General features: G+C 66.1%; 33 protein-coding genes and 1 pseudogene. 11 read left to right on the top strand and 23 right to left on the bottom strand.

Features of this window, described 5'->3' with window-relative positions:
* Positions 1-85 (top strand): IS3 family transposase (locus AC56K1_RS22220; protein WP_497159595.1); only part of this gene is annotated, 85 nt, incomplete at its 5' end.
* 467 nt (positions 86-552) lie between these two features.
* The gene (locus tag AC56K1_RS22215; RefSeq protein WP_497159955.1) at positions 553-2409 is read left to right on the top strand and encodes a S8 family serine peptidase; all 1857 of its coding nucleotides are present in this window, start codon (positions 553-555) and stop codon (positions 2407-2409) included.
* 105 nt (positions 2410-2514) lie between these two features.
* On the opposite strand, the gene AC56K1_RS22210 is transcribed toward AC56K1_RS22215, so the two are convergent.
* Complete coding sequence (locus tag AC56K1_RS22210) at positions 2515-4005, bottom strand: alanine/glycine:cation symporter family protein (RefSeq protein WP_497159954.1); 1491 nt, start codon at positions 4003-4005, stop codon at positions 2515-2517.
* 137 nt (positions 4006-4142) lie between these two features.
* Complete coding sequence (locus tag AC56K1_RS22205) at positions 4143-4562, bottom strand: DUF2141 domain-containing protein (RefSeq protein ID WP_497159953.1); 420 nt, start codon at positions 4560-4562, stop codon at positions 4143-4145.
* A 118-nt stretch (positions 4563-4680) separates the two neighbouring features.
* On the opposite strand from AC56K1_RS22205, the gene AC56K1_RS22200 reads away from it, so the two are divergent.
* Positions 4681-5226, top strand: coding sequence for a sterol desaturase family protein (locus tag AC56K1_RS22200; RefSeq protein WP_497159952.1), 546 nt, complete (start codon positions 4681-4683; stop codon positions 5224-5226).
* Here the strand turns inward: AC56K1_RS22200 and crtB are convergent.
* The 9 genes from crtB to AC56K1_RS22155 all read right to left on the bottom strand — a co-directional run bounded on the left by crtB (position 5111) and on the right by AC56K1_RS22155 (position 16185).
* Positions 5111-6091, bottom strand: coding sequence for a 15-cis-phytoene synthase CrtB (crtB, locus tag AC56K1_RS22195; RefSeq protein ID WP_497159951.1), 981 nt, complete (start codon positions 6089-6091; stop codon positions 5111-5113). The two genes, AC56K1_RS22200 and crtB, sit on opposite strands and share 116 nt — an antisense overlap.
* Positions 6088-7596 carry a phytoene desaturase gene (locus AC56K1_RS22190; protein WP_497159950.1) on the bottom strand — a complete coding sequence of 503 codons (1509 nt, stop codon included), beginning with the start codon at positions 7594-7596 and terminating at the stop codon, positions 6088-6090. The genes crtB and AC56K1_RS22190 overlap by 4 nt, the downstream gene beginning before the upstream one ends.
* Complete coding sequence (crtY, locus tag AC56K1_RS22185) at positions 7593-8783, bottom strand: lycopene beta-cyclase CrtY (RefSeq protein ID WP_497159949.1); 1191 nt, start codon at positions 8781-8783, stop codon at positions 7593-7595. Before crtY ends, AC56K1_RS22190 begins: the two co-directional genes overlap by 4 nt.
* Positions 8776-10077 (bottom strand): glycosyltransferase, encoded by a 1302-nt coding sequence (locus AC56K1_RS22180; RefSeq protein ID WP_497159948.1) that lies wholly within the window; start codon positions 10075-10077, stop codon positions 8776-8778. Before AC56K1_RS22180 ends, crtY begins: the two co-directional genes overlap by 8 nt.
* Before the next feature lie 19 nt (positions 10078-10096).
* Positions 10097-11122, bottom strand: a complete 1026-nt coding sequence (locus AC56K1_RS22175) for a polyprenyl synthetase family protein (protein ID WP_497159947.1) — start codon at positions 11120-11122, stop codon at positions 10097-10099.
* 310 nt (positions 11123-11432) lie between these two features.
* Positions 11433-12446, bottom strand: a complete 1014-nt coding sequence (locus tag AC56K1_RS22170; RefSeq protein WP_497159946.1) for a porin — start codon at positions 12444-12446, stop codon at positions 11433-11435.
* Positions 12447-12614: 168 nt separating this feature from the next.
* The gene (locus AC56K1_RS22165; protein WP_497159945.1) at positions 12615-13793 is read right to left on the bottom strand and encodes a PAS domain-containing sensor histidine kinase; all 1179 of its coding nucleotides are present in this window, start codon (positions 13791-13793) and stop codon (positions 12615-12617) included.
* Between the two features lie 243 nt (positions 13794-14036).
* Positions 14037-14798 (bottom strand): LytR/AlgR family response regulator transcription factor, encoded by a 762-nt coding sequence (locus AC56K1_RS22160; RefSeq protein ID WP_497159944.1) that lies wholly within the window; start codon positions 14796-14798, stop codon positions 14037-14039.
* Positions 14799-14895: 97 nt separating this feature from the next.
* Entirely contained in the window at positions 14896-16185 is a 1290-nt protein-coding gene (locus AC56K1_RS22155; RefSeq protein ID WP_497159943.1) for a sensor histidine kinase, read from the bottom strand.
* 335 nt (positions 16186-16520) lie between these two features.
* Here AC56K1_RS22155 and AC56K1_RS22150 point away from each other — a divergent pair, with 335 nt between their 5' ends.
* Positions 16521-17459: an exopolyphosphatase gene (locus AC56K1_RS22150; protein ID WP_497159942.1), complete on the top strand. Its 939-nt coding sequence runs from the start codon at positions 16521-16523 to the stop codon at positions 17457-17459.
* A 176-nt stretch (positions 17460-17635) separates the two neighbouring features.
* On the opposite strand, the gene AC56K1_RS22145 is transcribed toward AC56K1_RS22150, so the two are convergent.
* The 3 genes from AC56K1_RS22145 to AC56K1_RS22135 all read right to left on the bottom strand — a co-directional run bounded on the left by AC56K1_RS22145 (position 17636) and on the right by AC56K1_RS22135 (position 22061).
* A complete protein-coding gene (locus AC56K1_RS22145; RefSeq protein ID WP_497159941.1) occupies positions 17636-20008 on the bottom strand; it encodes a sensor domain-containing protein in 2373 nt (790 codons plus the stop codon).
* A gap of 153 nt (positions 20009-20161) precedes the next feature.
* On the bottom strand, positions 20162-21430 hold the full coding sequence (locus AC56K1_RS22140; RefSeq protein ID WP_497159940.1) for a nitronate monooxygenase: 1269 nt from the start codon (positions 21428-21430) through the stop codon (positions 20162-20164).
* 145 nt (positions 21431-21575) lie between these two features.
* A complete protein-coding gene (locus AC56K1_RS22135; RefSeq protein ID WP_497159939.1) occupies positions 21576-22061 on the bottom strand; it encodes a YajQ family cyclic di-GMP-binding protein in 486 nt (161 codons plus the stop codon).
* Positions 22062-22216: 155 nt separating this feature from the next.
* Between AC56K1_RS22135 and murB the strand changes: the two genes are divergently transcribed.
* Positions 22217-23245 (top strand): UDP-N-acetylmuramate dehydrogenase, encoded by a 1029-nt coding sequence (murB, locus tag AC56K1_RS22130; protein ID WP_497159938.1) that lies wholly within the window; start codon positions 22217-22219, stop codon positions 23243-23245.
* Between the two features lie 9 nt (positions 23246-23254).
* Positions 23255-23965, top strand: a complete 711-nt coding sequence (locus AC56K1_RS22125; RefSeq protein WP_497159937.1) for an SDR family oxidoreductase — start codon at positions 23255-23257, stop codon at positions 23963-23965.
* Positions 23966-23988: 23 nt separating this feature from the next.
* Here the strand turns inward: AC56K1_RS22125 and AC56K1_RS22120 are convergent.
* From AC56K1_RS22120 to AC56K1_RS22095, 6 genes and pseudogenes are all read right to left on the bottom strand, one after another.
* Positions 23989-24126: pseudogene (locus tag AC56K1_RS22120) on the bottom strand (EAL domain-containing protein); the annotation flags it as partial.
* Positions 24127-24426: 300 nt separating this feature from the next.
* Entirely contained in the window at positions 24427-25659 is a 1233-nt protein-coding gene (locus AC56K1_RS22115) for an argininosuccinate synthase (protein ID WP_497159936.1), read from the bottom strand.
* Between the two features lie 121 nt (positions 25660-25780).
* Positions 25781-26704 carry an ornithine carbamoyltransferase gene (argF, locus tag AC56K1_RS22110; protein ID WP_497159935.1) on the bottom strand — a complete coding sequence of 308 codons (924 nt, stop codon included), beginning with the start codon at positions 26702-26704 and terminating at the stop codon, positions 25781-25783.
* A 120-nt stretch (positions 26705-26824) separates the two neighbouring features.
* Positions 26825-27727, bottom strand: coding sequence for a ribosome small subunit-dependent GTPase A (gene rsgA, locus AC56K1_RS22105; protein ID WP_497159934.1), 903 nt, complete (start codon positions 27725-27727; stop codon positions 26825-26827).
* A complete protein-coding gene (locus AC56K1_RS22100) occupies positions 27724-28056 on the bottom strand; it encodes a 4a-hydroxytetrahydrobiopterin dehydratase (RefSeq protein ID WP_497159933.1) in 333 nt (110 codons plus the stop codon). The genes rsgA and AC56K1_RS22100 overlap by 4 nt, the downstream gene beginning before the upstream one ends.
* Complete coding sequence (locus AC56K1_RS22095; protein WP_497159932.1) at positions 28053-29315, bottom strand: M48 family metallopeptidase; 1263 nt, start codon at positions 29313-29315, stop codon at positions 28053-28055. Before AC56K1_RS22095 ends, AC56K1_RS22100 begins: the two co-directional genes overlap by 4 nt.
* A gap of 72 nt (positions 29316-29387) precedes the next feature.
* On the opposite strand from AC56K1_RS22095, the gene orn reads away from it, so the two are divergent.
* Positions 29388-29972, top strand: a complete 585-nt coding sequence (orn, locus tag AC56K1_RS22090; protein ID WP_497159931.1) for an oligoribonuclease — start codon at positions 29388-29390, stop codon at positions 29970-29972.
* A 141-nt stretch (positions 29973-30113) separates the two neighbouring features.
* Positions 30114-32591, top strand: coding sequence for an ATP-binding protein (locus tag AC56K1_RS22085; RefSeq protein ID WP_497159930.1), 2478 nt, complete (start codon positions 30114-30116; stop codon positions 32589-32591).
* Here the strand turns inward: AC56K1_RS22085 and AC56K1_RS22080 are convergent.
* A complete protein-coding gene (locus AC56K1_RS22080) occupies positions 32588-33538 on the bottom strand; it encodes an MBL fold metallo-hydrolase (RefSeq protein ID WP_497159929.1) in 951 nt (316 codons plus the stop codon). The genes AC56K1_RS22085 and AC56K1_RS22080 overlap by 4 nt on opposite strands.
* 44 nt (positions 33539-33582) lie before the next feature.
* Between AC56K1_RS22080 and AC56K1_RS22075 the strand changes: the two genes are divergently transcribed.
* A complete protein-coding gene (locus tag AC56K1_RS22075; protein WP_497159928.1) occupies positions 33583-34293 on the top strand; it encodes a CBS domain-containing protein in 711 nt (236 codons plus the stop codon).
* 99 nt (positions 34294-34392) lie between these two features.
* Here the strand turns inward: AC56K1_RS22075 and AC56K1_RS22070 are convergent, their stop codons facing one another.
* The gene (locus AC56K1_RS22070) at positions 34393-35088 is read right to left on the bottom strand and encodes a UPF0149 family protein (RefSeq protein WP_497159927.1); all 696 of its coding nucleotides are present in this window, start codon (positions 35086-35088) and stop codon (positions 34393-34395) included.
* Positions 35089-35375: 287 nt separating this feature from the next.
* Positions 35376-36419 (bottom strand): alpha/beta hydrolase, encoded by a 1044-nt coding sequence (locus AC56K1_RS22065; RefSeq protein WP_497159926.1) that lies wholly within the window; start codon positions 36417-36419, stop codon positions 35376-35378.
* Between the two features lie 177 nt (positions 36420-36596).
* Between AC56K1_RS22065 and AC56K1_RS22060 the strand changes: the two genes are divergently transcribed.
* On the top strand, positions 36597-37604 hold the full coding sequence (locus AC56K1_RS22060; protein WP_497159925.1) for a serine/threonine protein kinase: 1008 nt from the start codon (positions 36597-36599) through the stop codon (positions 37602-37604).
* 116 nt (positions 37605-37720) lie between these two features.
* Positions 37721-40087: a coiled-coil domain-containing protein gene (locus AC56K1_RS22055; RefSeq protein WP_497159924.1), complete on the top strand. Its 2367-nt coding sequence runs from the start codon at positions 37721-37723 to the stop codon at positions 40085-40087.
* The last annotated feature ends 293 nt before the right edge of the window (positions 40088-40380 follow it).

Here is a 40380-nt window from a genome sequence, read left to right as displayed (position 1 = left end):
CTATTACAATCACGACCGCATCAAGATGAAACTAAAAGGGCTGAGTCCTGTGCAATACAGAACCCAGCCCTTGGCCGCTCATTAAACCAACCGTCCAACTTTACGGGGTCAGTTCATGCGGGCGCCCTTTCTTTTATTCAGGTATCCGGCGTTCTCATCCACCGTCATTAACGAATTGATATGATGAATGGTGAAAGTTGTTGAAAAGGATAGTGAAATGTCTTCTGGTTTGTTCAATTTCATATCAATAACACCATACATGCAATCTTTTTTATTGCTAATTATTTCTTTTTTCCTTTAATCGAAAAATTCTCGGTTACGATCACGCCTCGCTTTGCCCAGGAAGCATCGGTACCCGGTTCCGCACAGGTTTCCTTTCCCGATTCCTCCTTTCCGATTCCTCCTATTTAGGCGAAAATGACCAGATCAGCCCTGTCGGCCACCCTAGCCCGTGTTTTCTTGTGCAGTGCCTTCACTGCCATTGCCGTGCCCTCGATCTCGACGGCAGCCCCTGCGGCGCGAATCGCTGCCAATGCAGCCGTTCCTCCCACGATGGAAGAATCCGATTCGCTCGGCCGCTATGCCGCCAATCGCCTGATGGTCGTTCCGGCGGCCGGCCTGTCGCCGTCCAACCTGGCTGCCATCATGGCCCCTCACGGCGGGCGTGCCCGCAGGATCGGCAAGAGCAGCCTGAACGTCATCGACCTGCCGTCGGGCGTCTCCGCAAAGGCCGTGCTTGCCAAATTGTCGAAGCATCCTCACCTGAAGCGGGTCGAGCTCGACCGCAAGGTGCGGGCATCGTATGTGCCGAATGACCCGTACTACGCCAGCGCGTATCACCTGGCCAAAATCGGTACCCCAAGCGCATGGAACAGCACGCAGGGCGCCGGCGTCACCATCGCCATCCTGGATACCGGTGTCGATGGCACCCACCCTGACCTGGCGGCCAACATGGTGCCGGGCTATAACTTTGTCGACAACAACACGAACACGGCGGATATCTGCGGCCACGGCACTGCCGTCGCCGGCAGTGCTGCCGCGTCAAGCAACAACGCCCTGGGCGTGGCGGGCGTGGCCGGCCAGGCCAAGATCATGCCGATCCGGATTGGCGTGATGGACGCGGCGGGTGCTTGCACTGCCTACCTGAGCACGATCGTCAGCGGCATTACTTACGCCGCCGACCGCGGCGCGCGCATCGTGAACGTCAGTTTCGGGCCGCTCGCCGGTAGCGCCTCGGTGCAAAACGCTGCGCAGTATTTGAAAAGCAAAGGGGGCTTGTTGTTTGTCTCCGCGGGCAATAGCGGCGTGGACGCCGCCATTGCGCCGACCTCATCGATGATCGTCGTGTCGGCGACCGATTCCGGCGACAGCCGCACCAGCTGGTCGAACTTCGGATCGTTCGTCACGCTCGCCGCACCGGGCGCAGGGATCTGGACTACGACAAAAGGCAATATCTACCAGCAGTGGAACGGTACCTCGTTCTCCAGCCCCGTCGCCGCCGGCGTCGGTGCCCTGGTGATGGCCGCCAACCCGTCGCTGGATAACCAGACCGTGGAAAGCCTGCTGTATTCGACGGCAGTGGACCTCGGATCGGCTGGTCGCGACACCTATTTCGGTCATGGACGCGTGGACGCGGCGGCTGCCGTGGCAGCGGCGGTGGCGAAGCGCACCCCCACTGACACCCTTGCGCCTGCGGTTGCGATCGGTTCGCCTGGCAACGGCGCCAACGTCAGTGGCCTGGTATCGGTGGGCGTGACGGCCAGCGACAATGTCGGTGTCAATCGGGTGGAACTGAAGGTGAACGGCAGCACGGTGGCAGTCGATCAGGCGGCTCCATACCAGTTCTCGTGGGATTCCGCAGGGGCGGCGAATGGCGCGGCGACACTGGTCGCTGTCGCTTATGACCTTGCCGGCAATGCTGGTACATCGGCATCGGTGGGCGTGAAAGTGGCGAATCTTGTTGCGCCTGTTTCTCCGCTTACCTGGACCAGGTGTGCAAGCGAGGGTGGCGTATGTAGCTTCAGCAATACGCGCCAGGTTCGCTATGGCGCCAACAACAGCTTCGCAACGCAGACCGCCACGGGCTCGATCGCTTGCAGCAACACCGTGTTCGGCGATCCGATGCCGGGCGTGGCCAAGACGTGCGAGTATTCGAGCGCGACCACCACTACCACCACCCCTGCGCCGGCACCGGCACCAGCGCCGGCGCCGGTCGTGGAAACCTGGACCGCGTGCGGGACCGAAGGCGCCACCTGCTCGTTTACCGGCACGCGTCAAGTGCGTTATGGCGCATCGGGCGTGTTCGCATCGAAGATCATTGCCGGCGCAACCGCTTGCACCAATGCGGTGTTCGGCGATCCGATTGCGGGCGTGCTGAAGTCGTGCAGTTATTCGAGCATCACGCGCTGACCGGATTCCCGCCGGCGTGACGGGCCTGGTCCGGCGCAACAGCGCAAGGGGCCGTGGCCGGGACGATGCCGTTCAGTGAAAACTGAACGGCATCGGCATGTCGACTCAGGCAGTGGTCTTTTCCCTGGCCGCTTGCGCCGTGAGCGCGGCTTTCTGGTGTGCGGCCGTACCGTGCTGCTCCCAGTAGTCGGCATTCTTGATGCCCAGCGCCACCGGATCGAATACCGGATCCTTGCCCAGCTTTTTCTGCGCCTCGTAATCGCGCAGGCATTTGAAGGCCACGTCGCGCATCAGGAGGATGGCGATCAGGTTCAGCCAGGCCATCAGGCCCACGCCGAGGTCGCCCAGTGCCCAGGCCACGTCGGCGGTCTTGACCGCGCCGTAGATGGTGGCGCCGATCATCGCCAGCTTGAGCGCGACACCCATCCACGGACGGTTGGTGGCGCGGTTCAGGTAGGCGATATTGGTTTCGGCGATGTAGTAATAGGCGACGATGGTGGTGCCCGCGAAGAACAGCAGGGCGATCGCGACGAACAGCGAACCGAAGCCCGGCATCACGTTTTCCAGCGCGGTCTGCACGTAACCGGGGCCGGAAGCCACGCCCTGCACGCCGACGAACATCGGGGTGCCGTTCGGCGCTTCCACATTGTATTGGCCGGTAATCAGGAGCATGAAGGCGGTGGCCGAGCACACGAACAGGGTGTCGATATACACCGAGAAGCCCTGCACCAGGCCCTGCTTGGCCGGGTGGCTCACTTCCGCCGCCGACGAAGCGTGCGGGCCGGTGCCCTGGCCGGCTTCGTTCGAATAGACGCCGCGCTTGACGCCCCACATGATGGCCATGCCGATGATGGCGCCGAAAGCCGCATCCATCCCGAAGGCGGAGGTGAAGATGAGTTTCAGCACGCCCGGCAGCTGCTCGATGTTCATGGCGACGATCACGCAGGCCACCAGGATATAGCCCAGCGCCATGAAGGGCACGACGAACTCGGCAAAGCGCGCGATGCGCTTGACGCCACCGAAGATGATGAATGCCAGCACCACCGCCAGCGCCACGCCGGTGTAGGTGGTGTCGATGCCGGCCGCGGTCTTCAGGCTTTCGGCGATCGAGTTGGCCTGCACGCCCGGCAGCAGCACGCCAGTGGCCAGGATGGTCGTCACTGCGAACAGCACGGCATACCACTTGATGCCCAGGCCTTTTTCAATATAGAAGGCCGGGCCGCCGCGGAATTCCTTGTTGATCGATTCCTTGTAGACCTGGCCCAGGGTCGATTCCACGAAGGCCGAGCTGGCGCCCAGGAAGGCCACCATCCACATCCAGAACACCGCGCCAGGGCCGCCGAAGGTGATGGCCGTGGCCACGCCGGCAATGTTGCCAGTGCCGACGCGGCCGGCCAGGGTCATGGTCAAGGCCTGGAAGGAAGACACCCCCTGTTCAGAACTCTTGCCGTCCCACATCAGGCGCAGCATTTCGCCCAGGTGGCGCAATTGCAGGAAGCGCGAGCGGATGGAAAAATACAGGCCGGCGCCCAGGCAGAGCGCGATCAGCGCAGGACTCCAGACATAGCCGTTGATGGCAGTGACCAACTCGTTCATTGCTTTGTTCCCCGTAGCCGGCAACGCAAATGCGTGCCTGTGATCGATCATGGCCGGGAACGCTGCCCGGCCGCTTGTGGGTCACAAAGATACATGAAGAGTTAATTGTTTCCTATCGTTATTTATCGCGAACTTGCTCAACGCAGGCGGACCGACGCTGTCGTCGTGCCCTCGCGCACTTCGATGGCGGCATCCTCGAAGCCGGGCGGGCCGAAGCGGCCGGCGGCACTGCGGCTGAAGCCGTAGTCCTCGCTCGGGATGCCGATGAAATTGCGGTCGAGCTCGCCATTCTCGTTCGCGTCCTGGTAAGCCAGCACGGCCCAGGTGCCGGGCGGGATATCCTTCAGGCTGACCACGACTTCCGTCGCCTGCGCCGGCACCGAGGCGCTGAACGCGCATTGCTTGAGGAAGCGCTCGCGGTCGCAGACGGCGACAGCGACCTTGCCTTTTCCGGCGGTCACGCCCGATACGCGGATTTCCACGGTGGCGCTCGAGGCCGGGGCGGCCGCCAGCAGCAGCACGCCGCAGAGCAGGGCGGTAATTTCGATTCGCATCATCTTCCTTTCGTCATAAATATCGTGTGTACCGTCGATGACCCGCACGCCACCGGCCCCGCCGGGCGCGTATCGGGGTCCTTATGGTAGGCTCTTGCTATTGTATTCACAGGCTGCCCCCATGTTGTTCAATGCCTCCATTGTCGTGCTCACCGTCGTGCTGATGGAAGTGTTTTCCATCGTCGCGCACAAGTACGTCATGCACGGATTCGGCTGGGGCTGGCACAAGTCGCACCACGAGCCGCGCACCGGCTGGTTCGAGAAGAACGACCTGTACGCCGTCGTGTTCGCGGGCATCGCCATCGCGCTGATCTGGTTCGGCAGCGAGGGCGCCCATCCGCTCGAATGGATCGGCGCCGGCATGACCGCCTATGGCCTGCTGTATTTCGTCGCCCACGACGGCCTGGTGCACCGCCGCTGGCCCTTCAAGGTCACCCCGCGCAGTGGCTACCTCAAGCGCCTGTACCAGGCCCACCGCATGCACCATGCGGTCGAGGGCAAGGACGGCGCGGTTTCGTTCGGCTTCCTGTATGCGCCCCCCGTGGACCGCCTCAAACGGCAGTTGCATGCGCTGCATGGGGGACGCCTGCAGCGCCACCCGGACGCTGCCACAGCCCCGCAGGACGCGGACGCGCCAGCACACCCGCTGGGCGAGCGCGCGAACTGAGCGCAAGCGCGGCGCCCCTGGCCAGCAGCCACAGTTTCATCGCCTTGCCCGTGCCGGCGCGCTCGTCCCAGGCGTGGGCGCCGCGGCGCTTGACCTCGACGCCGATCTGGCGATAGACGTTGCGCGCGCTGGCGATCGCCCAGGCCGAGCGCAGCGGCAGCGCGGCGATGCCCTCCAGCGCCGAGTCGTAATACGGTTCGGCCTCGTCGACCAGGCGCGCCGCTACCTGCGCCAGTGCAGCGCGGTGGCGCGGGTCGGCCACTTCATCCGCAGGGATGCCGGCTTCGAACAGCCACCGTGCCGGCACGTAGCAGCGTCCCATGCGCGCGTCTTCCACGATGTCGCGCGCGATATTCGTCAGCTGGAAGGCCAGGCCCAGGTCGCAGGCGCGGTCGAGTACGCGCGGGTCGTGCGCGCCCATGATCGAGGCCATCATCAGGCCGACCACGCCGGCCACGTGATAGCAGTAGCGCAGGGTGTCGCCAATGGTCTCGTACTGCACGGCGCGCACGTCCATTGCGAAGCCGGCCAGGTGGTCGAGCGCGTAGCGCGGCTCGATGCGGTGGCGCAGCGCCACTTCCTGGAAGGCGGCGAAGGCCGCGTCTTCCATCGGCTCGCCGGCATAGGCGCGGCGCGTCTGCACCTCTAACATGGCCAGTTCGGCGGCAGGGTCGTGCGGCCTCGGTGGCGCGACATTGAAACCCAGCTCCTGGCCGTCCACCACGTCGTCGCAATGGCGGCACCAGGCATACAGCATCAGCACGCTGCGCCGGGTGGCCGGGTCGAACAGGCGCGCCGCCGCCGCGAAGCTTTTCGAGCCGACTTCGATGGTGCGGGTCGCATGATCCATCAGCGCTTCGCTCATGCCGGGATCCTCGCTTTCAAGTCCTCCACCATCAGGCCGGCCGTGGCCTTGGCCGAGCCGATCACCCCGGGCACGCCCGCGCCCGGATGGGTGCCGGCGCCGACCAGGTACAGGTTGGACAATTCGCTGTCGCGATTGTGCGGCCGGAACCAGGCGCTCTGGGTCAGGATCGGCTCCAGCGAGAAGGCCGAGCCGACGTGGGCATTGAGCTGGTCGCGAAAATCGAAGGGTGTGAAGATGCGGCTGGTCACCAGCTGGCTACGCAGGCCCGGCATGTAGCGCTTTTCCAGGTAGTCGAAGATGCGGTCGCGGTAGCGCGGGCCTTCGACTTCCCAGTCGATCGGCGCATTGCCCAGGTGCGGCACCGGCGCCAGCACGTAGTGGCTGCCGCAGCCCGGCGGCGCCAGCGACGGGTCGGTCACGCAGGGCGCATGCAGGTAGAGCGAGAAGTCGTCGGCCAGGGTCTCGCCCTTGAAGATGTCCTTGATCAGCTCGCGGTAGCGCGGGCCGAAGCAGACCGTGTGGTGCTGGAGCTGCTTATGGTGGTGGTCCAAACCAAAATAGAGCACGAACAGCGAATTGGAAAAGCGCTTCTTCTGCAGTGCCTGGCCTTCGGACGCGCCGCGCGGATGCGCGCCCAGCAGCGAAGCATAGGTGTGCACCACGTCGGCGTTCGAGGCCACCGCATCGGCCGGGAACAAGCGGCCATCCTCCACCCGCACGCCGGAGACGCGCGTGCCGCTCGCTTCAATGCGCGCCACCGGGGCATTGAGTTCGATCCGGCCGCCGATGTCCTCGAACAGCTTGAGCATGGCCCGCACCAGCGCGCCGGTGCCGCCGCGCGGGAACCAGACGCCCCACTTGCGTTCCAGGGCGTGGATCAGCGTGTAGATCGACGACGTCGCAAACGGATTGCCGCCCACCAGCAGCGAATGGAAGGAAAAAGCCTGGCGCAGGTGCTCATCCTGGATGAACTTGGCCACCAGGCTGTACACGCTGCGCCAGGCCTGCAGGCGCGCCAGCTGCGGGCCGGCCGCGATCATGTCGCGGAAGGACAGGAAGGGCACCGCGCCCAGCTTCAGGTAGCCTTCCTCGAACACGGCTTTCGAGTAGGCCAGGAAGCGCTTGTAGCCTTCGACGTCGGCCGGGTTGCGCGCGTGGATCTGGCGATCCAGCGCCTCCTGGTCGTTGGCATAGTCGAAATAGCTGCCGTCTTCCCAGCACAGGCGGTAGAAGGGCGCGACCGGCAGCATCTCCACATAATCGCTCATGCGCTTGCCGGCGGCGGTGAACAGCTCTTCGATGCAGGACGGATCGGTAATCACGGTGGGACCGGCGTCGAACACGAAACCCTGGTCCTCGTAGACATAGGCGCGTCCGCCTGGCTTGTCGCGCTTTTCCAGCAGGGTGACCTGCATGCCGCTGGCCTGCAGGCGGATCGCCAGGGCCAGGCCCCCGAAGCCGGCGCCTACCACCACGGCCTGTTTCTTGTCCTTGTTGCTCATGCGTGTGTGGCTTTCCTGATCTGGTCGGGATGGATTTTGAGGGCGGCGGACAAGGCCTGTCCGACCGGCACCGGCGGCTTGCCGCTCAGCAGGCGCGCCTTGTCGCGCAGGCGCAGGCGCCCGGCGTAGAAGCGCGCGATGAGCGGTGCCGGCAAATGGTAAAAGCGCTGCATCACGCGCCAGCGCTGCTCCGGCCGGCCGGCCAGGAACAGCATGCGGTTGAGCAGCCGGAAGAAGCGCTGGCCCTGCCACGCCTCCTGCGCATCGAGGCGGATCGCGGCGAACAGCGCCGGCGCCCGCAAGGCTTCGGGGGCGCCGGCCAGGCTGGCTACGTGGTCGGCCAGGCGCACCGCGTGCGGCAGCGAATAGCCGGTGGTGGGGTGGAACAGCCCGGCGCGCAGGCCGGAAGCAGGCTGGCCGCCCAGCGCCCCCCAGTGCGCATCGATATCGCCCGCCAGCACGATCGGCAGCGAGCCGTGTTCCTCGCGCAGCACTTCAAGCACCTCCCAGCCGCGCCCGCGCACATAGGCGTCAATGTTGGCGCGCAGGCGCTCCGGCTCCCAGGCGGCGGTATCGACGTAATGGGTGTCCTCGACCAGGATGCGGTCCGGGCCGAAAGGCAGCAGGTAGACGAAGCGGTAGCCGCCATCCTGCTCGACGCTGGCATCCATGATCACCGGCGCGCTCAAGCCGTGCGGCGCCGCCAGGCGCAGCTCCTGGCCCAGGAAGGTCTGGTAGCCGAGCGACATGTGCGGCGACGGGCGCGGGCCGCGCCCGTCGATGACGGCTTTGGCCGCCAGGGTCTCGCCACTGCCCAAGCGCACCGTGGTCGGGGTCAGGTGTTCGATGCGGGCATTCGGGCGCAGGTCCGGACCCAGCGCGGCTTCGATCACGCGCGCGAAATCGCTCGATGCGATGCTGGCATAGCCGCCTTCGAGCGTGCGCGCGAGATCCGGGAAGACCACGTCGTAGCGCGGCCAGCGCTGCGACACGAGCGGCGCGATCCAGGCCTGCTCTGCCTGCGTCAGGTCGGTATCGTGGAAGGACCAGGTATGGTTGCCGCCGATATGTTCACCGGCTTCGAGCAGCAGGATGCGCAGGCCTGGGTGCAGGCTGCGCAGGCGCCAGGCGATCAGGCCGTTGGCCAGCCCGCCGCCGGCCAGGATCAGGTCGTAGGGCTTATCCACCGCTGGCCACGCCCTCTGCTGCCTGCGGCGTGGGTCGCAGTCGCAGGGCGCCTTCGATCAGGTCGGCCGCGCGCGGGGCGCCGCCGCCGGCCGCCACGATGCCTGCCAGCGCCTCCAGGCGGGTAGCGAAGCTGCTTTCATCAAGCAGCCGGCGCAGCTGCGAAGCCAGATGGGCGCTGCCGGAGAAATGGGCCGACGCCTTCAGGCCGATGCCGGCGTGGACGATGCGGGCGGCCGCCCCCGGCTGGTCGAAGGCGATCGGCAGTGCCAGGATCGGAGTGCGTGCCGCGACGGCGTCCATCACCGTGTTCAGGCCGGCGTGCGAGACTACCGCATCGGCGCGCGCCAGCGCGGCCTGCTGGGGCGCGAAAGCGCAGACCCAGGTGGCGCCGGCACGTTCGAGGGCGCGTTCCCGGGCCGCATCAAGGCCGCCGCAGTGAGCGATCAGGAGTTGGGCGTCGAGCCGGCGGCATGCCGCCGCGATCCGCTTGAACAGGGCAAAGCGCTGGCCCTGCAGGGTGCCGAGCGACGCAAAGATGAAGGGGCGGCCGGGGGCGATGTCCGGCAGCGGTGAGACATCAATGCGCGCCTGGGACGCCCGCAGCGGCCCGACCTGGTGGAAATGCGCCGGCAGCGCGCGGCGCGGGAAATCATAGCCCTCGATCGTCTGGCTGAGCTGCACCAGCGGCGACAGGCAGTCGTGCAAGGCACCGCGCACGGGCAATTTGAGGCGCTGCGCATTGGCCTCGATGCTGCGCCGGTGCGGCGCCATCATCCAGTCGTAGACCCGGGTGCTGCCTTCGACGACCTGATGGGCGCGCGCGCTGTCTTCGTACCCGAAGGGCATCACCGGCAGCGGGATGCCCGGCTCGCGGTTGACCGGCAGCGCGCAGGCCACCGACACGAAAGGCATGCCCAGGCCCTCGGCCACCAGGCCGCCGGCCGCTTCCATCTGGTCGGCAATCAAGGTGTCGATTTCGAGGGCTTCGATCGCGCGCGGCAGTTCGCGGCACAGCATGTCCGTGCTGGCGGCCATGTCGAGGATCACGCGGCGCAGCCCCAGCGGCCCGCCGGGGTTCGCGGCCAGCTGCAGGCTGGCGTCCAGCGAACCGGGAGGATGGGTGGCCGCGCCGATGGCGTGGAACGCCACGCGCTGGTCGCGCACGAAGCGGCCAGCATCCGGGCGGTGCAGGAAGGTCACGCGGTGGCCACGCTCCACCAGCTCGCCGGCCAGCGCTTCGAGGGCGTTGAAGTGGCTGTAGAACGCAGGTGCGACGACCCCGAAATGCGCCATGGATCGTTTCCCGCCGGGCTCAGTTGACGTGGACTTCGCGCACGCGCGCGGCCACCGTCTCGGGGTAGGCCAGGCCTGCCTCCGCGGCCAGGCGCATGCGCGAGCGGCCCTGGGCGAACAGGCTGTCGACGAAGCGGCGGGTACCGCCGCCGGCGCCGAGGGCATCGCCCAGGTGGCGGTCGGCATCCATCAGGTAGGCCATCAGGCGCCGCTGCGCTTCCTCCTGGCCGAGCGAGGCCAGCAGGGTCGCCTTGCCCAGGTCCTTGCCGGTGTCCTTGCCGGTCAGCGCACTGTCGGTGCCGGGCAGGTCGTAAAAGTCGTCGCGGATCTGGAAGGCGTGTCCGGCCGCCAGCGCAAAGGCGCGCAGCGATTGGGACACGCCCTCGCAGGTCTGGGCGATGATCGCGGCCATGTCGACCGCCACGCCCAGCAGCACGCCGGTCTTGAGCTCGTTGGTGGTGGCGATGGCGTCGGCGGTGCGCGCGCCGGCGCCGTGCAGGTCTTCGAACTGGCCGCGCACCAGGCCTTGCGTGCCGATGGTCTCGGCCAGGCGCGCCACCAGGCGGGTGCGGGTGATCGGCGGAATGTCCTGGGCCGCGGCCAGCACGCCGAAGGCACGGCTGAGCAGGGCGACCGAGGCCAGGATAGTGACGTCTTCGCCATACTCGACGTGGATCGCTGGCTTGCCGCGGCGCAGTTGGGCATTGTCCATGCAGGGCATGTCGTCCAGCATCAGCGAGGCGGCATGCACCATCTCGACGGCGCAGGCGACGTCGACCAGCGCCGGCGAGGTGCAGCCGAGGTCGCGCGCGACCAGCATCACGAGCAAGGGGCGCATGCGCTTGCCGGCGCTGAGGGCCCCGGCGCGCATGGCGGCAGCCAGCATGTCCGCCTGGCTGCCGGATTCGGCCAGCAGCTGGGTAATGCGTTCCTCGATGGTGCTGCGCATGCGCTCCAGGCCGACGTGGTGGTCGTCGCCCTGCCCGGACAGGCCGAATTCGCCGAGTCCGCTGTAGCCGTCCATCCGCCGTGTCGCTGTTGTCATGCGCTACTCCTTCTGCCAGGTGCAGGAATCGAAATTGATGAATTCGAGCTGATGATACATGGTCAAAACGTTAACGAATCACGATTATTTCAATCGTGCGGATGCCTGCGCATAGGCCGCAGGTCTGCGCCGACATAGTAAGCTTGAACAAAAGACCACGGCCCCGCGTTTGGCTGCCCGTGGACAGCTTAGTGGGTCAAACTTGGGACAGGAAAAGACGATGCCGGCAGACGCCGGCATCGGGCCGGTCCGCGCGGGACCGGAGGCTAGCCGCGCCGCTGGGGCGGCATGGCAGGAGGGGACGGCTTGCTTAGAACGAGTGGCGCACGCCCACGGTGAACACCGACGGATCGGCGCCCAGTGCAGTGGCCGGCGGGGTGACGGCAGTCGACGACGAGCTGATCCCGAACACGCCGCGGCCGTTGTTGCGCAGCTGGGCATAGGTCGAGTAGATGTTGGTGCGCTTCGACAACGCGTAGGTGTAGGCCAGCGACACGGTATTGCCCTTGGCGCCGGTTTCCAGCTTCTGCTGCTGGAAATTCAGGAAGAACTTGTTCGGGCCCGTGGTGAAGGCCGCGCCCAGGTTGGCATTGGTGTACTCGTTGTTGGCGCCGGTCTGGTCGGCCTGCAGGTAATTACCCTTGATCTCGAAGGCGCCGAAGCTGTAGCCGGCACCGAAGGCGAGTTCCTTGTCGTCGCCAGTGGCCAGGCGCTCGATCACGTGATAGCCGGCGCCCAGGTAGAGACCGCCGGTCTTGTACTCGAGCGACACGCCCATCAGGTCACCCGACGGTTCGACGACGCGCTCCCCGGTCGAGTAGGCGGCATTGACGGTGAAACCGCTCATGGCCTCGCTCTTGTAGTTGACCGAATTGGCCAGGCGACGGGTCAGGCGGTTGGTGGCGAAGGCCGCCAGGTTCGAGCCGAACATGCCTTGGCCCAGGATGTCGCTGGCGGCGGCCACGGCGGCGATCGGGCTGTATTCGCGGCCGACGGTGACGGTGCCGAAGGCGCCTTGCAGGCCCACCACGGCGCGGCGGCCGAACAGCGCCGAATCGGCGGCGCCGGTGTCGAGGGCGACGCCGGCTTCGATGTTGAACAGTGCCTTCAGGCCGTTACCGAGGTCTTCGGTGCCGCGAAAGCCGATGCGGCTGCTCGACTGGTTGCCCGAATTGATCACGGTGCGGCGGTCTTCACCCGGTGCGTCGGTGTCTTCCACGGCGACCGCTGCGTCCATCACGCCATAGATGGTGACGTTGGTCTGGGCGTGGGCGAGCAGCGGGAGGGTGGACAGCAGCGCAGCTGCCAGGTACTTGAACTTCATGCAGATCTCCAGTTGGTTAGGACAAGATGCCAGGTTCGTGGATGAACCGGATCGACCCGAATCTTAACCAGCGAATATGTCCGCTTAGTGACAGCTTGATATGGAGCGGACGATACGGCAGCCGCCCGGCAGGCCATCGCGGCATGCAGGGCAGCCAGGCAGGGAAGGCTAGAGGCTGCGCTCGGCGAGCGGGAGGATGATGTCGATGCGGGTGCCGGCCGGCTCGTCGGCGCTGATGGTGATCTCGCCGTTCATGGCCCAGACCCGCTCGCGCATGCCGACCAGGCCGAGCGAGGCGGCTTTTTCCATGTCTTCGGCACGGATGCCGCGGCCGTCGTCGCGGATCGTGACCAGCAGTTCGCCGTCGATGCGGCCGAGGTCGAGCACCACGCTGGTGGCCTGGGCATGGCGCGCGATATTGGTGAGCGCTTCCTGCACGATGCGGAAGATCGCGGTGCTGGCGCCGTCGTCGAGGCGCAGCTCGTTTTCGTCGGCCATCAGGATGCAGGAAATGTCATGGCGCTCGACAAACTCGTCGCGCAGGCCCTGCAGCGCGAAATACAGGCCGCCTTCGTCCAGGGCGCGCGGGCGCAGGTTGGTGGCAATGCGGCGCAGCGAGGTGATGGCCGTGACCAGGTTCGACTCCATGCCTTCGATCAGGCGCCGCCCCGGATCGGGCAGGTTGTCGCTGCGCTGGAGCAGGGTGAGGTCCATGCGCAGCGAGGCCAGCAGCTGGCCGAGGTCGTCGTGCAGTTCGCGAGCGATATGGGTGCGTTCTTCTTCGCGGATGGTCTGCAGCGCCGAGGACAGCTGGCGCAGCTGGTCGTGCGAGCGCGACAGTTTTTGCTGCACCAGGTGGCGTTCCGACACGTCGCGCAGGATCACGGTGCATATTTCCTGGCCGTCCTGGAGGACGCTGGAGATCGAGCCTTCGATCGGGAACAGCTGGCCGTTGGCGCGGATGCCGGTGACGGCGTAGTCGGTGGCGCGCCGTCCGGCACGGTCGGCGCCGGCCGAGAAATAGTCGAGCGGACTGCGCGCGTTCCTTCCGGGCGCCTGGATGAAGCGCGCCAGCGAGTGCCCCTGCATGGCGGCGACGCTGGTAGCGAACATGTGGGCCGCCGCCGGGTTGGCGAACAGGATGAAGGCCTGTTCGTCGATCGAGAGGATGGCATCGCTGGCGCTATGGACGATGCGGCGGCCGTCGAGCTCGCGCACCGTGCGGCGCACGCTGCCGGCACGGCGCAGCGCAGCGACGCCCGTGCCGGTGCAATAGCCGCTGAGAAAGCCGAACACGAGAACCGCCGTGCCCGCGCGGCCGCGGCGTTGGCGTCGCTGTGGAGTCATGCGGGCATGCCATGAAGATGGCCGGGGAGGCCGGAAGTTCTACATTACGTGGCGGGGCGGGGAGGGGCGTTGATGCCCGACAAAGGGGGCAGGAGGGGGGAGGACAGTGGCGCTCACGGCGGCTATTGTGACCCTTGCCGTATGAATCGTCATTCCCGTCTGCGCGGAATGACGGTCTTGGGGGTAACGGTAGAACAAGCGGCAGCTTGACGCTGGCAACCAGTCAGCGCCAGCTGTCCAGGCTCACATCTGCTTGAACAAATGCAGGAAGCTCCTGCTCACTTCCAGCTTCTCGGGCCGCCCCTTGACCAGCACCAGGTGGCGCCCGCGAATGTCGCGGGTCACGCCTTCGATCGCATTGACGTTGACCAGGGTGGCGCGGTGGATCTGCCAGAACAGCGAGGGGTCGAGCTCGTCGGCCAGGTCGCGCACCGGCTTGCGGATCAGGGCCTCGAAGCTGGCCGTCTGCACGCAGGTGTATTTTTCGTCCGAGCGGAAGAACAGGATGTCTTCCACCGGGATCATGCGCAAGTCCTGGCCGATGCTGGCCTGGATCCATTGCAGGTGCTTGGGCTTCGGCACGCCGATCTTCTCGGCCAGCTGCGAGAGCATGGCCTGCACGCTGTCGTTGACCTTCGCGGCCGGGCGCTCGAGGCGCTGCTTGAGGCGGTCGACGGTGATCTTCAGGCGGTCGGGCTCGGTCGGCTTGAGCACGTAGTCGACCGCGCCGCGCTCGAAGGCTTCGACCGCATACTGGTCGTAGGCGGTGACGAACACGACCTGGCTGCGCTCGCCAATGTCGCGCGCCGCTTCCATGCCGGTCTTGCCGGGCATGCGGATGTCGAGGAAGGTCAGGTCGGGCCGCAGCTGCTCGACCAGTTCCACCGCTTCCTCGCCGTTTTTCGCTTCTCCCAGGATCTCCAGTTCCGGCCAGGCCTCGGACAGGCGCATGCGCAGCTGGTCGCGCATCAGTCTTTCATCGTCGGCAATAATCGCGGTAGGCATGGTTCTCTCGTGGCAGAAGGAAGGTAACAATTATTCAACGAAACAGCGCGGCAGGCAAGTCACCCTGCATGCCGCATCTGGCGGAGGGCGGCAGGGTTCACACCTGCTTGGACAGCTGGTAAGGCACTTCGATCATCGCGATTACGCCGCTCGGGCTGTTGGCGGCGATGTGCAGCTGGCCGGCGTCGCCGTGCAGCAGCTTGAGGCGGTCGCGGATGGTCTGCAGGCCCAGGCCGGTGCCGTCGCTGGGCACCACGCCGAAGCCCACGCCGTCGTCGGCGACGGTCACGCGCAGCTTGCTGTCGGCCACTTCGGCGGTGATCTTCAGGGTGCCGCCCTCGGGCTTGCACTCGAGGCCGTGCTTGATCGCGTTCTCGACCATCGACTGCAGCATCATCGGCGGGAAGGCCGCGCCGCGCAGGTCGTCGGGAATCTGCATGACGACGTTCAGGCGCTCTTCCATGCGCATCTTGAGCAAGGCCAGGTAGGCCGTGACCATGTCGACTTCCCGCCCGAGTCCGGTGACCACGGCGTTGTCGCGCATTTGCGGCAGCACGGCGCGCAGGTACTGGATCAGGCTGCGCTGCATGGCCGAGGCGCGCGGCGGGTCGACCTGGATCAGGTGCTCGACCGAGGCCAGGGTGTTGAACAGGAAGTGCGGCTCGACCTGGGCCTGCATCATCTGCATCTTGGTTTCCGACAGCTGGCGCTGCATCGCTTCGCGCTCGGCGGCGGCGTTGGCGACCTGGGCCTCGGCCACGGCGCGCTTCTTGCCGCCGACCAGGGCCTTGGTGCCGAACAGCGCCAGCACGAACAGCAGCACGAAGTTCATGAACCAGGTCGAGGCCTGCTTGTGGTAGCGCGACACCTTCTGCTCGGCGGCGTCTTCGACCGCCATCTCGATCGCGTTCGAGAGCTCCTCGCCGATCTGCGGCGGCAGCTCGATGTGGACCGATTCGCCGTTCGGATAAACAGCGGGCGAGGGCGTCGTGCTCGGCGCCGGCACGGCGGGGGCGTCCGGCGCCGGCGCCGCATCGGGGGGCGTCGTGGACGGCGCCTCGGGCGCCGGTGGCGGCTCGGGTGGCACGTTTGCAGCGCCGCTGCGGGGTTTGCGGCGCGGGTTGAAGCGGATGCCGCTCTCGTCGATCAGGATGGCGGCATCGCTGCGGCGGCCGGCATCGCGCTCGGCACGCGTGATATCTTCCTCGGCCGGGCCGGAGAACAATTCTTCCTGCAGGATGGCGCCGGCCGCCAGGGTCAGGAGCGCGAACAGGAAAAACTTCCACCACGACAGCTGGGTGACCCAGGTCGCCACGGCATCGAAGCCGCGGAAGATCCACGTCAGGACGCTGGAAAAATAATGCTGGCTTGTATTCCGTGCTTGCATGGTTACTGTGTGTTTCTCGTCGACGGGTGCTGGGGCAAGCGGCGAGTGTACCTCGTCGCTGCGCGCGCGTGCCAGAAATACAAGGTCGCCGGCACCCATGACTGTTGGGATGATGCAACTTTACCGCCGCCGCCGCCGGCGAGCCAGCCCCATGCGACAGCCTGCACGATCCGGGGCACAGGCTGCGTCTCGTCAAGCCAGAATGCGCCAACGCAAAGGCTGTCATTCGGAAACATTGCAAGGTATGATCTTTGCGCTCCGGCACGCCGCCCGTCAGGCCTGCGCGGCCCGCCACTGCCTTGCAATCCGATTTCCGTTCTCGAAAGGATGTGCCGATGTCAGCCGTTCACGAAAAATTCCGACTCGTTACCCGCAGCGATTTCGACGGCCTGGTCTGCGCGGTCCTGCTCAAGCACCTCGACCTGATCGACGACATCCTGTTCGTACACCCGAAGGACATGCAGGACGGGAAAATTGCCATCTCCGGGCGCGACATCACGACCAACCTGCCTTATGTGGCGGCGGCGCACCTGTCGTTCGACCACCATTTGTCGGAGACCATCCGCAACACGGGCATCCGCGCAAACCACATCATCCATCCGGAAGCCCCGTCGGCCGCACGCGTCGTCTACGACCACTACGGCGGCGCCAGAACCTTCCCGGCAGCCTGGGGCGACATGATGGCGGCGGTCGACAAGGGCGACGCCGCGCGCTTCTCGCGCGACGAGGTGCTGTTCCCGCAGGGCTGGAACCTGCTGAACTTCCTGATGGACGCGCGTACCGGCCTGGGGCGCTTCCACGCATTCCGCATCTCGAATTACCAGCTGATGATGGCCCTGATCGACTACTGCGCCAGGCACTCGATCGAGCAGATCATGGAGCTGCCCGATGTGCGCGAGCGCACCGCGCTCTACTTCGAGCACAGCCAGCCGTGCAAGGAGCAGATCCGCCGCTGCGCCAGCGTGCACAAGAACCTCGTGGTGCTCGACCTGCGCAACGAGGCGACCATCTATGCCGGCAACCGCTTCATCATCTATGCGCTCTTCCCGGGAACCAATATCTCGATCCACGTGCTGTGGGGCGTGAAGCAGCAGAACACCGTGTTCGCCACCGGCAAGTCGATCCTGAACCGGACCTCGAATACCAATATCGGGACCCTGATGCTGGAATACGGCGGCGGCGGGCATGAAAACGCGGGCACCTGCCAGGTGGACAACGACCTGGCCGAAGACGTGTTGGGTGCGCTGATCAACCGGATCAACAAGGACGGCTGAGCCGATCACGCACGAGCTGCCACTGTCACCGCGTGGCGGGTGTCCCGCTCACGCAGTGATAGTTAGCGTTGAAAAAACGCATCGCGTCCGTGCTACCGCTGGTTGACCGCGTGGGCAAGGAACTTGCCCACCCTAGGGTTCTCTCTGATCGATCGGCATTGGCCCGCGCGCCGATTTCATTGCGCGTGATACCGCTGCCCCAGCATCCGGTGCACCGCATCGAGCGCCAGCGGCTCGCTGAACCATTGCCCCTGCAGCTGGTCGCAGCCATGCGAGGTAAGGAAGGCCATCTGGGCTTCGGTTTCCACCGCCTCGCCGACCACCGAAAAATCGAGGTTGTGGCCGATATCGATCAGGGTCTTGGCCAGCATGCTGCCGTGGCCCTCGCCGGCGATGTCGTGCACGGCCGACTTCGACAGCTTGACCTGCCGCACCGACAGCTGCTGCAGGAAGGACAGGTCGGAAATGCCTTTGCCGAATTCGTCGATCGACAGCGCCACGCCGGTCTCGCGCAGCTGGTCCGACAGGTCGCGCCCGAGGCCGGGGTTGCGGATCAGGTCGGCCTCGGGGATCTCGATTTCGAGGCTGCCGGGCGGCAGGCTGTGGCGCTGCATGCGCTCGGCGATGCCGGCGACAAAACCGTGCTGGCTGTATTCGCGGTGCGAGACGTTGACGGACACCGGCAGGCCGGTGTAGCCGAGCTGGCGCAATTCCTGCTGGAAGCCGCAGGCCTGGTCCAGCACCCAGTTGCCGATCTCGACCATCTGGCCGGATTCCTCGGCCTCGGCCAGGAAGGTCGCCGGCAGCATGACCCCGTTCTGGGGATGGCGCCAGCGCAGCAGGGCCTCGAAGCCGCGCACGTTGCCGCTTTTCGCATCCATGCGCGGCTGGAACAGCAGGAACAGCTCGTCGTGGTCGAGTGCCGCCCGGATGCCGGTGGCGAACGCAGCGCGCTTTTCGTTGGCCAAGCGCATTTCAGGCGAAAAGAAATGCACGCCGCCGCCGTTGCCTTTGGCGTGGTACATCGCCATGTCTGCAGCGCGCACCAGTTCGGTCGTCGACAGGCCGTCGTGCGGGTGGATCGCCACGCCCAGGCTGGCGCCCACGGGAATCTCGTTGCCGCCGAAGGCCACCGGCATCGTCATAGAGTGCCGCAAGCGCTCCACCATGCGCAGGGTGAAGCGCAGCGAAGGCTGGTCTACCAGCACCAGCACGAACTCGTCGCCCGACATCCGCGCCACCGTATCGCTCTCGCGCACCGCCGACTGCAGGCGCCGCGCCACCACCTTGAGCACGATGTCGCCGGCCTCGTGGCCGAAGGTGTCGTTGATGGTCTTGAAGTTGTCCAGGTCGATCAGGACGACCGCCACCATCGCCTTGTGGCGCTGGGCCAGGTGCACCGCGTGCTCGAGCCGGTCCCAGAGCAGGGTGCGGTTGGCCAGGCCGGTGAGGGCGTCGTGGTTGATCTCGTGCTCGAGGTGGTCGGCGCGCTGCTTGGTGGCGGTGACGTCCTGCAGGATGCCGATGAAGTGGGTGACTTCGCCGTATTCGTCGCGCACGGGCGTCACGCTCAGGTCGTTCCAGAACAGCTCGCCGTTCTTGCGCAGGTTGCGGAAGACCACGCTCATCGGGCGCCGCTCGGCCAGGGCGACGCGGATCTGGCTGCGCTCGTCGCGGTCGAACTGGGGCGCCGCCATGAAGCGCGGGTCGCGCCCGATGGCTTCATGCGCCGGATAGCCGGCGATGCGCTCGAAGGCCGGGTTGACGTATTCGATGATGTTGTCGGGCCCGCAACAACGGGTGATGACGATGCCGTTGCTGGCTGCGTGCAGCGCGCGCTCGCTCAGCAGCAGGCGGCGCTCCTTGTCGCGCCGCTTGGCGATGTTCACGCCCATTCCGAACAGATACTGGTCGCCCTTGCAGGTGACCAGCGCGCCGCCCACCATCATCGGCGATTCACGGCCGCTGCGCGCGATGTAATTCATCTCCATCGAGACCTCGGCGCCTTCGTCGAAGACTTTGCGCATGTTTTCCATCGCCATCTCGCGCTCGCGCGGCTCGAACATGTCGAGCACCTGGGCCGCCGCCAGTTCATCCGGCGTCATTTCGGTGAGGCGTTCGAGGTTGTGGTTCCACAGCACGAAACGGCCGTCGCGGTTGATCGCATAGAAGGTGCCGGGCAGCAAGTCGACCACCTCGGACAGCGGCGTGCTGCCGACGCGGTCGGATTCGCGCACGGATTCGGACGGGTCGATGACGATGCTGGCGCTCCAGTCGCGGGGTTCGCCGGCGGCGTCGTACTGGCGGGCCAGGCTGAGGGTGGCGGGGCCGTCGCGGCCGCCGGGAAAGCGCATTCGGACCCGGGCACCACCGGCTGCGGCCAGCGCCGGCCAGCGCGCATCGCCTGTGAGGAGTTCGGTCAAGTCGCGGCCCGGTGCGCCGTCAAGCGTCCATCCGAACAGGCGAGCGCATGCAGGATTCCACGTTACGACCTTGCCTTCGTCGTCGGTCAGGAAAGTGACCTGGGCAGATGGATCGATGGTGGACATGCCGGCACCCTTCGTGAAAAGCGCTCGATGGTTCTCAGCTTACACGCGTTCGCACGGAGGCGGCGCAAACAAGGAAGCCACGGCAGGCCGTGGCTTCTGGGATAGGGAGCTGTGGATAGAGCCTGCTGCGCCGGGCGCTACAGGCCGATACGCTCAGGCCGCGACGATTTCCTGTTTCGGCGGCAGGGCCACCTGGTTATCAACGCTGAACTGGTAGTCCTGGAACACGTGCTCGGCCGACAGGATCTGGTAGTTGCCGTCGGACAGGCGGTGCGTGGTGTCCTTCAGGCGGTAAGTATAGTGGCCGCAGGTCCAGCAATTGAAATTGCGCATGTGCGTGCACAGGCAGGTTTTATCGAGCACAGAGATATTCTTGCCGTCCGGGCTGGCCTGCACTTCGCGGTTGTACGAATTGATGTAGGCGCAGTTGCCGGTAGCGTCCAGCAGGTAGCCATAGGATTCGCAGCCAGGGCGGATGCCGGAACCGATCGCCGGCGTACTCTTGAGCATACGCATCGGGTAGCCGGTCGGCGAGACGCCGTTGACGATGATGTCTTCTTCGCTGGCGCGGAAGTATTCCTGTTTCACATGGTCCGGCATGCCGCATTCGTGGGTCACGGTGAAGCGGGTGGCCACCTGCACGCCGGCCGCGCCTTTTTCCATGAAGCCGACCGCGTCCGAGCCGGTGAAGATGCCGCCCGCGGCGATCACCGGGATGTCGAGCTGCTCGGCGCGCATGTAGGCATGGATTTCGTCCATGATGGTGTGCAGGTCGTACTGCTTCCAGTCGTCGATGCCGAAGCCCAGGTGGCCGCCGGCCAGCGGGCCTTCGACGATGAGGTAGTCGGGCAGGCGGTCAAGGCGTGACACCTTGCGCAGGAACAGCTGCAGCGCGCGCACCGAGGACACGATGATGCCCAGCTTGGCGTCGCGGAAGCGCGGGTGGTCTTTGATGAGCTCGAAGGAACCGAGGTGCAGGCCGGCCGACATGGTGATGCCGTCAATGCCGGCGTCCAGCGCCGACGACAGGCGCGTGCGCAGGGTTTCCTTGGGCGCATTCATGGTGAGCTTTTCCATGCAGTTCACGAAGATCAGGCCATTGCCCTTTTTCGCCTGCATGGTCGCGCCCACGTGCAGGCGGGTCGCTTCGGCCAGGCGGTCGAGGTCGAACTGCACCACCGCCTTGTTCATGTTGTTGATGTTGAACTTGTAGAGCTTGGTCTTGTCCTTGACGAAGGTGGTATCGAACTTGCGGTCGGACACGTCTTGCACCATCGCATCGGAAATGTGGCCGATACCGCCCAGGCGGGCCGCTTCCAGCGCCAGCTCCGAGGTCGAGATGTCCACGCCCATCCCGCCGATCATGATGGGCACATATTCCTTGTTGCCCATTCGCAGGCGGAAATCATCAACACGTTTCATTGCAATCCTTAGACTACGGTAGTTTCCTACGCGTACAAATGCATCAACGGCCGTGCGCGTACACGGTCGTCATTCTACCCCAAGGCGGGACATGGCTTGCGCAGCGTTTACTGCGCGGCAAGGCCGGCGGGCCGGCCCTGGCGAATCAGTCGCGGAAGTTGTTGAACGCCAGCGGCAGGTCCTCGACATCCTTGCGCAGCATGGCCATGGCAGTCTGCAGGTCGTCGCGCTTGGCGCCGGTGATGCGCACCGATTCGCCCTGGATGCTGGCCTGCACCTTCATCTTGCTCTCCTTGACCAGCTTGGTGATCTTCTTGGCGTCCTCGGTCTCGATGCCGTTGCGCACCTTGATGACCTGCTTGACCTTGTCGCCGCCGATCTTCTCGACCTTGCCTTCGTCGAGGAAACGCACGTCGACCTTGCGCTTCGACATCTTGTTGATGAGGACGTCCTTGACCTGGCTGAGCTGGAAGTCGGAGTCGGCGAACAGGGTCAGTTCCTTGTCCTTCTGCTCGACGTTGGCCGAGCTGCCCTTGAAGTCGAAACGAGTGGTGATTTCCTTGTTCGATTGTTCAACGGCATTCTTTACTTCGACCATGTCTGCTTCGCAGACGACATCAAACGATGGCATGGCGGGTTCCTTTTTCTGATATTGCTAATAGATGAATCCCTCTATTTTAACGGACAACGGCGCCCGCACGCGACCACAATTTGCCTTGTGGGCAACAAGCGCGCCCGGCCTGGGTCCCGGCTTGCCCCTATAATGAGCAAAAACACCATGACGCCATGCACCCACGACTCCCCATCCTCGACGACTATCCGCTCGCTTCCCTCAACACCTTCCGCATCCCGGCCCGGGCCCGGCACTACCTGCAGGTAGCGGGCGCCGCCGAGCTGGATGCGGTGCGGTGCGACCCGGCGCTGAACACGCTGCCGCGCCTCGTGCTCGGCGGCGGCAGCAACCTGCTGTTCACGCGCGATTTCGACGGCATCGTGCTGCACATGACGGGCCTGGGCAAGGAAGTGCTGGGCGAACACGACGGCAAGCTGCTGGTGCGCGCCCAGGCCGGCGAAAACTGGCATGCTTTCGTGCAGTGGACGCTGGCGCAGGGCTTCGGCGGGCTGGAAAACCTGTCGCTGATCCCGGGCACCGTGGGCGCGGCGCCGATCCAGAACGTGGGCGCCTACGGCACCGAAACCAGGGATACGTTCTACTGCTTGAGGGCCTTCGACATGGCCAGCGGCGAAACGCGCACGCTGGACGCCGCCGCCTGCCGCTTCGGCTACCGCGACAGCATCTTCAAGCACCCGGAAGGCAGCACGCTGGTGGTGCTGGACGTGACGTTTGCGCTGCCGGTCGCATGGGCCCCGAATTTGCGCTACGCGGAATTGGCCAATGCGGTGGAGGCGGCGGGATTGACGGCGCCCACGCCGCAGGAGATCGGGCAGACGGTCGCATCGATCCGGCGCCGCAAGCTGCCCGACCCCGCGGAGATCGGCAACGCCGGCAGCTTCTTCAAGAACCCCGTGGTCTCGAGCGAGCAGTGCGCGCAACTGCTGGCGCAGTATCCTGCGCTGGTGCACCACGCCCAGCCGGACGGCAGCGAAAAGCTGGCAGCGGGCTGGCTGATCGACCAATGCGGCTGGAAGGGCAGGGCGCTGGGCGCGGCGGGCGTGTATCCGAAGCAGGCGCTGGTGCTGGTCAACCTGGGCGAAGCAAGCGGCCAGGACGTGGTGCGCCTGGCGCGTGCGATCCAGGCCGACGTGGCCGCGCGCTATGGCGTGGAACTGGAGCCGGAACCGGTATTCATTTAGGGGGACGACATGATCAAGGCAGTCGTGACGGGCCACACCCGTGGCCTGGGCGCCGCGGTGGCGGCTGAACTGGTGGCGCGCGGCATTCCGGTGCTGGGCGTGGCGCGCGGGCACGCTGAAATCGGCGAGGGCATGGAGCAGGCCGTCGTCGACCTGGGCGACGCCACGGCGCTGGCGGCCTGGCTGGAAGGGCATGCGCTGCGCAGTTTCCTGGCCGGCTGCGAAACCGCGCTGCTGGTGAACAATGCCGGCGTCGTGAGTCCCGTGGGGCCGCTGGCCGAACAGGACCCGGTGGCGGCGCTGCGCGCGGCCATCATCAACGTGGGCGCGCCGCTGGCCCTGTCAGCCGCCTTCGTGCAGGCCGCACCAGGGGCCGAGCGGCGCATCCTGCACGTGTCGAGCGGCGCCGCGCGCAGCGCCTATCCCGGCTGGAGCGTCTACTGCGCGACCAAGGCCGCGCTCGACCAGCATGCACGCGCCGTGGCGCTCGACGCCGACCCGCGCGTGCTGGCCTGCAGCCTGGCCCCGGGCGTGATCGACACCGGCATGCAGGCCGAGATCCGCGCCACCCCAGGCGAACGTTTCCCGCTCAAACAGCGTTTTGTGGAGATGAAGGAGGGCGGGGCGCTGGTGGCGCCAGGCGATTGCGCGGCCGCGCTGGTGGATTACCTGCTGGCCAGGCGTTTCGGCCAGGAGCCGGTGGACGACCTGCGCAATTGATGCGATCCGGGGCAAGCGCTTGATTACGGCCGCACCAGCAGCGCCTCGAACGACGCCGCCGGCACTGGCCGCGAGAACAGGAAGCCCTGGACATAGTCGCACCCGGATTGGCACAGGCAGGCGCGCTGCTCGGCGGTTTCCACGCCTTCGGCAATCACCTTCCCCCCAGCTTGTGGGCCATGACGATAATGGTCGCGCCCCAACAGGCTGGACCAGCGCTTCGCATAGTCCGCGGCCCTGCAAAACACCTAATCGCCGATGTCATGGATCAGCCCCGATTCCTCGGCGACCCTGGTCCATGGGATTGTTTGTCCATCTCGCTATCGTCGTGAGTGGCTTGTTGCGATGCTGACGGCCCGCAAACAAATTTGATGCGTCTACGTAACACCCGTCCCGGCTGCCTCAGTCTGCATCGCCCACAAAAAAGCCGCCCTCAGGCGGCTCTCGAAACGCACTACAACTTATTGCCCGCGCTTGGCCCTTGCCTTCGCCGCGATCCGCATCCGCAGCGCATTGAGCTTGATGAAGCCACCCGCATCGGCCTGGTTGTACGCGCCGCCGTCTTCATCAAAAGTAGCGATGTTCATGTCGAACAGCGAGTCGGTCTTCGAGTCGCGCGAGACCACGATCACGTTGCCCTTGTAAAGCTTTACGCGCACCCAGCCATTGACGGTGGCCTGGGTGTGGTCGATCAGGGTCTGCAGCGCGACGCGTTCCGGCGCCCACCAGTAGCCGTTATAGATCAAGGACGCATAGCGTGGCATCAGGTCGTCCTTCAGGTGCGCCACTTCGCGGTCCAGGGTGATCGATTCGATCGCGCGGTGGCCCTTGAGCATGATGGTGCCGCCCGGGGTTTCGTAGCAGCCGCGCGACTTCATGCCGACGTAGCGGTTCTCGACCAGGTCGAGGCGTCCGATGCCGTGCTTGCCTCCTAAGCGATTCAGTTCGGTCAGCACGGTGGCGGGGCTCATGCGCACGCCGTTGAGGGCCACGATGTCGCCGCGCTCGTATTCGAGGTCGAGGTACTCGGCCTGGTCCGGCGCCGCTTCCGGCGACACCGACCAGCGCCACATCGATTCCTCGGCTTCCGCGCTCGGGTTCTCGAGGTGGCGGCCTTCGAAACTGATGTGCAGCAGGTTCGCATCCATCGAATACGGCGCGCCGCCGTTCTTGTGCTTCATGTCCACCGCGATGCCGGCGTCCTCCGCGTACTTGAGCAGCTTCTCGCGCGACAGCAGGTCCCATTCGCGCCACGGGGCGATGATCTTGACGTCGGGTTTCAGCGCATAGGCGCCCAGCTCGAAGCGCACCTGGTCGTTGCCCTTGCCGGTGGCGCCGTGCGAGATGGCGTCGGCGCCGGTCTCGTTGGCGATCTCGATCAGGCGCTTGGCGATCAGCGGGCGGGCGATCGAGGTGCCCAGCAGGTATTCGCCTTCATAGACGGTGTTGGCGCGGAACATCGGGAACACGAAGTCGCGCACGAATTCTTCGCGCACATCGTCGATGTAGATGTTTTCCGGCTTGATGCCGAACTTGATCGCCTTGGCGCGTGCCGGCTCGAGTTCTTCACCCTGGCCGAGGTCGGCGGTGAAGGTGACGATCTCGCAGCCGTAATTATCTTGCAGCCATTTCAGGATGACGGAGGTATCGAGGCCGCCGGAGTAGGCGAGAACTACTTTTTTAATGTCGCTCATGGATGGTTTCCAGTGTGGAGGGAGGTGGGGTTCAGATGGTCAGCTGACGCCTGGTGCCGCTCCCGCAAGGGAACGGCGCGCCAACGATCAAACAAAGGGTTGGTGGTGCATGGTTACTGCTTTACTTGTCCTCGATGCGTCCGAGGAGCAGGTATTCGATCAGGGCCTTCTGCACGTGCAGGCGGTTTTCCGCCTCGTCCCAGACGACCGACTGCGGGCCGTCGATGACTTCGGCCGAGACTTCTTCGCCGCGGTGGGCCGGCAGGCAGTGCATGAACAAGGCGTCGGGGGTGGCGCGCGCCATCTTGGCGCCGTCGACGATGAAGCCGTCGAAGGCCTTCAGGCGCTCGGCGTTTTCCTTTTCGTAGCCCATGCTGGTCCAGACGTCGGTGCTGACCAGGTGCGCGCCTTCGCAGGCATCCGACGGGTTGTCGAACAACGTATAGCGTTCGGTCGCGACCAGCTTTGGATCGATCTCGTAGCCCTTCGGGGTCGAGACGTTCAGGTGGAAGCCGAAGACTTCGGCCGCCTGCAGCCACGAGTACAGCATGTTGTTGGCGTCGCCGATCCACGCCACCGTCTTGCCGGCGATCGGGCCGCGGTGCTCGTAAAAGGTGAAGATGTCGGCCAGCACCTGGCAGGGGTGGTGTTCGTTGGTCAGGCCGTTGATCACCGGGACGCGCGAGTGCGCGGCGAAGCGCTCGATGATCTCCTGGCCGAAGGTGCGCACCATGATGATGTCGCACATGCGCGACATGACCTGGCCCGCGTCTTCCACCGGCTCGCCGCGTCCGAGCTGGCTGTCGCGCGTGTTCAGGTAGATCGCGGCGCCGCCCAGCTGGTGCATGCCGGCCTCGAAACTCAGGCGGGTGCGGGTCGAGCTCTTTTCGAACACCATCACCAGGGTGCGGTCGACCAGCGGGTGGTAGACCTCATAGGCCTTGAACTTGCGCTTGATGACCTTGGCGCGCTCGATGACGTACTCGAATTCGTCGCTGGAAAAGTCGGAGAATTGCAGGAAGTGCTTCACTTTTGCGACTGGCATATCGTCTTTGCTTTGCTGTTTATCCCTTGAATTATAAGGGTTTTCGCTTGACGTTAGGGAAAGCGGGGATCGTTCGGGATGGCGGGTTTCGCAGGGTGGGCGGCTTCGCCGCCCACAAACTCAATACAGCGTCTGCGCCGACTCGTGCAGCAACTGCCCATACAGGGTATGACGCATCCTGGCGATCTTCCCCGCGGCGACGGCCTCCAGTACCGCACATTGCGGCTCCTGCAGGTGGCGGCAGTTGTAGTATTTGCATCCGCCCAGGTAGGGCTTGAACTCGACGAAAGCCCGTTCCAGCATGCCTTCGCTCAGGTGGTACAGGCCGAATTCCTGGAAGCCCGGCGAATCGATGATCGACGCGCCGCCCGGCAGCCAGTACAGGCGCGTGAAGGTGGTGGTGTGCTTGCCGGTGTCGAGCGCTTCCGAGATCTCGCGCACGGCGATGTCGGCGTCCGGCACCAGCAAATTGATCAGGGACGACTTGCCCATGCCCGACTGGCCGATGAAGATCGACGACTGGCCATCGAGCAGCGGCATGAGCGTCTCGACCGCGTGTTCCGGCTTGGCGGTGGCCGACAGTTCGTGCACCGGGTAGCCGAGCGAGCCATACAAACCGGCACGCTCGCGGGCGCGCGCCAGCGGCGCTTCGACGTCGACCTTGTTCAGGATGATGTGGGCTTCGATGCCGGCCGCTTCGGCCGCGACCAGCGAGCGCGAGACCAGGTCGTCGGCGAAACCGGGTTCGGTGGCGACGACGATGAACAGGCGCGAGATGTTTGCCGCCAGCAGCTTGGACTTGTACTGGTCCGAGCGGTAGAGCAGGGTCGTGCGGTCGGCGATGCGCTCGATCACGGCCTGGTTCTCGGAGGTCTTCTTGATGTGGACGATGTCGCCCACGGCCACATTGGTCTTCTTGCCGCGCGTTACGCACTGGAGCTTTTCGCCATTCGCGTCGGCCAGGTAGTGGCGGCCGTGCGCCGCGATGATGGTGCCGGTCAAGGTGTCGGTAACTGAGCTCATGCAGCCATCCCCCGCTCGTACAGCGAACCGGCCTTGGCCGCGCAGATGAAATCGTTGGCGCTGAGTGTGCCGCCGGCCGAATGGGTGGTGTACACCAGGGTGCAGCGGCGGTAGCCCACCCGCATGTCCGGATGGTGGTTCTCGGTTTCGGCCATGCCCGCCACCGCGTTCACGAACGCGATGGTGGAGCGGTAGTCGGCGAAGGTGAATTCGCGTTCGATGCGGCCGCCGATAACTTGCCAGCCCGCTACCTGCGCCAGCAGGGCGCGGATGGCGTCGGGGTCGAGCGCGGGCGCGCCGTGGGTGCAGTGGCGTTCGAGGAGTTTCATGCGGCCGCCATGGTGAGCTGTTTCACCCGCACGGAAGCCGGCGGGTGCGAATCGTAGAAGCTTGAATACAGCGGATCCGGCGTCAGGGTCGAGGCATTGTCTTCGTACATCTTCACCAGGGCTGACACCAGGTGCGCCTGGTCGGTATGTTTGGCCGCAAACGCATCGGCCTCGAATTCGTGCTTGCGCGAGGTGATCGAATTCAGTGGCGAGAGCACGAAGGTAAAGATCGGCAGCACCAGCATGAACAGGATCAGTGCCATGCCGTCGTTCGAGGCATTCATCAATGGCGTCACGCCCAGGCCCGTGTAGAACCAGGCTTGCGTCTTCAGGTAGCCGAGCAGCGCCAGGAAGCCCAGGGACAGCGCGAAGATCACGACGATGCGCTTGACGATGTGGCGCAGCTTGAAGTGGCCCAGTTCATGCGCCAGCACCGCTTCGATCTCGTGCGGATCCAGGCGCGAGAGCAGGGTGTCGAAGAAGACGATGCGCTTGTTGCTGCCAAAGCCCGAGAAATACGCATTGCCGTGGGCGCTGCGCTTGCTGCCGTCCATCACGAACAGGCCTTTCGAGGCGAAGCCCACGCGCGCCATCAGGCCTTCGATGCGTTCTTGCAGGCCGGCGTCGGCGAGCGGCGTGAACTTGTTGAACATCGGGGCGATCACGGTCGGGTAGAGCACCATCATCAGGAGCTGGAAGCCGCTCCAGACGCACCAGGCCCACAGCCACCACAGCTCGCCGCTTTTTTCCATCAGCGCCAGTATCACCCACAGCAGCGGCAGGCCGATCACGGCGCCCATCAGCGCGCCCTTGGCCATGTCGGCCAGCCACAAAGCTGGGGTCATCTTGTTGAAGCCGAAGCGCTCTTCCTGCACGAACTGGCGGTACCAGTCGAGCGGCAAGTCCAGCAGGGCGGACAGCACGGCGAACGCCGCCACCAGCGCCATCTGGTGACCGAGCCCGGGACCGGTCACGCCCAGCAGGGCGGTGGACAAGGCCTGCAGCCCGCCCAGCAGCGTGAAGCCGACCAGCACCAGCCCGCCCCACAGGAGCGAAACCAGGCCCAGGCGGGTCTTGGCGACCGTATAGTCGGCCGCCTTCTGGTGCGCCGCCAGCGGCACCTTTGGAGCAAACTCGGCCGGGACGCTGGCGCGGTGGCGCAGCACGTGGCGGATGTGGCGGTTGGCCAGCCAGAAGCGCAGGCCGAGGGTCAGCGCAAAGAAAACAACGAACAAAACCGAAAACCCGAATGAAGACATTCTGTGCCTGTGAGAAAATGCAGGATAAGCTTGCACAGTGAAGTGCAGTACCAATAAGGCAAAGAGAGAATTATGTCACAAGCTACACAAACCGAAGGGGCGGCCAAGCCGGCGCGTCCGAACGAGTTCAACCTGGTCTGGCTCGACATGGAGATGACCGGCCTCGATCCGGACAACGACCGCATCATCGAAGTGGCCGTGGTCGTGACTGACCCGGAGCTGAACATCATCGCCGAAGGCCCGGTGTTCGCCATCCACCAGTCGGACGAGACCCTGAACAAGATGGACAACTGGAACAAGGGTACTCACGGCAAGTCGGGCCTGATCGACCGCGTCAAGGCTTCCACCGTGACCGAAGCCCAGGCGGAGCTGGAACTGATCGCCTTCCTGAAGCAGTACGTCCCGTCCAACAAGTCGCCGATGTGCGGCAATTCGATCTGCCAGGACCGCCGCTTCATGGCGCGCGGCATGCCGAAGCTGGAAGCCTTCTTCCACTACCGGAACCTGGACGTGTCGACCCTGAAGGAATTGTGCCGCCGCTGGAAGCCAGAACTGGCATCCGGCTTCAAGAAGCACCAGAAACATACCGCGCTGGCCGACATCAATGAGTCGATCGAAGAGCTGCGCTACTACCGCGAGCACTTCATCAAGCTGTGATGCGCATGCCGTCAATACGACGGCAATCGTCATTGGTCGCCTGTCATGAAACATGCGTGACAGGCAACAAGTTATGCGACAATCATCTGCATGACCCACGCTCCGCAGACCGCGCTTCCTGACCCCAGTAGCGAAGCATCGATGCGTTCCCGCATCCGCCGGCACGACTGGAACCGGACGCCCCTCGGTCCGCCCGAGCGCTGGCCGGCCAGCCTGCGCACCGCGGTCGACATGCTGCTGCACTCGGCCTTCCCCATGTTCCTGGCCTGGGGGCCCGACCTGGTTTTTCTTTACAACGACGCCTATGTGCCGCTGCTCGGCCAGAAGCACGGGCGTGCGCTGGGCGAGCGCTTTCGCGACCTGTGGGCCGAGGTCTGGGCTGAAATGGTGCCCCTGATCGACCGCGCGCTGTCGGGCAAGCCCGTGTATTTCGAGGACATGCCGATGACGGTGAACCGGCGCGGCTATCCCGAGCGCGCCTATTTCACCTTCTCGCACGCGCCCCTGATGGGCGACGACGGCCAGGTGGCCGGCCTGTTCTGCACCGTGATGGAAACCACGCGCCGCGTCGCGGCCGAGCGCCGCGCGGCCTTCGAGCTGACGGTGTCGGACGCGCTGCGGGCGCTCTCTTCCGGCGACCAAGTGGCCATCACCGCCAGCGCGCTGCTGGGCGGCGAGCTGCACGCGGACCGGGTGGTGTATGCGGAACTGGACCCGGCCAGCGGGCGCTTCGCCGCGCCGCGCTGGTGGACGCGCGACGAACGCGCCAGCCTGCACCCGAACCTGCCGCCGCAGGCGCACAAGACCCCGCAGCCCGGCTTCAGGCTGGATGCCTTCGGCCCGGCGCTGGGCGCGGCGCTGCGCGAAGGCAGCGTGGTGCGCATCCACGACACGGCGCACGACATACGCACCATCGGCTACCGCAGCGCCTACGTGGCCGAGCGCATCGGCGCGCTGCTGGTGGTCCCGCTGGTGAAATCGAACCGGCTGGTGGCCTGCCTGGGCATCGACTGCCCGCAGCCGCGCTTCTGGAGCGAGGACGACATGCACCTCGCGCGCGACGTGGCCGAGCGCACCTGGTCGGCGGTCGAGACGGCGCGCGCCCAGGCCGAGCTGCGCGCGGAACGCGATCGCAGCCGCGAGATCTTCGACACCATCGCCGAAGGCTTCGCCGTGTTCGACGCCGACTGGAACGTGCTCGAGATGAACGCGGAAGGCCTGCGCATCTGCCGCATGGAAGCATCCGAGGTATTGGGGCGCAACCACTGGGATGCCTTCCCGCATGCGATCGATGCCGAGCCGGGGCCGATGTACCGTGAGGTGATGCGCACGCGCGTGGCCGGCGCCGCCGAGCATGCGCACGTTTTCCCGGACGGCAGCCGGCTGTGGACCGAGGTGCGCGCCTACCCGATGCAGGACGGCGGCCTGGCCGCTTTTTTCCGCGACATCACCGACCGCAAGCTGGCCGAAGAAAAGCTCAAGGAAGCCGACCGCCGCAAGGACGAGTTCCTGGCGATGCTGGCGCACGAGCTGCGCAACCCGCTGGCGCCGATCAGCGCGGCCGCCGAGCTGCTGCGCATCGGCCGCATGGACGAGGGGCGGGTGCGCCAGAGCAGCAACATCATCGGGCGCCAGGTGCGCCACATGACGCGGCTGGTGGACGACTTGCTGGACGTCTCGCGCGTCACGCGCGGCCTGATCACGCTGGAACGGGCGCAGGTGCTGGCGCGCGTCGTCATCCAGGAGGCGGTCGAGCAGGTGCGTCCCATGATCGAGGCGCGCCGCCAGAAGCTGGCCGTGCACCTGCCGCCTGCCTGGGCCATCATCGAAGGCGACAAGGCGCGGCTGGTGCAGGTGGTGGCCAATGTGCTGAACAACGCCACCAAGTACACGCCGGAAGGGCGCGGCATCGACCTGGGCGCGCAGGCGGCCGGGGGCAGCCTGGTGATCAGCGTGCGCGACGAGGGCATCGGCATGGAGCGCGAACTGTCGAAGCGGGTATTCGACCTGTTCACCCAGGCCGAACGCTCGTCCGACCGCTCGCAGGGCGGCCTTGGACTGGGACTGGCGCTGGCCAGGAACCTGGTCGAGCTGCATGGCGGGACGGTCGCCTGCGCCAGCGCGGGCCCCGGCCTGGGCAGCACCTTCGAGATCCGCCTGCCGCTGCTGCAGGGGGCGGTGCCGGCGGCCTTGTCGGCGCAGGCCCCGGCGCCCTTGCTGTCCGCGCCGCTCAAGGTGCTGGTGGTGGACGACAACGTGGACGCGGCCGAGACCCTCGGCCTGCTGCTGGCGGCGCATGGCCACGAGGTCGCGGTCGAACACGGTTCGCTGCAGGCGCTCGAACGCGCGCGCGCCATGGCGCCGGACGTCTGCCTGCTCGACATCGGCCTGCCCGACATCGATGGCCGCGAGCTGGCGCGGCGCCTGCGCGCGCAACCCGAGACGGCGGACACGGTGCTGGTGGCCGTCACCGGCTACGGCCAGCAGCAGGACCGCGAGGATGCGTTCGCGGCCGGCTTCCAGCACCACCTGGTCAAGCCGGTCGACATGGATGCGCTGGCGCGCCTGCTCGACGGCGTGCGCGCCGTGGGCGCCACGACGCGGACCGAACCCGCTTAACGCATCTGGGTGTAGTTCACCGGGATGAACCGATAGCCTTTACCCACGGCTGCGAGGTAACCCATCCCCGGGAACTGCAGGTGGGCGCCGCCGATCAGGTAGCGGCCCTTGGCCGCGGCATCGAAGGCCTTCTTGCGCGGCGCCGCGGCGGCTTTCTGGTCGCTGTCGAATTCGATCGTCACCGCCGGGTTTTCCATCTGCACCGCCGCCACGTGGATCAGGTCACCGACCAGGTGCAGCGTCTGGCCGCCGCTCTCGACGAGGTAGGTGGTGTGCCCGGGCGTGTGTCCTGGCGCTGCCTGGGCGCGGATGCCCGGCACTAGCTCGACATCGCCCTCGAACGGTTTGAACTTGCCTGCCTTGACATACGGGTTGACGGCGGCCATGGCAGCCTTGAAGCCGTCCTTGCTCTTGGCCTTGTCCATGTTCGCCTGGCTCAGCCAGTAGTCGGATTCCTTCTTGTTGGCGCGTACCGTGGCGTTCGCGAATACCACCTGCGCCCCGTTGACCAGGCCGCCCACGTGGTCGCCGTGGAAGTGGGTGATGTAGATCTCGTCGATCTGTTCCGGCTGGTAGCCGGCGGCCTTGATGCTGGCAGCCAGCCGGCCCAGGGTCGGGCCGAAGAAGGTACCGGCGCCGCCGTCGATCATCACCAGCTTGCTGCCCGTATTGATCAGGTAGGCGTTGGCCGAGGTTTCCAGCGGCGCCTTCAGGTGCGCCTTCGCCAGCGTGTCGAGCGTCTTCTTCTTGTCCTGGGCCAGCAGCTGGTCCACCGGCAGGTCGACCGTGCCGTCCGACAGCGGGGTGATCTCGAACTGGCCGAGCATGAGACGCGACCAGCCGGGGGCAGGGGTCTTGGCCATCGGCGCGGCCGCCCAGGCAGGGCTGGCCAGGCAGGCGGCTGCCACGGCAGTGGCGAGGAGGGTAGGGTACTGGCGTGTTTTCATCGCTGGTCCTTGTAATGGTGTGCGGCGCAGGCCGGCCGCAAGCGTTGCATATCGTACATGATTGCAAGGCCGAGGGTTGTCCTTACTCGGTGCTGATGGTGCTCGGCGCCGTGGTGTGGAACCGCCTGTCGGGCCACCACTATCCCCACGTGCAGCCGGCCGCGTGCCCGCCCGAAACAAAGGCCGGCTTCGCCAGCGAAGACCTCGACGGGGCGCTCGACAGCTATGGCGAGGCGTTCGACGTCAGTCGCGACGACCTGGCCATGATCCTGGCCGAGACCGAGCAGCGCGCGGCCGAACGCCGGGCGCGCCTGCACCGGGCAAGCGAGCTGGCGCGCCCCGTACCGGCGACCCTGGACCGGGAAATGCCGCTGGCGACGGCGCGTGCGCTGCTGGTGCGGCACGGCGTGCCGGCGCTGCCGGTGGTGGATGCAGCCGGTTGCCCGCCGGGTGTGCTCAGCATGGCGGGCCTGGTCGCCGCCGGCGGCAGCGCCAGCCGCCCGCTGCCGGCGCGCGCGCGGCGCGCCACCGCGCCGCTGTTCGGGCACGACATGGTGCCGACCGTGGGGCAGCTGGTCGCGGCGGGATTGGTGGCGGTCCATGAGGATGCGCCGGTGACGGCGCTGCTGGCGCGCTTCCATGAGGGGGCGCAGCAGGTGTTTCTGGTGGACGGGGAGGGCAGGCTGACCGGGATGGTGCAGCCGGGGGATTTACTGGTGGGGCTGGAGCTGGGGTTGCAGGAAGCGGCGGCCTGAGGGAGGCATGCGGCGCGGCTGATCGCGAGCTGCTTGAACGCGTGGGCAAGAAACTTGCCCACGCTACGAGGCGCGGCCGGGCTGCAGCCGCGGTCTTGCTTACTCTGCTGCGTCAGCCCCGCAGCACTTCTTGTACTTCTTCCCGCTGCCGCAAGGGCAATCGTCGTTGCGGCCGACCTTCGGCTCGTCGCGCACGACGGTTTCCACGGCCGGCTTGCGCAGCGGAAGCCAGTAACGGTGGATGGCCGGCAAATTGGCTTCAATGGCCAAAGCCAGCTGGTGCGCCTTTTTCGGGTCCTCGACTTCCGGCAGCTCGGATTCTTCGATCTCGTCGGCGCCGAGCAGGTAGATCGGGCGCATCAGTTCGGCCACCTCGGAGGTCCAGATCGGCTCCCACGAACCCGGACGCAGTTCCATGCCTTCCCAGAAGCCCCAGCACCAGGCTTCGCCGTCGATCAGGTTGGCGCCGCCCACTTCGTGCTCGCAGAACAGCGGCTCGAATTCTTTCGGGGCGACCTCGAAAGTGACCAGCACTTCGTTCATGAAGCGCATGATCAGGTTGATGATCTTTTCTTCGTCGCGGCTGTTCTTCCACTTAGGCGCCTGCTGGCCATCCTGGCCCCAGACCCGCGGCAGCCACTCGGCCGGCATGATGGTTTCCGGGCCGATCGCGATCGCGGTCAGGTAGCCGTGCAGGGTGTCCATCGTCATCGCATCCTCGGGGGAGCGGTCGGACAGCAGGAACTGGTCGAGTTCGTCGAATTCTTTGTCGGTGAGAGGCTGGTCGAGATGCATGTGGGGCTCTTGTTGCGTTTGAAGGCGACAGTTTAACCCCTGCGGGGTTGAAGAGCACGGAAATCTGCGCAGTGGGCGCGGCGATGAGGGGATGCTGATACGAAGGATGGTCACTTGAAGACCGTCGCCCCGGCGAAGGCGCGAACAATGTCACCGGCATTGTTCGCGCCAATGTCGTCAAGTCACGTTGGCGGGTGCATGCAAGCGATGGCGGGCCGCGTACGAAATTGGATCTGGGCCTGCGCCGGGATGACGGTTTTTCAGCTGGCAGTAAAACGACGCTACCGTTATCGCTTGGCTGCAAACGCCTTGGCGAGCGCATCCGCCGCATACTGCTCCGCCTCCTTCGCCTTCGGCAGCACCGCCCCCATCCCGAAGAATTCATGCGTCACGCCGGTCCATTCGCGGTAATCCACGGCCACGCCGTCCTTCTTGAGCTTGTCCGCATACTGCTTGCCCTCGGTGAGCAGCGGGTCGATCTCGGCCGCGACGATGGTCGCTGCAGGCAGGCCCTTGAGCGAAGCGGCCTTCATCGGCAGCGCGTACGGGTTCTTCGGGTCACCCGCGTAGTGCTTGAAGAACCAGCCCATCATCGCCTTGTTCAGCGGCTTGGCGTTGGCGTTGCGCTTGTACGATTCGTTGTTCATGTCGTCGTTCACGACCGGGTAGACCAGCAGCTGGTGCACCGGCATCTGCGCTTTCTTGTCGCGCGCCATCATCGACACCACGGTCGCCAGGTTGCCGCCGGCCGATTCGCCGCCGACCGCGACGCGCAGCGGGTCGCCGTTGAATTCCTTGGCGTGCTGGGTGACCCACAGGTAGGCCGCGTACGAGTCTTCCGGCGCGACCGGGAATGTGTGCTCGGGCGCCTGGCGGTAATCCACCGACACCATGATCGCCTTGGCCATCTTGGCCAGCGCGCGCGGCGAGGCTTCATATACCTTGGTGTCGGCGATCACGAAGCCGCCGCCGTGGTAGTAGACCATCACCGGGAACGGGCCCTTGCCCTCCGGCGTGAAGATGTGCACCGGGATGCTGCCACCAGCCACTGGCACGCTCATGGTCTTCATCGTCACGCCCGGTTCCGGCGCGGTGCTCTTGCCCATCCCCGTGAGCACCTTCTTGACGGCGTCGGCCGGGGTCGGCTGCTTGCGCGCTTCGGCCGGGCTCAAGGTCTCCATAGGTTTTGGTTTCAGCGATGCATGGGCGTCGAGCACCTTCTGCATGTCGGCGTCGGCCTTGGGCGGCTGCGGCGACTGGGCCTGGGCCACGTTCCAGACCAGGGCGGCGGCGGCGGCGGTCAGCGCCAGGGGGAGTGCTTTATTCATCATGTTGCTCCTCGGTGAACGGCCGTATGACGGGCCAAGATTCGATCATTCCACGCGGCGACCGGCGTCAACTGTTCGCGCACGCACCAAATTCGTCAAATAACTGTTCGCGCGCGCACCAAATTCGTCATTTTCAGGTGGCGGTAGGACGGGACGGGGCGCGGCGCTTACAATGTCCAGATGGATAACCCGACTTCCCCCGACACTACTCCGGCGCATCCCTACGCGCGGCTCGACCCGCAAGCCGTGCTGGAGGCCGTCGAAAGCCTTGGCCTCTACTGCGACGGTCGCCTGCTGGCGCTGAACAGCTACGAAAACCGCGTCTACCAGGTTGGCCTGGAAGAAGGCCCACCGGTGGTCGTCAAGTTCTACCGTCCCGAGCGCTGGAGCGATGAAGCCATCCTCGAGGAACACGCTTTTGTCGCCGAACTGGCGGAACGGGAAATCCCGGTGGTGCCGGCCGACCTGATCGACGGCCGCACCCTGCACAGCTTTGGCGGCTACCGCTTCTCGGTCTTCCCGCGCCGCGGCGGGCGCGCGCCCGAGCTGGGCGATCCGGCCACGCTGGAATGGATCGGGCGCTTCATCGGCCGCATCCACGCCGTCGGCGCCTTGAAGCCGTTCACGGCGCGCCCGGAACTGAACCAGCAGACCTTCGGCATTGAACCCTTCGCCTGGCTGCGCAGTCATGGCTTCATCCCGCCGGAGCTGGCAGCAACCTATGCCAGCGTGGTCGAGCAGGCGCTCGATGGGGTGGCGCGCTGCTATGAGCGCGCCGGCGAGCTGCCGCTGCTGCGCCTGCACGGCGACTGCCACGCCGGCAACGTGCTGTGGACTCCCGACGGGCCGCATTTCGTCGACTTCGACGACAGCCGCATGGGCCCCGCGATCCAGGACCTGTGGATGCTGCTCTCGGGCGAGCGCCACGAGATGGTGGGCCAGATGGCCGACGTGCTGGCGGGGTACGAGGACTTCTGCGAATTCCATCCGCGCCAGCTTTACCTGGTCGAGGCCCTGCGCACGCTGCGGCTGATCCATTATTCGTACTGGCTGGCGATGCGCTGGAACGATCCGGCCTTCCCCGCGGCCTTCCCCTGGTTTAACACCCAGCGCTACTGGCAGGACCGCATTCTCGAACTGCGCGAGCAGGTGGCGCTGATGGATGAGCCGCCGCTATGGCAGGTGTAAGCGTTTAAGCACGGAATAGCCGCGCGTTCACCGTCCAGTTCGGCGTGACACGCGGCCGCGAATTGCCGGATAATCGGCTTGAGCCGACCTGGCCTGCAACTGAGCCACCGAGAACCATGGAACCCATGACACCCGATCCCGACGACATCGATTTCACGATAGACCTGTCCCACGCGGGCAGCGCCGTGCCGCGGGGACTGGGCGAAGGGTCGGCCAAGCTGCCGGCAACCCGGCCGCAGGCGCCGGGGCGCGCGCCGATGGAGATGCACGAAATCCAGGAAGCCATCGCCCGGGTCGAGGCCGAGGCCAAGGCCAACGTGGCCGCCGAGAGCCGCGCCCACGCCGAGTCGCGCGCCCGCGCGCTGGCCGAGGAGCGCGCCGCGATGGACGCTGCCGCCACCGCGGCGGCCCTGGCAAACGCGCAGGCCTCCGAAGACGCGATCGCCGCCAACCGCGAGCGCCTCGAATCCCTGCATGCGGCGGCCAAGGCGTCCAGCGAGCGGCTGGAAGCGATTCGCCAGGAGACCGCCGAGCTGCGCTCGCGCGTGCAGCTCGAGACCGAAACCCGCATGGCCTCCGAAGCACGGTCGCGCCAGGAAGACGAATCGCGCCGCCGCGCCGCCGCCCAGGTGGAAGCCCAGGCCGAGATGGCGGTGCAGGCCGAAAAGGCGGCCGACGAATTGATGGTCCAGACCGAGCGCGCGCGCCTGCAGGCGGCCGAGCGGATGGCGGCGGTGGAAGCGGCGCGCGAAGAAGTGCTGCACAACGCCAGCGCCGACGCGCGGGTGGCGATCCTGGCGCGCGAGCGCGAGCGCGCCGAACGGGGCGCCCGCCAGACCGCCGAGCTGCTGGTGCAGGCCGAGGCCGAGGCGCTGGAACTGACCCTGCAGCGCGAACGCGCCGACCAGGTGGCGCTGGCCTCGAGCTTCGCCCGCGCGGCAGCCGAGGCGCGCGCGCTGGAAGAAGCGCGCGCCATGGCCCACATCGAACAGGAACGCGAAGCGATCGCCCTGGCCCAGGCCGAGTCCGACCGCGTCGCCACGCAATCGATGCGCATGCGCCTGCAGACCGAAAAAGAACTGCGCGACGCCGCCACCCACCGCGAGCGCCTGGAACAGATGGCGGCAAGCGGCGCCGAAGCGCGGCGCGAAGCCGAGACCCGCATCCTGGCCGCGACCGAAGCGCGCATCGAGGCCGACCGCAAGCTGCGCGAGCTGGCCGGCGAGCGCGCCCGCGCCGAAGAAGACGCTGGCGCCCAGGTTCAGGCAAGGCTGGAAGCCGAAGCGCAGGCCGCGGCCCATGCGCGCGAGCGCGCCGCCGCCGACGAAGCCGCGGCCCTGGCCGCCCGGCGCGAGGCCGAAGAGCAGGAACACGGACGGGCGCTGGCCGAGGAGCGCGCAGCGCTTTTGCAGGCGGCGTTTGAGGCCCGCGCCGCCGCCAACGCGGCGGAAGAAGCGGCGCTGCCGGCCGTACGCGAGCAGGCCGCGGCCGAGCAGGAGGCGCTGGACGCCGCCCGCCGCCGCGCCGAGGCTGCGCAGCAGCGGGTGGAGGCTGAACGCGAGCGCGCGGCGCTGGATGAAGCCGCCCTGGCGCGTGAACAAGAGCAGGTGCAGGCCGAGCGTGCACTGGCGCGGGCGGCCGAAGCACGCGCCCGCGCCGCGCAGGCCGCTGCGGCGCAGTTGCGCGAGCAGGCCGAAGCCGAACGGCGCGCCGAGGCGGTGCAGCAGACCCTGTTCGAGGCCCAGCAGGCGCAGGCGCGCGCCGCCATCGAAGAAGCCGAGCACGCCGAAGCGGCAGCGGCAGTCCAGCAGGAAGGGGCGCGTCGCGCCGTCGAGCTGGCGGCGGCCCAGGCCGAACGCGCCGCCGCCGAGCGCCGCCAGCTCGAGCTGGTGGATGCGGCCATCGCGGCCGAACGCGACGCGACCGAAGCGGCGCGGGAATCGCTGGCCTTGGCCGAACGCAAGCTGGCCGCGCAGCGCCAGCAGGCCGCGGCCGATGCGCGCGCGACCGAAGCGGCTGCCGCGCGCCTGGCGTCCGAGCAGGCCGCCGCGCAGGCCGCGCTGGCCCGGGCGGCAGCCGAAGAAGAACAGGCACGCCTGGCAGGCGAGCGTGAAGCGGCCGAGCAGGATGCGCTGCAGGCGACGATCGAGAAGCGCGAGGCGCAACGCCTGCTGCTCGAGCACGCGCAGCGCCATGCCGGCATGCAGCGCAAGGCGGCCGAAGCGACCCAGCGCATGGCCGACGCGCGCAAGGCGCTGGCCGACCTGGAAACGCATCGCTTCGAAGAAGTGTCAGCCGACCTGGCGGCTTTGGACCGCGCCATCGGCGCGCGCACGGCCGAAGCCGAGCACCGGGTGGCATCGGTGAACATCACGCGCGAGGTACTGGGACGGTTCAAGCAGTCGCCGCCGGCATCGGCTTCGCAGGCGGTGACGCGGCTGGCGGAGGTGATTATGAGTCAGAGGAAGAACGAGCAGGAGTAGGGGCGTTCGGGGTGCAGGTGAAAGCACGTTCTTGTGATGCGCTACGAAGGTCAACCTGGGGGGAATAATGCCAATGGCATTATTCCCCCCTTCGCCGGGACGACGGTTTTTTAGCTAACGCAGAGAAGTGCTGAAGTTTGCAGTCCCCGTACCATGAGCCCATCGTTCCCGCGCAGGCGCACTGGTGTCCAAGATAAGTGGCAGATGAGTTGCCAGGGGCTACCGAAGATGAGTTGCTGAAGGGTATCGGGAGGGGGTTGCAGGTAAAGGTTTAGGGTTGTAAAAACCCCGAG

The organism is Telluria sp. ZB4P37 (assembly GCF_059685855.1).
This window is presented reverse-complemented; position numbering and strand designations above follow the sequence as displayed.

Coding starts and splice junctions, on each gene's coding strand:
- AC56K1_RS22205 (WP_497159953.1), bottom strand. CDS start 4,562: ATGATGCGAATCGAAATTACCGCCCTGCTCTGCGGCGTGCTGCTGCTG.
- argF (WP_497159935.1), bottom strand. CDS start 26,704: ATGCCAGTCGCAAAAGTGAAGCACTTCCTGCAATTCTCCGACTTTTCC.
- AC56K1_RS22190 (WP_497159950.1), bottom strand. CDS start 7,596: ATGAGCAACAAGGACAAGAAACAGGCCGTGGTGGTAGGCGCCGGCTTC.
- rsgA (WP_497159934.1), bottom strand. CDS start 27,727: ATGAGCTCAGTTACCGACACCTTGACCGGCACCATCATCGCGGCGCAC.
- AC56K1_RS22160 (WP_497159944.1), bottom strand. CDS start 14,798: ATGCCTACCGCGATTATTGCCGACGATGAAAGACTGATGCGCGACCAG.
- crtB (WP_497159951.1), bottom strand. CDS start 6,091: ATGAGCGAAGCGCTGATGGATCATGCGACCCGCACCATCGAAGTCGGC.
- AC56K1_RS22080 (WP_497159929.1), bottom strand. CDS start 33,538: ATGAAAACACGCCAGTACCCTACCCTCCTCGCCACTGCCGTGGCAGCC.
- AC56K1_RS22085 (WP_497159930.1), top strand. CDS start 30,114: ATGCGTTCCCGCATCCGCCGGCACGACTGGAACCGGACGCCCCTCGGT.
- AC56K1_RS22065 (WP_497159926.1), bottom strand. CDS start 36,419: ATGATGAATAAAGCACTCCCCCTGGCGCTGACCGCCGCCGCCGCCGCC.
- AC56K1_RS22125 (WP_497159937.1), top strand. CDS start 23,255: ATGATCAAGGCAGTCGTGACGGGCCACACCCGTGGCCTGGGCGCCGCG.
- AC56K1_RS22165 (WP_497159945.1), bottom strand. CDS start 13,793: ATGACTCCACAGCGACGCCAACGCCGCGGCCGCGCGGGCACGGCGGTT.
- AC56K1_RS22115 (WP_497159936.1), bottom strand. CDS start 25,659: ATGAGCGACATTAAAAAAGTAGTTCTCGCCTACTCCGGCGGCCTCGAT.
- AC56K1_RS22210 (WP_497159954.1), bottom strand. CDS start 4,005: ATGAACGAGTTGGTCACTGCCATCAACGGCTATGTCTGGAGTCCTGCG.
- AC56K1_RS22200 (WP_497159952.1), top strand. CDS start 4,681: ATGTTGTTCAATGCCTCCATTGTCGTGCTCACCGTCGTGCTGATGGAA.
- AC56K1_RS22135 (WP_497159939.1), bottom strand. CDS start 22,061: ATGCCATCGTTTGATGTCGTCTGCGAAGCAGACATGGTCGAAGTAAAG.
- AC56K1_RS22070 (WP_497159927.1), bottom strand. CDS start 35,088: ATGCATCTCGACCAGCCTCTCACCGACAAAGAATTCGACGAACTCGAC.
- AC56K1_RS22150 (WP_497159942.1), top strand. CDS start 16,521: ATGTCAGCCGTTCACGAAAAATTCCGACTCGTTACCCGCAGCGATTTC.
- AC56K1_RS22145 (WP_497159941.1), bottom strand. CDS start 20,008: ATGTCCACCATCGATCCATCTGCCCAGGTCACTTTCCTGACCGACGAC.
- AC56K1_RS22215 (WP_497159955.1), top strand. CDS start 553: ATGGAAGAATCCGATTCGCTCGGCCGCTATGCCGCCAATCGCCTGATG.
- orn (WP_497159931.1), top strand. CDS start 29,388: ATGTCACAAGCTACACAAACCGAAGGGGCGGCCAAGCCGGCGCGTCCG.
- AC56K1_RS22170 (WP_497159946.1), bottom strand. CDS start 12,446: ATGAAGTTCAAGTACCTGGCAGCTGCGCTGCTGTCCACCCTCCCGCTG.
- AC56K1_RS22055 (WP_497159924.1), top strand. CDS start 37,721: ATGGAACCCATGACACCCGATCCCGACGACATCGATTTCACGATAGAC.
- AC56K1_RS22060 (WP_497159925.1), top strand. CDS start 36,597: ATGGATAACCCGACTTCCCCCGACACTACTCCGGCGCATCCCTACGCG.
- AC56K1_RS22100 (WP_497159933.1), bottom strand. CDS start 28,056: ATGAAACTCCTCGAACGCCACTGCACCCACGGCGCGCCCGCGCTCGAC.
- murB (WP_497159938.1), top strand. CDS start 22,217: ATGCACCCACGACTCCCCATCCTCGACGACTATCCGCTCGCTTCCCTC.
- AC56K1_RS22155 (WP_497159943.1), bottom strand. CDS start 16,185: ATGCAAGCACGGAATACAAGCCAGCATTATTTTTCCAGCGTCCTGACG.
- AC56K1_RS22180 (WP_497159948.1), bottom strand. CDS start 10,077: ATGGCGCATTTCGGGGTCGTCGCACCTGCGTTCTACAGCCACTTCAAC.
- AC56K1_RS22140 (WP_497159940.1), bottom strand. CDS start 21,430: ATGAAACGTGTTGATGATTTCCGCCTGCGAATGGGCAACAAGGAATAT.
- AC56K1_RS22095 (WP_497159932.1), bottom strand. CDS start 29,315: ATGTCTTCATTCGGGTTTTCGGTTTTGTTCGTTGTTTTCTTTGCGCTG.
- AC56K1_RS22175 (WP_497159947.1), bottom strand. CDS start 11,122: ATGACAACAGCGACACGGCGGATGGACGGCTACAGCGGACTCGGCGAA.